This window comes from Arthrobacter sp. SO5 (genome assembly GCF_020532805.1).
Taxonomy (GTDB): Bacteria; Actinomycetota; Actinomycetes; order Actinomycetales; family Micrococcaceae; genus Arthrobacter.
Genome location: NZ_MQTQ01000093.1, coordinates 17,905 through 68,735, shown reverse-complemented (window position 1 = coordinate 68,735; position 50,831 = coordinate 17,905). Strand labels below are relative to the sequence as shown.

The following is a 50,831-nucleotide window of genomic DNA, read 5'->3' as shown; positions in this document are numbered from 1 at the left end:
GGGGAGGACGCCGTCCGCCGCTGGTTCAATGCCGCAGCCCTGGTCCGCCCGGCAGCCGACGGCGGCCTCGTGGTCATCACCGCCGACGACACCGCCGGGGTCGGAGCCCTGCTGCGCTGGGATCCCGCCGGCTATGCCCAGCGCGAGCTGTCCCTGCGGCAGGAGCTGCACCTGCCGCCGGCCGTGCGGGTCGCCTCCGTCACCGGCGGGCGCACCGCCGTCGGGCACTTCACGCAGGCCGTTGAGCAGCGGCTCGCCGCCGACGGTATCGTGCTGCGGGCCGCGGGCCCGGCGCCGCTCCTCCTGGCCGGTCCCCGCAACGGCACCGGACGGGACGCCGCCGAGGACGTCCGGACCCTGCTGTTCATCCCGTACAGCCAGGCAGCCGACGCCACCGGGGTAATGCGCGCCGTGAAGGCCGCCGCCGCCGCGAAACGCAGCGACGACGCCGTCCAGCTGCGCCTCGACGGCGTGGACGTGTTGTAGGCGCAGCGGCTGCCGCCATTGCCCGGACTGTGCGCCGATTGCGTGGTCGGGCCGACTGGCTGGCGGCCATTCGCCACAGATCGCCGGCACGGTGGCTCCCACTGCGGCCAGTTGTGGCAAATGGTGCTCCGTGACCCGCGAGGGTTAGTGCGGATGCCCCACACGGCGTGCGCGCAGGGCCACTGCCTCTTCGGCCAGGGCCAGGAGGTTGCGCGCGGAGACGTCCCAGCTGAAATCGGCGGCACGTTCCACACAACGGCGGGAACGCGCCTTCCAGAGTCCAGGCTCCTCGAGCGTGCGCACCGCCGCGGCGAACTCCGCCGGTGACTCCGGGTGGACGTAGCTGACCGCGTCGCCACCGACCTCCCGGAAGATCGGGATGTCGCTGGCGATCACCGGAGTGCCGTGGGACATGGCCTCCACGAGGGGCAGGCCGTAGCCCTCCGCTTTCGAGAGGCTGACCAGGGCCGAGGTGCTGGCCAGCATGGCCTCGTATTCCTCATCGGTCACCCCGTTGTGGAACACGATGTTCGCACCCTTCGGGGCCAGGGCCTCCAGCTCGGCCCGGCGCCCGGGGGTGATCCGGCTGAGCAGGTGCAGGGTCATGTCGGGCAGCTCAGCCATGCCCCGAATCATGGTCTCGACATTCTTATAGGGCATAAACGAACCCATGTAGAGGAGGGTCTTGTCCGCCCCGGCGCCGGGGTCGCGGGGCGTGATGCCTGGCTGCGGGGCGTTCCCGACGATCCCGACGGGACGCTTCGTGAGCCGGTACTTGGAGATCAGTGCCGCCGTCGTGGAGCTGATGGTTGCCACGACGTCTGCTCGGTTCAGCAGCATCCGCTGCGGCCAGAACGCCTTGTGGTAGAGCCGCCAGAGGAACCGGACCGGGGCCGGCAGGAATCCGGGCGGTGCGGGGTGCTCGTAATAGATCAGGTCATGCAGGGTCAGCACCAGGGGGTACTTCCGGCCCCAGCTGCCCATCGTCTGCATGGGGCACACCACGACGTCGGCGCCGAGCCGGTTGACCCTGGCGGCCACAAACAGCTCGGCGGGGGAGAGCGGGCTGTTGATCAGCGTGTACGGCACGTCGGGCAGGAGGTCCAGCTGCCGCACATCGCTGATCAGCATTGAGACGTCCGCGATCCTGGCCGCGGCCGCAATGAGGCTGGCACCGTAGCGGCTGATCCCGTCGTGGTGGTCCAGCCGGGTGAAGCGGGCATCGATGAGGATTTTCACGCGGCGTGGTCCTTCAGGAAGCGTCGGATGAAGCCCGCGGCGGGCTCCGGGGTTTCGTAGTGGATGAGATGCCCGACGCCGGGAATCACGTCAAGCTGTCCGTCCGGCAGCAGGGCCAGGAGCTTGTGCTGGTCCGGAAGGGTGGCGATTTCGTCTCTCTCGCCGGCGATCAGGAGCACCGGCAGGGTGAGCCGGCCCGCGATCTCGGAGACGTGGCTGCCGACGGAGGCCTTGAACGACTCAAGCAGGCTCTCGCGGTCCGCGAAGGCGGAGAAATAGGAACTGTGCTGGGCATGGATGAAACGGCGGAGTTCCTTGTCCCGGGTCTTCGCCATGGTTTCGCTCATGACCCGGACGATCAGCTGGCTGCGCAGCAGGGCCTGGCCGAGCCGGCGGGGGAGCCAGGCGGCGGCCTCGTAGTACAGGACAGCGAGCTTGGTCATGATCCCCTTGGGCCCTTCGAGGGCCGGGGCAGCGATCGGGTTGATCAGGATAAGTTCCGCCACCAGTCCGGGGTGGGCGGCCACAAAATGGCTGGCGATGATCGACCCGAAGGAATGGCCCAACAGGACCGTGTCCGGTCCCAGATCCAGTGCGGCCATGAAATCGGCGACGAAGCGGACATAGCTCCCGAGGCTGTGACCGGCTTCGGTGAAGGCGGCGGAGCTGCCGAAGCCGGGGAGGTCGGGCATGATGAGGCGCATTTCGGTCAGCTGGTCGGCCACCCGTAGCAGGCCGTGGTGGTCGCCCCGGAAACCGTGGATGACCAGGATGGTCCGGGTTTCCGGGGTGGTCAGGACGGGCTCGTACGTCCAGTAGGCGACGCCGGTACCGTCAAGGTCTAACCGGGAAGTGCGGGTGCGGGCCTGCAGTCCGGCGCTGAAGCGGGGCGTGGGGGAGGACTCGGTGTCCACGTATTCCATTCCGGGGATCCTAAGTGACGTTGTCCGGGTGTGACCCGGTGCGGAAGCCGCGTTCGAGGCCAGCAATATCAGCCAGGTCCGTGGCGGAGAGTTCAAAGTCGAAGATCCCCCGGTTTTCGCGGAGGCGCGCGGACGAGCTGGCCTTGGGGATGGCGATCTGTCCGAGCTGGAGGTGCCAGCGCAGGATGATCTGGGCCGGCGTGCGTTCATGTTCGGCGGCAAGGGCCAGGATCACCGGGTCCGCGAGCACCTGCCCGCGCCCCAGCGGACTCCACGCCTCCGTCCGGATGCCCAGGGCAGCATGCTTCTCCCGAAGTTGCTCCTGCTGCAGCCAGGGGTGAAGTTCGATCTGGTTGACGGCCGGCACCACCTCGGCTTTCTCCAAAAGGAAGTCCAGATGCTCGGGCTGGAAGTTGGACACGCCGATTGCACGGACCCGGCCTTCCCGGTAGAGCGTCTCCATGGCCCGGTAGGTACCGGTGAACAGCCCCCGCTTCGCACACGGCCAGTGGATCAGGTACAGGTCGAGGTAATCCAGGCCCAGGTTGGACATCGAGGTATCGAAGGCGCGCATGGTGGCGTCGTAGCCGTGATCGTCATTCCAGACCTTCGTGGTCACGAAGACGTCCTGGCGGGTCAGGGTGCCTGCAAGTTCCCCCGAACCCCCGGCACCCCCGCCAAACGCCGAAAGCGCGCCGATGCCTTTGCCCACACCGGTTTCGTTGCCGTACATCGAGGCCGTGTCGAAGTGCCGGTAGCCGGCCTCGAGGGCCATCGTCACCAGGCCCGCGGCTTCGGCCGGCGGCACCTTGTAGAGCCCGAATCCCAGCCTGTCGATCATCACACCGTTGTTCAAAGTCAGCCGAGGCGAGATTTTCATAGGATTGACTCTACCGACTCCGTGCGCCGGCGCCCCGGAGCAGGCCGTTCGGGGCAGTTCGTTCAGGAAAGGGTGGTCGGAACAGGCCGTTCAGGACAGGCCGTGGAAGCTGACCAGCCGCCTGGCGCTGGCCTCGTCCAGAATCAGGTCGGTGGCCAGGCCGGCTGCCAGGGCCCCCCGCAGCCCGTTGATCTTGGAGGCGCCGGACACCACACAAATCCTGCGCCGCACCTGCCGGAGCTGCGCCAGGTCCGGACCGGTGGAGCGTTCGTTCAAGGTGATGCCGCCCGAAGAGCCATCGGCGCGAAAAAACACGGTGGCAACGTCGCCGACGACGTCGGACGTCGCCAGCACGGCGAGGTCGTCTTCATCCAGATAGCCGCCGGCATAGACGTGGCTGGGATAGTCGGCGTCAACCGATCCGACGCCGAAAATGGCGATGCTCATACGGGCCTGCAGTTCAAGGATGCGCTGCACACTGCGCTCATTCCACATCGCCGTCTTGGTGGCGGCGTGATCAAAGAACGCGGGGACCGGGAACTGCTCCACGCGCGCCCCGTAGGCGCTGCCGAAGCGGCGCATGATGTCCGAGGCGTAGGTGATGCCCGTCGTCTGCATGTTTCCGGCGCCGTTGAGTTGGACGATCACGGTGTCGTGCGTGATCTTGCGGGTCAAGTGCCGGCTGACAGCGCTCAGGGTGGATCCCCAGGCCACACCGATGATGGCGTTGGAGTCAACCAGGGGGCCGATGGTGCGGGCGGCCTGCATCGCCACCCGGTCCAGTGTTTCCGCCTCATTCAGGGTGTCCACGACCGGAACCACGTGCACATCCACCCTGTATTCGGCCCGGATGATCCGTTCCAGCTCGGGGCCCGTGTCCAGGGGACTGCGGATCTGGATCTGCACGAGCCCCGATTCCCGGGCCGAGGACAGCAGCCGCGAAACGGTGGACCGGGACGTCCGGAGCTCGCGGGCAATAGCGTCCATGGTCAGGTCCTGCAGGTAATACAACTGGGCCGCCCGGAGGGCGTCAGAGTGGCGTGAGGGTGTCATCCCAATTCCGTTCTGCACGTTTGTGCATAGAGCTTGACTCCATTTTCCATTACTCCAAAGAATAGTGTTGGACGGCGACGCGCCATAGGGTGCGCCGCAGAGGCTAGACCCAAGGGAGAAGTTTTGGGACAGAAGGATTCAGCCCGCAACCAGGCACAGCCCGGAGGGCGCGCATCCGTGCAGAAGCTGCGGTCGCGGCCCCATGCGCAAGTGCTGGTCGTCGGTGGCGGCATCAACGGAGTGGGCACATTCCGGGACCTGGCCCTGCAGGGTGTGGACGTGGCGCTCGTGGAGCGCGGAGACTACTGCCAGGGCGCCAGTGGCGCCTCCTCGCACATGATCCATGGTGGCATCCGCTACCTTGAGAACGGCGAGTTCCGCCTGGTCCAGGAATCCGTAGTCGAACGTAACCGGCTGCTGCGCATCGCCCCGCACTACGTGAAGCCGCTGCAGACCACGATTCCGATCTTCAGCACCTTTTCCGGCATTCTCGCCGCTCCGCTGCGCTTCCTGACCCACAAGCAGCAGGGCGCCCCCAAGGAGCGCGGTGCCTTCCTCATCAAGGTCGGCCTGAGCCTCTACGACTTCTTCTCCCGCGACGGCGGCACCGTACCCCGCCACCAGTTCCGCGGCCGCAAGCGCGCCCTTGCCGAACTGCCGAGGCTGCATCCGGGCATCAAATACGCGGCCACCTACTTCGACGCCTCCGTCCACAACCCGGAGCGGCTGACACTGGACGTCCTGCAGGACGGCGAAAAGGCTGGCAGCGGCGACGCCCGCGCCAGCAACTACCTTTCGATGGCCGCAATGACGGGCTCCGGGGACGGCGCGTCCGCTACCGGACATACGGTCCAGCTCCGCGACGAGCTCTCCGGCGAGGTCTTCGACTTCACGGCGGACGTCATCGTGAACACCACCGGTGCGTGGGTGGACCTCACCAACGAGGCGATGGGCGTGGCGTCCTCCTTCATGGGCGGCACCAAGGGTTCGCACATCGTGCTGGACCACCCCGAACTGCTGGCGGCCTGCAATGGCCGGGAGATCTTCTTCGAGCACACCGACGGCCGGATCGTCCTCATCTACCCGATGGGCGACAGGGTCCTCGTGGGCACCACCGACGTCGACGCGGACATGGCCGAGGACGCCATCTGCACCGACGCCGAGATCGACTACTTCTTCGACCTGATCGGCCATGTCTTCCCGGACGTGGCAGTAAGCCGGGAGCAGATCGTCTACACCTTCGCCGGCGTCCGCCCGCTGCCCAAGCACGATGCCACGCAGCCCGGCTTCGTCAGCCGCGACTACCGGATCGAACGCCGTGCGTCCGCAGAAGGGACAACAGCAGGCGGAAGGGCCGCCGTCGTCCTCAGCCTGGTCGGCGGCAAGTGGACCACGTTCCGGGCCCTCGCCGAGCACCTCAGCAACGACGTCCTCACCGAACTTGGCATGGAACGCACGGTCTCGACGGCGAAGCTCGCCATCGGCGGCGGTGCCGGCTTCCCTGACAGCGACGACGGGGTCCAGCGCTGGATCAAGGAGCACATGTCGGCCGGACGCGACGCAGACAGGGTCGCCGGATTGCTGATCCGCTACGGAACCCGCGCCGAAGAAGTCATCAGCTTCCTGGACGCGGTCCCGGAGGCACCGGACCGGCTCCTGCATTCAACCCGTGAACTCAGCGTCCGTGAACTGGAGTTCATGGCGCGGAACGAGCAGATCGGGCACCTGATCGACGTACTGATCCGCCGCACCTCCCTGGCCTTCCGCGGCCTGGTGACCGGCGAACTGCTGAACGAGGTTGCCGGCATCCTCTCCGGGCCGCTGGGCTGGGACCAGGCAACACGGTCTTCCGAGATCAGCCACGCCCAGGAGGTGCTCAAGCGGTACCATGGCGTCCAGGTTCACAGCCTGGTCTCCTAAAAGACCTCAGCGCCCGGACGGGGGACGTCCGGGCGCAAGGACTGCGGGGTCCCGGTTAAGGGACCGGCGCAGTGTCTGGCCGGCAGCGCAAACACGGTGCCGGCCCAACGGCCCTTCAAACTCGCGAAGGACCGACAACAGAAAATAGAGGAGTCAAAGATGTCTCTTGGAATAGTTTTCCTGTCCGAATTATTCGGTACCGCCATGCTGACCCTGCTGGGTTGCGGCGTGGTGGCCAACGTTGCGCTCAAAGGCACCAAGGGCAACAGTGGCGGGTTCCTGATGGTCACCTGGGGATGGGGCATCGCCGTCTTCTCCGGTGTCTATGTCGCCGCCCAGTCCGGGGCCCACCTGAACCCCGCCGTGACGTTTGGGTTTCTGCTCAACGGCAAGAAGCTGTACGCCCCCGGCGTCCCGGTTGATTTCGCCTCGACGCTGACCTACTTTGGCGGTGAACTGACCGGCGCCTTCCTGGGTGCAGTCGTGATGTGGCTTGCCTACAAGCAGCACTTCGATGTGGAGACGGAGCCGGCCAGCCAGCTGGCTGTTTTCTCCACCGGCCCGGCTATCCGCTCCAATGTGTGGAACCTGATCACCGAGATCATCGGCACCTTTGTCCTCGTCTTCGTCATCCTGACCTTCGGCGGGACACCGTCCGGACTCGGCCCGCTGGCCGTCGCCCTGCTGGTTGTCGGTATCGGCGTATCGCTCGGCGGCCCCACCGGCTACGCCATCAACCCGGCCCGTGACCTCGGCCCGCGCATCGCGCACGCACTGCTCCCGATCAAGGGCAAGGGGTCCTCCGACTGGAGCTATTCCTGGATCCCGGTCGTCGGACCCCTCATCGGTGGCGGACTCGGCGGGATCGTGGCGGCCGTCGTGCCGATCATCATGCCGGTCATCGCCGTTGTCCCCAAGTAATTTCGAGAAGCACGACTTAACCGCCAGTCAGACTGCCAGGCCACAAAAGACAAGGACGTCAACATGAACCAGTATGTCATCGCCATTGATCAGGGCACCACCAGCACCCGAGCCATCGTGTTCGACCACAGCGGCAACATCGTCTCCTCCGGACAGATGGAGCACGAGCAGATCTTCCCGCAGGCCGGCTGGGTGGAGCACGACCCCGCCGAGATCTGGAACAACACCCGCGAGGTCATTGCCTCGGCCCTGTCCAAGGCGAACCTCACCCGCCACGACATTGCCGCCGTCGGCATCACCAACCAGCGTGAAACCGCCGTCGTCTGGGACAAGACCACCGGAAAGGCAATCTACAACGCGATTGTCTGGCAGGACACGCGCACCCAGCCGATCGTGGACGAGTTGGCCAAGGACGGGGGTCCGGAGCGTTTCAAGCAGAAGGTGGGCCTGCCGCTGGCGACCTACTTCTCCGGTACCAAGATTAAGTGGATCCTCGACAACGTCGAGGGTGCCCGCGCCAAGGCGGAAGCAGGGGACCTGGTCTTCGGCAACACGGACTGCTGGGTGCTGTGGAACCTCACCGGCGGCACCGACGGAGGCGTGCATGTCACCGACGTCACCAACGCCTCCCGGACCATGTTCATGGATCTCGAAACGCTGTCGTGGGACCAGGAAATCCTGGACGCGTTCGGCGTTCCGGCCTCCATGATGCCGGCCATCAAGTCCTCCTCCGAGGTCTACGGCACGGTCCACACCTCCCAGCTGCTGCGCGAAGTACCCGTCGCCGGCATCCTCGGCGACCAGCAGGCGGCCACGTTCGGCCAGGCTGCCTTCGACGCCGGCGAAGCCAAGAACACCTACGGCACGGGCTGCTTCCTCATCTTCAACACCGGTGAGGAAATCGTCCATTCCAAGAACGGGCTGCTGACCACGGTCGGCTACAAGCTCGGCGACGCGGCTCCGCACTACGCGCTGGAAGGCTCGATCGCCGTCACGGGCTCGCTCGTCCAGTGGCTGCGTGACAACCTCGGCATGATCAGCACCGCCGCGGAAGTTGAGACGCTTGCGGCGTCGGTCGAGGACAACGGCGGTGTGTACATCGTCCCGGCGTTCTCGGGCCTGTTCGCGCCGTACTGGCGTTCCGATGCGCGCGGCGCGATCGTTGGGCTGACCCGGTTCGTGAACAAGAACCACATCGCCCGCGCGGCCCTGGAGGCCACCGCCTTCCAGACCCGCGAGGTGCTCGACGCCGTCAACGCCGACTCCGGTGTGCCGCTGACGGAACTGAAGGTCGACGGCGGCATGGTCGCCAACGACGCCCTGATGCAGTTCCAGGCGGACATCCTCGGCGTCCCGGTCATCCGGCCGAAGGTCGTCGAGACCACGTCCCTGGGCGCAGCCTACGCCGCCGGCCTTGCGGTCGGCTTCTGGAAGGACCTGGGCGAGTGCTCGGCCAACTGGGCCGAGGACAAGCGCTGGGAACCGAAGATGGAGCAGGCGGAGCGGGAGCGTCAGATGCGTCTTTGGAAGAAGGCCGTCACCAAGTCCATGGACTGGGTCGACGAGGACGTTAAGTAAACCGTCCGCCACAGAAAAGCTCCGGCCGGGGAAACCCGGCCGGAGCTTTTTCCTTGCCATGCGTCCCGGCTGCCCTGACGGGCAGCAGACCCGGAACGCAGGGGCCGGGCCGCGGTTAGGACACCGAACCCGTGCGGGCGACGACGGCACGCGGTGTCTTGGCGTAGACGTCAGGGCTGACCGTGTAGCCGCGCTTATCCTGTTTCAAGGCCTGCGCATTGGCGCTCTCAAGCTCAGCGCTGCTGAGCATCTTGATTTTCACCAGGTCCATGAACTCCTGGTCGGCTCCGCTGACAGCCGTGACCTTGATAAGTCCCGTTCCGGCCGAGTAGAACTTGCGCTGGTGGCCCGTGCTCGGCGGGTCCAGCGGGTTGAACTCGTCAATCACCATCACGTCGTTGTAGCACCCTGTCTTGACGCAGACCCTCTGGTTCTTGTACAAGACACGGCCGCAGTCCAGGAAGTCCACGCTGGGTGCGTAGGCCTGGACATAGGCGGGGGTGTTGCGGTGCGGGCTGCCCTGCATGGCGGTCCCGGCCCGGGCCTGATCAATGCCGCTGATGAAGGTGCTCGGTGCGCCCGCGAGTTTGCCGTTCTCGTACTCCTCCGGGTATTCCCCGAAGAGCCAGACGGCGCCCGTCCTCGTCGACTGGGAGAAGAAAGCGAGTTCAGACTCGGCCAGGACGCCGTCAGAATAGTCCCGGTCCCACAGAACCAGGGTCTTGACGCCGTTGATCACCTTGGTCAGCCCGGTCACTGTGTGGACCACGGAGTGGGCGCTGACGCTTCCGTCCGCGGACTTCACCTCGCCGGTGGTGGTGAACTGCATTCCGGGCTTGAGCGGGTTCCATTTATTGTCGATCACCGGATTCGCCGGGAAATCCGCCTTGTTGAAGTGGATTGCCGAGCCCGGGCCGCAGAGTGCGTCGGGATTGGGCGCGGCGGTTGCCGCGGCGGCGGTGCCAACTGTCAAGGCTCCCAGCACCAGCAGGATTGCTGAACCGTATGCTGTGAAGCGCGTTCCTCGTTGAGTCATTTTGGTCTGGCCTCTCCTAGTGGGTTTTGCTGCGGCTAGATGGCCGGAGCCGGCTGGGGCTGACGGGACCGGCGCCCACGGCCCGGACCCTTCTTGGCGAACCGCAAGTACAGCGACGGGACGATGAACAGGTTGACCAGTGTCGACGTGACAAGGCCGCCCAGGATCACCACCGCCATGGGGTGTTCGATCTCATGACCTGGAATGTTGCCCATGACCACCAGGGGTACAAGGGCCAGGGCAGTTGCGAGCGTGGTCATCAGGATCGGTGACAGCCGCTCGGCAGCACCGCGCAGCACCAGTCCGGGTCCGAAGGGCACGCCCTCGAACTGTTCAAGGTGCTGGCAGTGGTTGATCAGCAGGATGCCGTTGCGTGCTGCGATGCCCATCAGTGTCAAGAAGCCGACCAAGGACCCCAAGGACAGAATCCCGCCGCTCAGGTGGGCGGCGATCACACCGCCTACCAGGGCTACCGGAAGTGTCAGTATGGCGAGGGTGGCCAACCGCCAGCTTCTGAAGGCTGCCTGGAGCAGGAGGTAGACCACGATCAGCGCCCCACCGGAGAACAGCAGCAACCGCTGGGAGGCGGCTTGCCGCTCCGCGTATTCGCCCAGGATGGAGTAGCTGTAGCCGACGGGGACTTCGACCGACTGGAGATCGGCCTGGAGCTTCTCCACTACCTTGGCCAGATCGCCTTCCTTCACGTTGGCACTGACGTCCAGCCGCCTGGATCCCTCGGAGCGTTCAATCACGTTCGGCGTCGGTTTCACCGAGATCGAGGCAACGTCCGCCAGCCGGATGCGCTGTCCGCTCGGGGTGTCGATCACAAGATTCTCTATGCTCGTGACGGAGCTGCGGAGCTCCGGGGGACTCCACACCTGGACGTCGTAGGCCTTGCCGGCCCGGAAGATGTCCCCGACTTCTTCACCGGCAACCATCGTGGCCGCGGCACGGCGGACATCGCCCGGCTTCAGCCCGTAACGGTTGGCGGCCTCCAGGTTCACTTCCACATTGACTTGCGGGACGTCCACCTGGAGGGCGAGTTTTGCCCCGACTGCGCCTTCGATCCCGCCAAGGACGGTCTTGACCTTGTCCGCCTGCTTCCGCAGGGTGGGAAGGTCATCGCCGTACACGCGGACGACTACGGCGTAGCCCGTGCCCGTCAGGACCTCGCGGACACGTTCCTTCAGGTACGTCTGGACGTCCCGGTGGATTCCGGGATAGCCGTCCACCACGTCCTGAATGGCTGCCAGAGTCTCGTCGTAGTCGACGCCGGGGTCAACGCTGATCCAGTTCTCACCGAAGTTCACGCCCACCACTTCATCGGCTGCGAAGGCCTGGCCAATATGCGAGCCGCAGTTGTTCACGCCGGGGATTGTCATGAGTTCCTTGCAGGCCAGCTGGCTGACGCGGACCTCCTCGGAATTGGCTGTGCCGGGCTGCGTGACCCAGTGCATGAGGAAGTCCCGCTCCTTGAACGAGGGCAACAACGACTGGCCGAGCAGGGGGGCTGCAACGACGCCGACGAGGCCGAGGGCTGCCAAGGCGGCGTAGCCGGGGAGCGGGCGGCGGACGATCGGGCGCAGCGCTGCGTCGTACCAGCGTTTGAGGACCCGGACCACTGGTGGGTCACGGTCCTCCAGCTTGGCGTTCCGGAGGAAGATGTAGGCCATGGCCGGCGTGACCGTTAGGGCCACGAGCATGGACGCCATCACCGCCAGGGTGTAAGAGGTGGCCAGCGGCCGGAAGAACGCTCCGGTCAGCCCGTCCAGGAAGAAGATCGGCACCGTGGCGGCGACGATGATCAGTGTGGCATAGACGATCGGTCCGCGGACCTCCAGCGAGGCATTGACCACAACCCTGGCAGTGCTCCCGGTTCCGCCGCCGGCCCGGTGCTGGCGCAGTCTTCGGACGATGTTCTCGACGTCGATAATGGCATCGTCCACCACCACCCCGACGGCAATCACCAACCCCGCCAGCACCATCGTGTTAACCGTGCCTCCGGTCCAGTACAGCACGAGGGCGGCCGCCGTCAGTGACAACGGAATCGCCATCACGCTGACCAGCGCCGTCCGCCACTGGAAGAGGAAAACGCTCAGCACGAGGATGACGAGCAGGCATCCCAGGAGCAGGGCCAGGCTGAGGTTTCCGAGGGATTCCTCGATGAAGGTCGCCGGCCGGAACAAGGTTGTGTCCACGGCGATCCCCGTCAGTCCGGGTTCAAGCTGCTTCAGCGCTTCTTCAACGCCACGGGTGACTTCGAGGGTGTTGCCCCAGGGCAGCTTCTCCACGATCAGCATGAGTCCCGGGCCGCCGTTGATGACGGCGTCACCAATCAGTTGCTGGTGATCCTCCACAACGGTGGCGACGTCGGAGAGGCGCAGGGGTGACTGGCCTTCGCGTTCCTCCAGCGGCACCTTTGCGAGCTCTTCCGGCGAGGTGATGGGTTGTACGTGCCGGATGCTCATGGTCTGGCTGGGCGTTTCGAGGGCGCCGCCGGTACCGATCAGGGAACCGGGCGAGTACTTCAGCAAGCCCGAGTCCAGAGCGTCCGACGTGGAATTCATCACGGCATCCAGGGTCACGTTGTTGGCTGCCAGCTTGGCAGGGTCCACCTGAACCTGAAGCATCTGGAGCCGTTCGCCCCAGATGGCGACGTTGGCAACCCCCGGCACGCGCAGCAGATGGGCCCTGATGTTCCAGTAGGAAATCATGGACATCTCAATGAGGGAGCGGGTGTCCGAGGACAGCCCGATCTTCATGACGCGGCTGGTCGAGGACAGAGGCTGCAGCATCAGCGGCGGAGCTGCCCACGTGGGCAGCGTCGGGATCACCGTTGCCATGCGTTCGGACACCAGCTGCCTGGCGTTCAGCAAATCCGTGCCGTTCTTGAATTCCAGCACAATCGACGAGAGCTGGGAAACCGATTTGGACCGCATGTGGTCCAGCCCGTCGATGCCGTTGAACGCCTCTTCCAGGGGTACTGACACGAGCTCTTCGACCTCAGAGGCGGTGAGTCCCAGGCAGGCTGTCTGGACCTCGACTTTCGGCGGCGCGAACTCGGGGAACACGTCCACCGAGGCGCTGCTGAGCTGGGCGCCGCCCACGATCATCAGCGCGGCAGCCATCGCGATGATGATCGATCTGAACCTTAGACTGGCTGCGATTAGCCGGCGCATGTCAGTGCGCCGTATCGAACTCGGCGCCGAACAATTCTGCCGCGCCTACGGTGACAACAGTGCTTCCGACCGGGGGGCCGGCAGTGGCCGTGACGAGGCCGGCTTCCACCTTCGAAACGGTGACGGACTGGCGCTGGTATACCCGGGGGGCCGGGTTGGTGTAGACCCAGGTCTTGCCGTTGGCGTCATACAACAACGACGCATAGGGCATGAGGACGTCGGTTCCCGTCCCGGCCTTGACCGTGTCGGTCTTCAATTCCAGGCGCTCGAGCCCACGCTCGGTCAGGGTGAGCTTCGCGATTCCCGTCGTTGCGTTCTTCTCGACCTTGGCGGGGTCGTTGACGTTCACGGGCGCGGTCACCGCTGCGGTCTGGGCGCAGCCGGGGAGGGTGAAGAGAATGGCGGCACAGACAGCGGCCGCCAGGGGCAGACGCCGTTGGGGCTTTTGGCTGGTCATGATAGTTCCACCTTTTCCTGCGTAGCGGGCTGAACGGGTACTTCCGATTCGTAAACTTCCGACCACTCTTCCGGGGCGGTTTGGGGACCGAACCAGAGAGTCAGGAGGGGGAGCACGAAGAGTGCCACGAGAGTGGTGGTCACGATGCCGCCGGCGATGATCAGCAACATCGGGGCAATGACCGCCTGGCCGACGGTGCCGCCCAATATTGCGGGCGGTATCAGGACCACCGAGGTGATCAGGGCCGTCATGAGGACCGGCGATACCCGCTCGCGGGCCGCCAGCAAAACGATCTTGGCGTGGGCGGTCTGCGGCGCGGACCGCCAGAGCTCGTCCACCCTGGCCGACAAGACAGCCGCGTTGCGGGCGGCGATGGCCAGGACTGCGGCCAATGCCGTCATGGTGATCCAGGACAGAGAGGCTGCACCGATCCAGGCTGCCAGCGCCGCTCCGGCGAGGGCCGCGGGCAGCGCCAGGAAGACGGCGACTGCCAGCTTCCAGCTCCGCACTGCCGTCTGGAGGAGGAGGAACACGCCGATCAGCGCGGCTGCCCCGAGCCAGAGCACGAGTGTGTCGGCGGCCTGGAGTTCGCTGTACTTGGTCGGGATCTCGGCGTGGTATTCAAGCGGGAACTGGATCTGCTTGATGGCCGCTTGAATGTCGCGCTCGATGTCGGCCAGCGGCCGCCCGCTGACGTCGGCTACGACGTCGATCCGCCGTGAGGTGTCATCGTGCATGATCACGACTTCGTTGGGGACCATCCGGACCGCAGCCACCTCGCCCAGTTGCACGTGGCCACCGTTCGGGGTGTCCAGGAGCAATTCGCGGATGCTGGTCAGATCATCCCTGACGTCGACGGCACCGCGGACGACCACCTCGAATACTTTTTGCTGTTCGAAGAGGTTGCCGACGACGATCCCTTGCATCAGTGTCGCGGCGGCGCGCCGCGCGTCACCGGGCTTGATACCGAACTTCTGCGCGGCCTCGAGGTTGACCTCGACCTCCACGATCGGCGTCTTGGTGGTGGCGTTGATCTTCGGGTTCTGGACCCCGTTGATATTCTCCAGCGCCTTCCGCACCTCTTCGGCCTTCTCGCGAAGGACGGGCAGCTCGGTACCGTATACCCGCACCGCGAAGCCCGGCTCCAGGGTGCTGCGCATATCGCCGATCGACTGCTGCGAGTAGTTCAGGACGTTGTGGGCGATGCCGGGATAGCCCTGGACGACGTCCCGGACGGCGCGCTCCGTCTCGCTGAAGTCGGCGTTCTGGGCGATGGAGACCCACAGCTCGGCGGAACTGTTGCCGACGATCTGGTCCGAGGTGATGGCGCGCCCGATGTGGCCGCCGACTCCGGATACGCCCGGAAGGGCGCGAAGCTCATCGGAGGCCTTGGACGCCACCCTGCGGACCTCGTCATTGGATGTGCCTGCCATGGAGTCCCACTGAACCAGGAGGCTCCGGTCCGGCAGCGTCGGAACGACAGGCCGTTTGGCGACGAGTTGGGCCCCGGCGGCAAGGCCAAGCACCCCGATGACGCCAACAGCGACCAGGCTGATGAGCCGGCGGGAACGGGCAGCGCTCAGTGCCCGGTCGTAGTAGGACCGGGCGCGATCCGCGGCAGCAGATTCCTTCCGCGGCACCGTCTCCTTGGGCAACAGGATCTGTGCCATCACCGGAGTGACCGAGAGCCCGACGATCAGGCCGGCCGCCAGGGCCAGCACCATTGACCAGAACAGCGGCTGGAGGAAGGAGCCGCCGATCCCGCTCACAAACAGGGTCGGGACGAGGACGATGACCATGATCAGCGCAGCATGGAACAGGGGGGTGCGGACACCCCGGACGACGTACGTGATACGCGACCTCAGCGTGGCGGCTGTCTCGGTGGCCTCTGTGACCAGGGGCCGGCGTCGCTGTGCCTGGATGTCCTCCACGATGTCGCCCACGATCACGGCCATACCGAGCATGAGACCGGTCAGGACCGCAATGTTGAGCGTGGCGTTTTGGGCGTAGAGCACCACGGCCGCCACCATGACGGTGGTCGTGATGGCGACGAGGGCGATCACCGCTACGCGCCAGGAGCGGAACAGCAGCCAGAACAGCGCCACGGCGATCAGCAGGCTAATCAAAAGCGCCAGGCCAAGGCTGTTGAGCGAGTCCTGAACAGAGGTCGCGGGACGGAACACGCTGGTATCCATCTGAATACCGGTCAGGCCCGGTTCCATGTCCTTGAGGGCCGCCTCGATGTCCTCCGTGACCTGGACTGCGCTGGTGCCGGGGAACTTCTCGATGACCAGCAGAAGGCCTGCATCCTGCCCGACGACGGCGTCGCCGATCAGGGGCTGGTGGTCTTCCTTGACCTGGGCGATGTCGCCCAGGAGCATTGCAGGGTTGGCGTCTTCCACACTGACCTTGGCCAGATCGGCCGGGGTGCGGATCGGCAGCACATGCTGGATCCCCAGCCGCTGGCTGGGGGATTCCACAAAACCCCCGGTGCCCGGGGTGGACGCCTCAAGGAAGCTCAGGGGAGAGACCCATACGGCGTTGCCGGTGGATTTGACGACCTGCTCCAGGGTGACGCCCTTGTCGCGAAGCTGGGTTGGGGTGACTTCGACCTGGAGCTGCTGCTCGCGCTGACCCCAGATCGCCACGTTGGCAACACCCGGAATGCCGATCAGCCGCGGCTTGATTTTCCACCGCGCGAGGACCGACATTTCGATCCCGGACAGCTGCTTGGAGTTCATCCTGACCATCAGCACGCGGCTCGTGGACGACAACGGCTGCATGATCAGCGGCGGTGCCGAAACGTTGGGCAGGGCAACGGCCTGGGTCATGCGTTCTGCCACGAGCTGGCGGGCACGCAAGAGATCCGTGCCCGGTTCGAAGACGAGTTCGATGGAGGACAGCCCGGGAACTGATTTAGACCGGATCTCATCCAGCCAGGCGACCCCATTCAGGAGGTCGGCTTCCATCGGGGAAGTAATGAGCTGTTCAACCTCAACAGCGGAGAGGCCCAGGGCCTCGGTCTGGATCTCAACATGCGCTGGCGCGAACTCGGGCATCGTGTCCACCCCGATTTTCGGGACGTTAATGATGCCAAACGTGATCAGCCCGGCAGCGAGGGCAAGAACCAGGATGCGGAACTGCAAACTGAATCGGGTTATCCAGCCAAACATGGCTAACCCAATTCCTGGCGCCTGCGCGCTGCGCAGCGGCGCACCGGCAGATGGATGAATTGATGCAGGGCAGAAATACGCAAGAGATACATATCAGGCTCCTCAACCCGAGACCTAGCGAATCCCCCCACAGGATCCCCCCACGAGATCTTGAGAGAATAGTGTTCCTATTCATTTCTTTTGGCAAGACACCCAAAATTGAGGCCGGTGGCCTATTTGAGGACGTTCCTGCCGCACCTCGTACGTAAATAAGGCAGGAGCGGAAAAACTACTTGCATAAAGGCGAAACGCTACTTGTGGGGCTTTAGCGGACTACTTGACTAGGGGGCATGGCTACGCGCTTATCACTTCCCCCTACGCAAGTTCGCTTTACCAGAAGAAGCTGTAAGTACGCCGTGGTTCCAAGTGATTAATTTGTAACGATTTGAAGTCCCGGCGCCCGCTGGAATTCGCCGCGGGCCTTCACCGCGCCGGAGCGCCGTCGTGGGACAGTGCTCCCGTTTCGCCGGGATCCGGCGGAAGGCGCTAAAGTGGGTTCTATGCGTGCAATCCTTCTGCTTAGCTAGCCGCCCGGCATCCCGACAAGTACTCGGATTGCCGAGCGGCTGCCCCTCCGTGTCGAGGGGCTTTTGTGTGTCTGGGCCCTTCCCGGCCGGCAGTAGGGCACCGGGTGCCAGGGCGGACCAGGAAGCCTTGCCGGAAAATGAAGCTTGACCGTGAAGTTTCCCACAACGTGTTGCATGACAGAACAGAAGAGGCCAGCAGTGAGCGTTCAGCCGGAGACAGAGACCGGAACACCAGCAGTCGCAGCGGAGAGCCCCGAAGAGGGTACCTACAGCTTCGCGGCCATGGAAGCCAAATGGCCGCAGGTCTGGGAAGACCTGAAAGTCTTCACTCCCGTCGACGACGGTTCCAAGGAGCGGCGGTACGTGCTGGACATGTTCCCCTACCCTTCCGGTGATCTGCACATGGGCCACGCCGAGGCGTTTGCGATGGGCGACGTCGTCGCGCGCTACCTGCGCCAGCAGGGCTACGACGTGCTGCACCCGATCGGCTGGGACTCGTTCGGCCTGCCCGCCGAGAACGCGGCCATCAAGCGCAATGCCCACCCCAGCGAGTGGACGTACGCCAACATCGACACCCAGGCAGCGTCCTTCAAGCGCTACGCCATCTCCGCCGACTGGTCCCGCCGGATCCACACCTCCGATCCCGAGTACTACCGCTGGACCCAGTGGCTCTTCAAGCGTTTCCACGAGCGCGGCCTGGCCTACCGCAAGAACTCCCCGGTCAACTGGTGCCCCAAGGACCAGACCGTGCTGGCGAACGAGCAGGTAGTCAACGGTGCTTGCGAGCGTTGCGGCACCCAGGTCACCAAGAAGTCGCTGAACCAGTGGTACTTCAAGATCACGGACTATGCCGACCGGCTGCTCGATGACATGGACGAACTGCGCGGCCACTGGCCCGAGCGCGTCCTGGCGATGCAGAAAAACTGGATCGGCCGGTCCGAGGGAGCGCACGTCAACTTCGTGATCGAGGCCGACGGCGGCAAACCCGCCAAGGACGTCACGGTCTTCACCACCCGCCCCGACACCCTCTACGGCGCGACGTTCTTCGTCGTCGCCGCCGATGCGCCGATCGCCGTCGAACTGGTCACCGGGGAACACGCCGCGGCCCTGGACGCCTACCGCGAACAGGTCAAGGCGCTCTCCGAAATCGAACGGCAGTCCACCGAGCGGGAGAAGACCGGCGTCTTCACCGGCCGGTACGCCATCAACCCGCTGAACGGCGAGAAGCTTCCCGTCTGGGCCGCCGACTACGTGCTGGCCGACTACGGCACCGGCGCCATCATGGCCGTCCCGGCCCACGACCAGCGCGACCTCGACTTCGCCCGCACCTTCGACCTGCCGGTCCGCGCCGTGCTGGACACCGGCGAGGAAGATCCCGCAGTCAGCGGTACCGCGACGTCGGGGGAGGGAACCCTGATCAACTCCGGCGCCCTGGACGGACTGCCCAAGGCAGAAGCCATCCCGGCCGCCATCGACCTGCTGCAGCAGCAGGGCACGGGCGAGAAATTCGTGAATTTCCGGCTGCGCGACTGGCTGCTCAGCCGGCAGCGGTTCTGGGGCACCCCGATCCCGATCATCCACTGCCCCGCCTGCGGGGAAGTTCCGGTCCCGGACGATCAGCTGCCCGTCACGCTCCCTGCCGACCTGCGCGGCGAGGACCTGTCCCCGAAGGGCACGTCCCCGCTGGCCGCCGTCGAAAGCTGGGTCAACGTCGAGTGCCCCGGCTGCCACGGCCCGGCCCGGCGTGACACGGACACCATGGACACGTTCGTGGACTCGTCCTGGTACTTCCTGCGCTTCGTTTCCCCGGATTACGCCGAGGGCCCGTTCGATCCGGCCAAAATCAACGACTGGATGCCGGTGGGCCAGTACGTCGGCGGCGTGGAGCACGCCATCCTGCACCTGCTCTATGCGCGGTTCTTCACCAAGGTCATCCACGATCTGGGCATGATCGAGGCCGATGAGCCGTTCAGTGCGCTGCTGAACCAGGGCCAGGTGCTCAACGGCGGCAAGGCCATGAGCAAGTCCCTGGGTAACGGCGTTGATTTGAGCGAGCAGCTGGACAAGTACGGCGTCGACGCCGTCCGGCTGACCATGATCTTCGCCTCCCCGCCGGAGGACGACGTCGACTGGGCGGACGTGTCGCCGTCGGGCTCCGCGAAGTTCCTGGCCCGGGCCTGGCGGCTGGGTCAGGACGTCACCAGCGCGCCCGGCGTCGACTACGGCACCGGAGACCGGGCCCTGCGCACCGTTACGCACCGCACGATCGCCGACGCCGAAGCCCTGCTGGAGCACAACAAGTTCAATGTGGTCGTCGCCAAGCTCATGGAACTGGTCAACGCGACCCGCAAGACTATTGATGCGGCCACCGGTTCGGGCGGCTCCGATCCGGCCGTCCGCGAAGCCGTCGAGACCGTCGCGGTCATCCTGAGCCTCTTCGCGCCGTACACGGCCGAGGACCTCTGGAACGTACTGGGTCACCCCGCCTCGGTGGCCAATGCCGGCTGGCCGGCGCACGACGAGGCCCTGCTGGTCCAGGACACCGTGACCGCCGTCGTCCAGGTCCAAGGCAAAGTCCGGGACCGGCTGGACGTCTCGCCGGAGATCGGCGAGGACGAACTGCGGGAACTAGCGCTGGCCTCGGAAAACGTCCAACGTGCCCTTGAGGGCCGCAGCATCCGCACCGTGATCGTGCGGGCGCCTAAACTGGTCAACATCGTTCCGGCCTAGCCGGGCCGGTTGGCCATAGACCGGCCGCCGGCCGCTGCCGGCGGCCGGCGGACATTGCAGTACCACGGACCAGGACAGCAGGAGGAACCCGTGCCCGACCGCGAGCCGGCAGGATGGCCGTGGCTAAGGGAGCGCCTTATCCGGCTCCGCCAGTCCACGCTGCCCGGCGCCGTCCCGGAGCCAGCCCCGGCAGCCGTCCTCCGGACCGCCGTCGTCACGGACTCCGCTGCGGCACTGCCGGCAGGCTGGGTGCGGGACTTCACCGCGAACGGACTGCTGACCGTGATCCCCATGCCCGTTATGGTGGGCGCGGAGATCTACGGTGAGGGCGAGGACGACATCGCCGACACCATTGCCCTGGCCCTGGCGAGCGGCACGCCGGTGCAGACCTCCCGCCCCTCACCGGGACAGTTCGAACAGGCGTACCTGGCGGCGCTCCAGCATGGCTTCGAGGCGGTGGTGTCCGTCCATATTTCCGGTGACCTCTCCGGCACCGCCGATTCGGCGCGCCTCGCGGCAGCACGGGTCGGGATTCCGGTGGAAGTCCTCGACTCGCGCACCGTCGGCATGGCCCAGGGCATGGGAGTCCAGAGCGCCGTGGTTGCCGCCGCTGACGGCCGTAATGCGGCCGAGGTGCGGGCCTTCGCGGAGAAACGCCTGGCCGGCACGAAGGTCTACTTCTACGTCCCGAGCCTCGAACAGCTGCGCCGCGGCGGCAGGATCGGCGCGACCGCCTCGCTCTGGGGCACCATGTTCTCGATCAAACTCATCCTGGCCGTCGACGACGGCAAGATCATCCCGCTGGAAAAGGTACGGTCCGCGGCAAAGGCCATAGCGCGGCTGGAGGAGATCGTCGCCGCCGACGCCGCCGGCCGCCCGGCGGGCCAGGCCCGGCTCGCCGTCCACCATTTCGGCAACCACGCCGAGGCCGAGCAGCTCGCCGCGCGGCTGGCTGAGGCCCTGCCGGGCTGCCCGGCGGCCCAGATCAGCGCCCTCCCGGCCGTGCTGGCCGCCCACGCCGGACTCGGCGTGCTGGCCGTCATCGTGGGGGAGAGCAGCACGCCGGCATCACCGGCAGCGCCATCCCCGGATCGGTCCGCCTAGCCTTCCCGCACGGTGGTTCATCTGTGCTCCGTGGCTCCGCCACCGCGGCTCTTCCGCCGGAGTTTCCACATAGACCAGCTGGGTGATGGGCGGCCGTGCCGTGACCTCCTACCGTGGATTCCATGTCACGCGGGAACCTGTCACGCCGGAACCTGGAAGCTGGGTCCACCGCGGAAGCCCGGGCCGCCCGGCACCGGCTGGCCGCAACGCTCGGCGGGGCGGAAGGGTTCGGGCACCCGGAGGCGTTCGGGCGCCCGGAGGCGTTCGGGCGCCCGGAGGTGCTATTGGAGCTGCCGTTGGACGATGCACCCGACCTCCCGGAGGGCGGACGGCGGCCAGGCACGGCGTGGGTGCGGCACAGAACCGGGCTGCGCGCGGCTGTCCTGCTCGGGGCCGTCGCGGCGGTGCTCAGCGGCTGGTTCTGGTGGGGCGTGGCCACCGGTGCGCCCGAAGTGGTGCCCCTCAGCGAGGTCTCCACGTCCGGACTGAACGAGCCCGCTGGGGGCGCGGACGCAGGCGCCGCAGCTCCGTCTGGCGATGCCGCAGCGCCGGCCGCCCGGCGGGTCCTCGTCCATGTAGCCGGCGCTGTCGCGAATCCAGGGGTGGTGGAGTTGCCGGAGGGGAGCCGGATCCGCGAGGCCATCGCCGAAGCCGGCGGCGGCACGGCGACGGCGGATCCGGACCGGCTCAATCTCGCGGCCATCGTCGAGGACGGCCAGAAGGTCCTCGTGCCGGAGCGCGGCGAGGCCGTGGCGCCGGGGGCTGCCTCCGATGGCTCCGCGGGAGCTGCCGAACCCGGAAAGGGAGAATCCGGAGTGGGTGGCGCCGCGGCGGGTGGCGGCCGGATCAACCTGAACACGGCCGGCGTGGAGGAACTGGGGGCACTGCCGCGCGTTGGCCCGGTGCTCGCCCAACGCATCGTGGACTGGCGCAAGGAGCACGGCCGGTTCCAGGCGGTCGAGGAACTCGATGCCGTGGACGGCGTGGGTCCGAAGTTGCTCGCGGCACTGCTGCCGCTGGTCCGGGTCTGAGCGGGTGAACCGGTCATGACACTGCGGCGGCCGGTCCGGCACAGCCCCTGGCAGCGCTATGTCGATGCCGCAGTCAGGCCTGGCCCACCGGCCAGCGGCCAGGCCGCCACCCCGGACGACCTGCGCCGGGGCGCCGATGCTGCCGTTGGCAGGCGGGGCCACGCTGTGACCGGCCCCTTAAAACGGCTCGGCAAGCGGCTCAGGGCAGCCGTGTTCCCCGCGGCTCAGGCGCCGTCGGGGCCGGCCACGCTGCGGCGCAGCGATGTCCGGCTGGTCCCGGCTGCCGTGCTGGTCTGGGCCAGTGCCGTGGCCGGAAACCGCTTGGGGCCGGCTGCCCTTGCGGGACTGTGCCTGGCCCTGCTGGCAAGCTCGGCCCTGCTGCTGCTCAGAGTGCGGGCCACGGCGCGGAGCCTGCTACCAGAGGGGTCGGTCCGGCGCAGTACGCTTGCGACGCTCGCCGTGGCGCTGGTGCTCTCTGCTGCTGCCGGCGCCCACGCGGCGATCGCGTCCGCCCAGCGTCACGACGGCGCTGTCGCGGACGCCGTGGCAGCGCGGGCCGACGTCGTCGCGGAAATGGAGGTCACAGGTGCTCCCCGCCGGCTCAGGGCGCCGGGAAGCGCCGGGCTCGGGGACCGCTGGGCGGTCCCCGCCACGCTGCTCAGCCTGGATTTCGATGGCCGAAGGGTTCTCGCCGACGCGGGGCTGCTCGTGATCGGCGGGGCCGGCTGGGAATTCACCGAAGCGGGTCAGCGGGTCCGGACCACGGGAAAGCTCAACGCTCCGGAGCCGGGACAAGCCGCAGCGGCCGCCCTGACGGCGAGCTCCGTCCCGCGGATGCTCCAGCAGGCCGTCCCCTGGCAGCGCGCACCGGGCGAGCTCCGGGACGGTTTCACGGCCGCCGCAGGCCGGTTCGACGGGGATGCCCGCGGCCTCCTGCCGGGGATGGTGACCGGTGATACGAGCACACTGGACCCCGAGTTGGAAGCCGCCATGAAGACGGTCGGAATGACACACCTGACAGCAGTCAGCGGAGCCAACTGCAGCCTGATCCTCGGGACGCTGCTGGTTTCAGCACGCAGCCTTCGGCTCAACCGCGCTGCTGCCGCCGCCGCGAGTCTTGCAGGACTCGGGATTTTCGTCCTGCTGGTCGGGCCGGACGCCAGTGTGCTGCGGGCAGCCGTCATGGGCGGAGTGGGACTTGTTGCCCTGGCTGGCGGACGGACCGGACGCGGGCTCAGTTACTTATGCCTTGCGGTGATCGTGCTGCTGCTGGCCGAGCCCGCCCTGGCCGGGAGCTTCGGGTTCCTGCTGTCCGTCCTGGCGACGTTGGGCATCGTCGTTGCCGGCAGACCCGTCATGGCGTGGTTTCCCGGCGCCGTGCCGCGCTGGGCAGCCGCGGGACTGGCGGTCCCGCTGTCCGCGCAGGCTTTCTGCGGGCCGTTCATCGTGCTCCTGCAGCCGCAGTTCTCCACCTACGCGCTGGCCGCCAATGTGGCAGCCGCGGCCCTCGTTGCCCCGGTGACGCTGCTGGGCACCGCCGCCGTTCCGCTCGTCGCCTCCGTCCCGGCGGTAGCAACGGTTCCGCTAGGCATCGCGGCGGCCTTCGCCGGAGGGGTGGGAGGGATTGCCCGGTACTTCGCTGCACTTCCGGGCGCCGTGCTTCCCTGGCCGGAGGGCGGCTTTGGCGCCGCCACCATGGCGTTGCTTTCCGCCGTTGTCCTCGCCGGCGGCTGGCTGGCGTTTCACCCGGCGACAGCCGTGCGCCTGGTCCTGAAGGCCCATGGCCGGACCGTCGCCTGCCTTGAGCGGCGGGGGGCCCGGGTTCCTGCCCGGCGGGACCGTACCGGACCGGCCCGCGACGGCTTGGTGGACGGGTCGGGCCGTGGCAGGCTTAGAGTCCGCAAACAAACTTCCGGGAGGAAACTTCAGTGGCTGCTGCCCCGACCCAACGCACCCGGACAACGGCGTCGAAGACCGCCACCTGGAAGGACGTGACGCCGGCCGCCATCGTGCTGATCACGGGGCCGGAGGCCTATCTGGGCTCCCGCGCCATGGACCGAGTCCGCGCCCAGGCCCGCGCCGCAGCCCCCGACGTCGAAGTCACCCACCTCAACGCCGGGAGCTACGAACCGGGCTCGCTGGCCATGAATGTGAGCCCGTCGCTTTTCGGCGAGCAGAAGCTCATCGAGGTCGAGGGCCTTGAGTCGATGAACGATGCCTTCCTCGCCGATGGCCTCAAGTACCTCGCCCAGCCCGAGCCGGAGGCCGTGTTGGTCCTCCGCCACAGCGGCGGAGTCCGCGGCAAGAAACTCCTGGACGCCGTCAGGGCCGGAGGGTGGCCGGTGGTCGACTGTCAGCCGCTGAAGAAAGACGCGGACAAGATCGCCTTCGTCACGGCCGAGTTCAGGGCCGCTTCACGCCGCATCGATCAGGATGCGGTGCACGCACTCGTCAACGCCGTCGGAGCCCACCTGGCCGAACTCGCCGCGGCCTGCAGCCAGCTGATAGCCGACGCCGCCACCGGCGTGGATGCCGCGATGGTGGACAGGTATTACGGCGGGCGCGTGGAAGCCACGGCCTTCAAGGTTGCGGACGCTGCGATGGCCGGGAACGCGCCGCTGGCATTGTCCACCCTCCGCCACGCTCTTGCCACCGGCGCTGATCCCGTGCCGCTGGTGGCGGCGCTGGCAGCCAAACTCCGCACGCTGGCGAAGGTCGCCGGAGCCCAGGGGTCCGCGTCCCAGATTGCCAAGCAGCTGGGCATGCAGCCGTGGCTGGTGGAGCAGGCGCAGCGCGAGGTCCGGCGCTGGACGCCAGAGGGGCTTGTCCGGTCCATCCAGGTGACCGCCGAAGCCGACGCGCAGGTCAAAGGCCTGTCCCGGGACCCGGTCTACGCCGTGGAGCATGCCGTAACAGTGATTGCGACGTCTGCACGCCGCTAGGCAGGCCCGCCGGAGGTTACGGGCGGACGGCGACTGATCAACACTGCCCCACGGTCCACTGCCGTCCGGTCCGGCTGCCCGGCCGCGGTGTTCCTCCGGGTTAACTGGAAGTGGCCGGCACCTGGGGTGCCGGCCACAATCGTCAGTTCAGTTGAACTGGAAACCTTAGAGCGCGTTGACCTTCTTGGAGATCGCGGACTTGCGGTTTGCTGCGTTGTTCTTGTGCAGAACACCCTTGCTGACAGCCTTGTCCAGCTTGCGGCCGGCAGCAACCAGTGCAACAGCAGCTGCATCCTTGTCGGTGGACTCAACGGCGGTGTTGACGGCGCGGATGGCCGTCTTCAGCTCGGACTTGACTGCGTTGTTGCGCAGGCGGGCCTTCTCGTTGGTGAGGATGCGCTTCTTCTGGGACTTGATATTAGCCACGTGTGAACTCTCTTTTTCAATGCGGAAAATGGTCTAGAGGGCTTTCAGATTGGCCATTGACTGAGCGGCGTGGGGATACCTATGGCGACCAACCATATGTGGCCGTCGACCTGCACGGACACACAGCTGTCAATAATAGCAGAAACGCGGGAGTCGTGACGATTTTCGGCCCGCCGTCGCCGCCCCTGCCGTGATCTACCGCCAGCCGTGCCGGGACCGCAGAGCGGCGGCGATGAGGCTGAAGCGGCCGGCGTCGAGGACGGCACCTTCCCGCCGGACATCTTTCGGGCTGACCTGCAGGATGCGGTCCAGCTTCGCTTCGCTGGGGCGCCACTGGCGGTCCCAGGGGCCAGTACCGATGTCCACGTAGTCGTCGGCCCGGCGGGCGTCGCCGTCGTGGTCCTTGCTGGTCAGCATGAGACCGAGCAGGTAACGGCCGCTGCTGCCCACCAGCAGCACCGGGCGGTCCTTGCCCTGCGAGTAGTCCTCCTCATAGGGCACCCACGTCCAGACAATCTCGCCCGGTTCGGGACGACCGTTGGGGGAGGGGGCGTACAGGACCGCCGCGGTACCGCTGAAGTCACCGGGGTAGCTTCCGGATACCCCGGTTGAGGCGGACCGGCCGGAGCCGGGCTTCGTGGCGGTCCGGCCCGACCCTCCGGTCCCGGAGCCGGAGAGCCGGTCCAGGAAGCGCATGGTGGTGCGGACCGCGTTGGTGATTGAGTGAAAGTTCAAAGCCATGGGGAAACCATACCGGGCGGCCCCGTTGGTAGGCCCCCGCGGGCCCCGCCCGGACGGGGAGGGAAGAATGCAGCCTGTCCGGCCCGGACGTGGGAGACTATAGGTTCAGATATGCGGCTCGCAGGATGAGGTATCACCCGTCCGTGCTGATGCCGTGGAAATGTCAACAGTAAGGACCCTGCGTGTCTCCCATGGCCCGCACCGCCCCGGTGCCCGCCGCAACAGATCCGGCCATCATCCGGAACTTTTGCATCATTGCGCACATTGACCACGGCAAGTCCACACTGGCCGACCGGATGCTCCAGTTCACCGGAGTGGTCCAGTCCCGTGACATGAAGGCCCAGTACCTGGACCGCATGGACATTGAACGCGAACGCGGCATCACCATCAAGTCCCAGGCTGTCCGCATGCCCTGGGAACTCGAGGGCACCAGCTACGCCCTGAACATGATCGACACTCCCGGGCACGTTGACTTCACCTACGAGGTTTCCCGCTCGCTCGCGGCCTGCGAAGGCGCAGTGCTGCTCGTGGATGCGGCCCAGGGCATCGAGGCCCAGACCCTCGCCAACCTCTACCTGGCGATGGAAAACAACCTCACGATCATCCCGGTCCTGAACAAGATCGACCTCCCGGCCGCGCAGCCGGAGAAGTACGCGGCCGAACTCGCCAACCTGATCGGCGGGGACCCCGACGACGTGCTCCGCGTGTCCGGCAAGACCGGCATGGGCGTCGAGGCCCTGCTGGACAAGATCGTGCGCGATCTTCCCGCTCCCGTGGGCGACCCTCACGCTCCCGCCCGCGCCATGATCTTCGACTCCGTCTACGACACGTATCGCGGCGTGGTCACCTACGTCCGGGTGGTGGACGGCATGCTGCACCCCCGCGAACGCATCCAGATGATGTCCACCCGCGCCACGCACGAGCTTCTGGAGATCGGTGTCAGCTCCCCGGAGCCGACCCCCTCCAAGGGCTTGGGCGTCGGCGAGGTGGGGTACCTCATCACCGGTGTGAAGGACGTCCGCCTGTCCAAGGTCGGCGATACCGTCACCAACCTGGCCAAGCCCGCCACCGAATCCCTGGCCGGCTACGCCGACGCCAAACCGATGGTGTTTTCCGGCCTGTATCCGCTGGACGGCACGGATTATCCCGTGCTCCGCGATGCGCTCGAGAAACTGATGCTCAACGATGCCGCGCTGGTGTACGAGCCGGAGACCTCCGCCGCGCTGGGCTTCGGCTTCCGGGTGGGTTTCCTGGGCCTGCTGCACCTGGAAATCACCCGGGAGCGCCTCGAACGCGAATACAACCTGGACCTGATCTCCACCGCCCCCAACGTGGAATACGAGGTGACGCTGGAGGACAAGAACGTCATCCACGTCACGAACCCCAGCGAGTACCCCAGCGGCAAGATCGCTGAAGTCCGAGAGCCGATGGTCGCCGCCACCATCCTGGCGCCGAACGAGTTCGTCGGCGCCATCATGGAGCTGTGCCAGAGCCGGCGCGGGGTGATGGGCGGCATGGACTACCTCTCCGAGGACCGGGTGGAAATCCGGTACCGCCTGCCGCTGGCCGAAATCGTCTTCGATTTCTTCGACATCCTCAAGTCCAGGACGCGCGGTTACGGCTCGCTGGACTGGAAGGCCGACGGGGAACAGGTCGCCGACCTTGTCAAGGTGGACATCATGCTCCAGGGCGAGCAGGTGGATGCCTTCTCCGCCATTACGCACCGGGACAAGGCGTACGCCTACGGTGTCATGATGACCGGCAAGCTGCGCGAACTCATTCCGCGCCAGCAGTTCGAGGTGCCCATCCAGGCCGCCATCGGCTCACGGATCATCGCCCGCGAAAGCATCCGCGCCATCCGCAAGGACGTGCTCGCCAAGTGCTACGGCGGTGACATCACCCGAAAGCGCAAACTGCTCGAGAAGCAGAAAGAGGGCAAGAAGCGCATGAAGATGGTGGGCCGGGTCGAGGTCCCGCAGGAAGCCTTCATCGCCGCCCTCACTACGGACGAGTCCAAGGACAAGGCCAAGAAGTAGCGGTGCCTGCCATGACTGTCCCCACGCAGGCGGAGCCCTCCCGTGCCTAGCGCCCTTCCGCTGGGCGACCCGGCACCGCCGGACGGGCTCCTGCCCGGCCAGGCGCTCGAGGGTGCCGCCGGTCGGGCCTTCGGGCTCTACGTGCACATCCCGTTCTGCGCGGTGCGCTGCGGCTACTGCGACTTCAATACCTACACCGCCACCGAGCTCGGCGGCGGTGCATCGCAGGACGCCTACGCCAGCACGGCTATCACGGAAGTGGACTTTGCCGCCACGGTGCTGAAGAACAGCGGTCTGCCGGAGCGCAAGCTCAGCACGGTCTTCTTCGGCGGCGGAACGCCCACACTGCTGCCGGCCGGGGACCTCGCCAGCATCCTTACCTCAGCTATCGGGGCGTGGGGTCTGGAGCCCGGGGCCGAGGTAACTACGGAGGCCAACCCGGACTCCGTGACGCCCGAGTCCCTGCAGTTGCTGGCCGACGCCGGCTTCACCAGGGTTTCCTTCGGGATGCAGTCCGCCGTTCCCCACGTGCTGAAGGTCCTGGACCGTACCCACACGCCCAGCCGGGTGCCCGAGGCCGTCCAGTGGGCCCGCGACGCCGGACTTGCCGTCAGCCTGGACCTGATCTACGGGACGCCGGGGGAGTCCCTGGCTGACTGGCGGTACTCGCTGGAGACGGCGCTGTCCTACGCCCCCGACCACATCAGCGCCTACGCGCTGATTGTGGAGGAGGGCACCAAACTTGCGGCGCAGATCCGGCGTGGCGAAGTGCCGGAAATCGACGACGACGACCACGCCGCCAAGTATGAACTCGCCGACGAACTGATTTCCGAGGCCGGGCTCGGGTGGTATGAAGTCAGCAACTGGGCCCGGACCCCGGAACAGGCCTGCCGGCACAACCTCGCCTACTGGCGGGGCGATGACTGGTGGGGCATCGGACCCGGCGCGCACTCGCACGTGGGCGGCGTCCGCTGGTGGAACGTCAAGCACCCCACCGCCTACGCCAACCGGCTGGGTTCCGGGCTCTCACCAGCCGCCGGGCGGGAAACCCTCGATTCCGGTACCCGCAACGTGGAGCGCGTCATGCTCGAGGCCCGGCTTAACTCCGGGCTGGAGATCTCAAGCCTTGGCGGGCTGGGAGACACCGGGCGGCATGCGGTGGCCGGTCTCATCGCCGACGGCCTGGTGGAGCCCGCCACGGCGTTCAAGGGCCGGCTGGTGCTGACCTTGAAGGGCCGGCTGCTCGCCGACGCCGTCGTCCGCCGGATCCTGCCTGACTGATCCTGCCTGACTGATCCTGCCTCGCGGATCCGACATGGCGGGGTTCAGCCGCCCTATTTGATCCAGCGCAGATTGAATTCGTAGCGGTGCGGCTGGCCGCGGTTGACGTGGATGCCGGCCGCCACCGAGAAGCATGTCACGGCAATCCAGATCACCGTGGCGAGGACAGCGAACATGTTGCCTACCACCGGCACGAAGACCAACAGGTTTGCAACCACCGCGGCGATCGTCGGGGGGAGCGTGAAGTTGAGGGCTTCCTTGGACTCCTGCGCCGTGAACGGTCCGCGGTCCTTGAAGATCAGGTAGATCAGCAGCGACGGGACACAACCCAGAATGCCGCCAAAGTGCGCCAGGGTGGCCCACTGCCGGTCCTCGTTTGCCGTCAGCGGCAGCGCATTCGCGGGAACGCCCTGGTACGGGGGCTGGCCATGGCCGGCCTGATTGGCCGCCTGGTCACGTGCGTTATCTGCCACGGTATTCGTCCTTCGGATTGCGCTGGTGCTTTGGAGCGGGAGGTGCGGGGCCGCGCCGGATTGCACAACCGCCGCTCCAAGAATACGTGTTCGGACAGGGAAAAGAAGATCACAGCCCGCGGGAGGGACCGCGGCGAGGCAGCGCGCCGACTCCTTAGGGGACCGTCAGGAAGTCGATGACCTCTTCGACCCGGCCCAGCAGGGACGCTTCCAGGTCCGCGTAACTGCGGACGGCGCCGAGCAGCTTCTGCCAGCCCAGGCCGATGTCCTCCTTGGTGGAGTGCGGCCAGCCGAAGGCCGACAGGATGCCGGTCTTCCAGTCCACGCCGCGCGGGATCACCGGCCACTGCTCGATGCCCAGGACAGCGGGGCGGATGGCCTGCCAGACGTCGACATAGGGGTGGCCCACGATCAGGACATTGCCCCTGGCCCCCGGAGAGGCCAGCACCGCGTCGGCGATCCGTGATTCCTTGGAGTCCGGCACGAGGTGGTCCACCAGAACGCCGAGCCTGCGGCCGGGACCGGGACGGAACGCGGCCACGGCGCCGGCGAGATCGTCGATGCCGTGGAGCGGTTCAACGACGATTCCCTCGACCCGCAGATCGTCGCCCCAGACCTTCTCCACGAGTTCGGCGTCGTGTTTTCCCTCCACCCAGATCCGGCTGGCCTTGGCGACCTGGGCCCGCTGGCCCGCCACCCGGACCGAGCCCGACGCCGTGCGTGTGCCTCCGGCCGGTGCTGATGCTGCCCGCGGCGCGGGCGGCATCAGCCTGATCGGCTGCCCCTCCAAGAGAAAGCCGAATCCAAGCCGGAAGGACCGCGACTTTCCCCGGCGGTCCTCCAGGGCCACCACATGCATGCCGCCGGACTTCTCCACGCGGGTGACAGCACCGACCCAGCCGGTCTGCACTTCCTCCAGGACCATGCCGCGCTCCACGGGCACCTCGGGCAGCCGTGTCTTGGCGTGGACGGACAGGTCCTGCGGGCCCCAGTTCTGGTATGACATGTGATACACGCTGCTTTTCGATCGGAATGATACGGCGGACTGCGCCCGGCAACACCGGCCCGGGGAACAACGCCTGGAGCGAACCCAATGCTAACAACGCGGCGACTCATATTAGACTGGTTAGCACTTAGGCATGTCGAGTGCTAACCGCGGGCCGGACCGGCCCCTCCGGCCGGAAACGGGCGGACCGGAAGTCGGCACCGACTGCAGGACAGCCGATTGGAGGTGGAACGTGAGCGAGCCGCGAAAACTCGAGGTGCTGCGCGCCATCGTGGAGGACTACGTCCATTCCCGTGAACCAGTCGGCTCCAAGGCCCTCGTCGAACGCCACCACCTGGGCGTGTCCAGCGCCACCATCCGCAACGACATGGCGGCACTGGAGGACGAAGGCCTGATCATGGCCCCGCACACGAGCGCCGGACGCATTCCCACAGACAAGGGCTACCGGCTCTTCGTGGACCAGATTTCGGCCGTCAAGCGGCTTTCCCCGGCCGAACGCCGGGCAATCCAGGCCTTGCTGGAGGGGTCCGAGGACCTCGACGACGTCCTGGAGCGGACCGTGCGGCTCCTCGCGCAGCTGACCAACCAGGTCGCCGTCGTGCAGTATCCGCATTTGAGCCGGGCCAAGGTACGGCACATCGAATTTGTCCTGCTCGCCCCCCGCAAGGTCTTGGCGGTCCTGATCGCGGACACCGGCAAGGTGGAGCAGCGCGTGATCGACGTCGGCCAGGATCTGCCGGACGAGGCCCTCGCGGAGCTGCGGACCCGGTTCCTGGGCCTCCTCTCCGGCACGCCGCTGAACCTGCTGCCACAGTCGCTGCAGTCGGTGGTAGCCGGCTGTCCGCCGGCGCGGCGCCACGCGGCCCAGGAGCTGGCCCGCGGCCTTGAAGTCCTGGCCGCCAGCAGCCGCGAAGAGCGCATGGTCATGGCCGGAACAGCAAACCTGGCCCGGTCCAACGTGGACTTCCCGCTGAGCATCGGCCCCGTGCTGGAAGCCCTCGAGGAACAGGTGGTCATGCTCCGGCTACTCAGTGACATGGCGGCGGACCCGCGCGGCGTGACCGTCAGCATCGGCCGGGAGAACCCCTATGTAGGGCTCGCTGAGGCTTCGGTAGTCGCGACGGGCTACGGCCCGGACGCCACCGCCAAGGTAGGCGTCCTGGGCCCGACCCGGATGGACTATCCCACCACCATGGCCGCAGTCCGCGCCGTGGCCCGCTACCTTTCCAGGATCCTCGGGCCCTGAGTACCCCGAGCACCCACGCCAGCGGCCGCCGCGCCGCTGCAGACCAGGCTTCTTGCGCCTAGCAGGTAAGTACAACCAGGAAGAGATACGAACTTTGAGCAGCCATTACGACGTTCTTGGAGTCACCCGCGATGCAACGGGCGAAGAAATCAAGAAGGCTTACCGCAAACTTGCACGGAACCTCCACCCGGACGTGAACCCGGGGGACGACGCCTCCGATCGGTTCAAGGCCGTCACCCACGCCTACGAGGTGCTCTCGGATCCGCAGAAACGCCGGGTCTACGACACCACGGGCAACGAGAACGGCACCGACAACGGCTTCGGCGGCGGCAGCTACTCGGGCCAGGGCTTCGCGTTCCAGGACATCTTCGAGACGTTCTTCGGCGCCGGCGGCCAGGCCGGCCCGGCGTCCCGCGTCCGCCGCGGGCAAGATGCCCTGATCGCCGTCCGGATCGACCTCCGTGACGCAGTGTTCGGCGTCAACAAGAAGCTCGAAGTGGACACGGCCGTCACCTGTCCCACGTGTGAAGGCTCCTGCTGCCGCGACGGCAGCCACCCGGAACGTTGCGATATCTGCGGCGGCAGCGGGCAGGTCCAGCGCGCCGTCCGCTCCATCCTCGGCCAGGTCATGACCGCCGCCCCCTGCGGGACCTGTGAAGGGTTCGGCACCGTGATCAAGGATCCCTGCAATGAGTGCAACGGCCAGGGCCGGATCCGCAGCCGCCGTTCGCTGACGGTCAAGGTTCCTGCCGGTGTTGCCACCGGTACCCGCATCCAGCTTTCCGGCCAGGGCGAAGCCGGCCCGGCCGGTGGTCCCGCCGGCGACCTCTACGTGGAGATCCGCGTCAACAACGACGCCACCTATGTCCGTGACGGTGACGATCTGCACGCCAGCATGAGCATCCCGATGACTGCCGCGGCCCTCGGCACCGAGCTGGGCCTGGACACCTTCGACGGCCGGCAGGAGATCGACGTCAGGGCCGGCACCCAGTCCGGCGAGGTTGTCACCCTGCGCGGCCTCGGCGTGACCCACCTGCGCGGCTACGGCCGCGGGGACCTTAAGGTCCATCTGCAGGTGGAAACCCCCGGTAAGCTCGACGCCGCCCAGGAGGAGTTGCTCCGGCAGCTCGCCAAGCTCCGCGGCGAACAGTTCGCGGAAGGCAAACTCGCAGCGAGCGGCGGCGTGTTCGCCAAGCTCCGGGACAGGCTCGGTAACCTGTAGCGGTGAGCAACCCGGTCTTCTTCACCGCCCCGGGAACCCTGGACCTGCAGGTTCCCGGTTCCACCTTCGTCCTCGGCGGCGCCGAGGCCCGTCATGCGGTCACGGTCAAGCGCCTCGCCGTCGGGGAGAGGGTGGACATTGCCGACGGCGCCGGCAAGCGCCTCACGGGCACCGTCACCGCCGCAGCGCCGGCTGAGCTGACCGTGCAGTGCACCGGACTCTCCGCCGAGGCCCGGCCCGACGTCCGGCTGGTCCTCGTCCAGGCCCTCGCCAAGGGGGACCGCGATGAACTGGCGGCGGAGACCGCCACCGAACTGGGGATCGACGCGGTCATTCCCTGGCAGTCGGAACGCTCAATTGTGCGCTGGAAAGCCGAACGCGCCGCGAAGGCGCATGCCAAGTGGCAGTCCGTGGTCACCGCGGCCGCCAAGCAGGCGCGCCGGGCCTGGATTCCGGAAGTCCGGCCCCTTGCCGACGGCGCCGCCCTGCAGCAGGCAGTGGCTGCCGCGGGGCTCGCCGTGATCCTGCACGAGGACGCCGTGCGTCCCCTGCGGCAGGTCCTGGAGTCCTGGCAGGCGGGCCGGCCCGCGGGCGGCGGAGCGGGTGAGGTGCTGTTGATTGTGGGGCCTGAGGGCGGCATCAGCCCCCGGGAGGTGACCCGGCTCTGCGACGCCGGGGCCGTCACGGCGCTGCTGGGCCACCACGTGTTGCGCTCGTCCACGGCCGGGCCGGCGGCGACCGTCCTCGCGAGCGATGTCCTGGGCCGCTGGTAGCCGACGCCGCTATTTGACGCTGAACCCGCGGGTGTCCACGAACAGGCTCTGGGACGGGTTGCCGTCTTCCAGCTGCGACACCCTGGCCTCATAGTTACCCTGGCCCAGATTCACCGACAGGCTGAAGGCTCCCGGCTGGGAGGGGTCGGCGGAGGCAGTGGTGGTGCCGGTCAGGTACGTGGTCTTGACGCTGCCGTCGGTCCGCAGGATTTCCCAGCGCAGCTTGCCGCCGGCGGCGGTGCTGCGGCCGGAGACCTTGACCGAGCCGTCCTGCACCGGAGTGCCCTCCTGCGGGTCAATGATCCAGACCGGCGCCACCATACCCGCGCTGCGGGAAGTCGGGGCGCCGAGGCGGACATGGTTGAACGCAACATAGTCGGTATGCCCGTCGACCAGCACCACCACCTGGACCTGCTGGCCGGCGTCGATCAGGCCCGCGCTGGCACCGGCCGCCGTCGCGGTGTAGACGAGCTGCTGGATGGCCCGCTCGGCCATGTCCGCGTCGACGTTGCTGTTGAACGCATCGGGCGAGACATCGACCGTGATCACATTTTTGCCGGAAATGGAGCTGGCCAGTTTCTTGGGGTTCTGCCACGGCGTGAAAAAATCCGGGTCGAGCGGCTTCTGGGACATCATGACCCGGAGCGCGCGGGTGACAGGGTTGTCCTGCTCGGGAACATCGCGGAATTCCCGGTACAGGAACATGCTCTCGTTGCTCCGGCCGATCCAGTACACGGGAGCTTTGTTGGAGGCCTGCGTGGTTTCCAGCGGGGCGCTCGTGCTCGGGGCGCCCGGGGAGGCCGTGCCCGACAGGGCCGAGGGAGTGGTGCTGGAGTTGGTGGCGCCGGGCTGGGGAGTGGCTACGCAGCTGGAAAGGGCGAGGGCCGCAGGCAACACGAGCAGCAGCATGCCGGAACGCATCCGCCTGCCTGCCGCTGCCTGTCCACTTCCGCGCTGCCTGATTGCCGCTGTCCCTTCCATATGCCGCCTGCGGTGGCCGCGTTTCCGCGCCGCGTCCGCGCTGGTGGCGGCCGATTTCCAGCATGGCACAGCGGGCGGCGCGGCACTGTGGTTTAGGGCCGGGCGGTGGAAATGCAACGGGAAAGATATGAGGCTGATACGAAGTTGATACCTAAACCCGCGAACCGGGGGTCTGACTTCGGCCCGAAGACTGCCGCGCGCCGCGCTGGCGTAAGATGGAAGGACCCGCTGAGACCCGCAACCAGAAGGTGAGCTTGCTGTTGGCGAGCACCGCCGTCGGGCCGGATCAGGGGGAGTGACCATTTCCGAACTGGAGGGGACCAGAGGCCCGCGGGCCAAGCCCATGACTGAAGCAACGAACGGCAAGGCCCGGATCAGCGCCGGAGAGCGCGCCGCAGGTGAATTTCCCCACTCCCTCCCCGGGCTGCGGACGGAGGTCGTGCTGTTCGATAACTCCGACCAGATGGTCCAGTCCCTCGGCAGCCATGACGAGGCGCTGCGTTTCATCGAAACCCAGTTCCCGGCCGTCGACTTCCATGTCCGCGGGAACGAACTTTCGATCAGCGGACCCGCGGCCGAAGTGCCAAGGATCATGCGGTTGCTTAATGAGGTGCGCGGACTCGTCGCACGCGGTACTGTCGTGACCCCGGCGGTGCTGAAGCAACTCGTGTCGCTGCTGCGCAGCCAGTCCGTGCAGAACCCGGTGGACGTGCTCACGCACAACATCCTCTCGAGCCGCGGGAAGACGATCCGGCCGAAGACGCTGAACCAGAAGAACTACGTGGACGCCATTGACGCCAACACAGTGATCTTCGGGATCGGCCCGGCCGGAACCGGTAAAACGTACCTGGCCATGGCCAAGGCGGTCCAGGCGCTGCAGCAGAAGGAAGTCAGCCGGATCATCCTGACCCGTCCCGCCGTGGAGGCGGGGGAGCGGCTCGGGTTCCTGCCCGGGACGCTCAGCGACAAGATCGACCCCTACCTGCGGCCGCTCTATGACGCACTCCACGAGATGATGGATCCCGAATCCATCCCGCGGCTGATAGCTGCCGGCACCATCGAGGTCGCCCCGCTGGCCTACATGCGCGGCCGCACGCTCAACGATGCCTTCATCATCCTCGACGAGGCGCAGAACACCACGCCGGAGCAGATGAAGATGTTCCTGACGCGGCTGGGCTTCGGGTCAAAGATGGTGGTCACCGGTGACGTCACCCAGGTTGACCTGCCGTTCGGGACGCGCTCCGGGCTGCGTATTGTCGAGGAAATCCTGCAGGGCATCGAGGATGTCAACTTTACGGTCCTGGATGCGTCCGACGTCGTCCGGCACCGGCTGGTGGGCGACATCGTCAATGCCTACGGCATCTGGGACGAGATCCAGAGGAACCGGGTCAAGCACTCCGTGGCCCGCGACAAGCGGGGAGAACACGCATGAGCATCGAGGTCAACAACGAATCCGGTTTCACCGTTGACGAGGCTGAGCTGGTCCGGCTGTCCCGCTTCATCTTCGAGCGGCTGTTCATCCATCCACAGGCCGAGCTCTCCATCCTGCTGGTGGACGAACCGGCCATGGAGAAGCTGCACATCGAGCTGATGGACGAGCCTGGCTCGACCGACGTGCTGTCCGTGCCGATGGATGAACTCACCCCCGGCACCCCGGACAAGCCGACGCCCCAGGGCATGCTGGGCGACATCGCCGTCTGCCCGCAGGTGGCCGAGATCCAGGCGAAGAACGCCGGCCATTCCACCCAGGACGAGATGCTCCTGCTCACCACCCACGGCATCCTGCACCTGCTGGGCTTTGACCACGCGGAGCCTGAAGAGAAGGAAGAAATGTTCGGCCTCCAGCGCGAGCTGCTGTCCGCCTTCACCGGCAGGGACGCCCCGTCAGAGACGATGCAGTGACCCCACTGATTCTTGCCGGCCTGGCGCTCGTGTCCCTGAGCCTTGCCGCGCTGCTGACCGCCGCAGAGTCAGCGTTCAGCTACCTGCCTCGCCATGACGCCGAACAGGCGATCCTGCAAAGCCGCGGCACCGCGCTGAAACGCATCATGGCGCAGCCCGTGGCGCACATGCGGGCCCTCCGGTTCTGGCGGGTCTGGTTCGAAATGAGCTCCGCCGTCGCCGTGACCGTGCTGGTGCACAGCGTGCTGGACAACGTCTGGCTCGCCGGTCTGATCGCGACCGGGATCATGGCAATTGTGGGCTTCGTGATCGTCGGTGTGTCCCCGCGCCAGCTGGGCCGCGTCCACTCGGCCGCGCTGGTCCGGTTCTCGGCCCCGCTGATCCGCTGGCTCTGCGGCGTGCTCGGTCCCATCCCCGGCTGGCTCGTCACCCTGGGCAGCACCGTGGCTCCGGGCGCCCCGGCCGACAACGAGGCGTTCTTCAGCGAAGAGGAATTCCGCGAACTCCTCGAGCGAGCCTCCGAATCCGATGTCATCGAGGACAACGAGGCCGAGCTGATCCAGTCGGTATTCGACTTCGGCGACACCCTCGTCCGCTCCGTGATGGTGCCGCGGACGGACATCCTGTGTATTGACTCCGGTTCCACCCTGCACCGGGCCATGTCGCTGTTCCTGCGCTCCGGCTACTCCCGGATTCCGGTGATCGGCGAAAACACGGACCAGATCCTCGGGATCGTCTACCTCAAGGACGTGGCCGCGGCGCTCCACAACCTTGGCCCGGACGAGGAGCCGCCGGTGGTCGACGAACTCGCCCGCGGGGTCCGCTACGTGCCCGACTCCAAACCGGTCAGCGAGCTGCTGCGGGAGCTCCAGAAGGAATCGACGCACGTCGCGATCGTCATCGACGAATACGGCGGAACGGCCGGACTCGTCACCCTCGAGGACCTCATCGAGGAGATCGTCGGCGAGATTGTCGACGAGTACGACACCGAAAGTGCGGAGGCGGTGGAACTCGGCGACGGAAGCTACCGTGTGAGCGCGCGCATGAGCATCGATGACCTGGGCGAGCTTTTTGATCTGGAGCTCGACGACGACGAAGTGGACACCGTGGGCGGGCTGCTTGCCAAGGCCCTGGGGCGGGTGCCGATCGTCGGCAGTACGGTCAACGTCCACGGGCTGGCCCTCCGCGCCGACCGGCTCGAGGGCCGGCGCAACCGTGTCAGCCACATCATTGCAGCCGCCGTTCCACAAGGCGCCGCGGCAAACGATACCGACCTTGACGAGCTTCTCGAACAGGCTGTCCAAATCCAACAGGGAGTTCCACGTGAGCAAGCAGAATAAGTCCGACGGCGAAGCAGCCCACGGCGGCTACCGCGCCGGGTTCTCGGTGCTGGTCGGCCGGCCCAACGCCGGCAAGTCGACCCTGACCAATGCACTGGTCGGCCAGAAGGTGGCGATCACCTCGGCCAAACCGCAGACCACCCGGCACACGATCCGCGGCATCGTCCACCGGGACGATGCGCAGCTGATCCTGGTCGACACCCCCGGCCTGCACCGCCCGCGCACGCTCCTGGGCAAGCGACTCAACGAGCTCGTGGCCGACACCCTCGCCGAGGTCGACGCGATCGGCTTCTGCCTGCCCGCCAACGAGAAAATCGGGCCCGGGGATAAGTTCATCGCCGCCCAGCTCGCCGCCGTCGGGAACAAGCCGATCATCGCGATCGTGACGAAGGCCGACACCGTGGACCGGCAGGGCCTCACCGAACAGCTCCTCGCCGTAGCCGCCCTGGGCCGGGACGTCCTGGGCGAGGACGGCTGGAAGGACATCGTCCCGGTCTCCGCCACCGACGGCTTCCAGGTCCAAACCCTGGCCGACGTGCTCATCAGCCACATGCCGCCGTCGCCGCCGCTGTACCCGGACGGGCACCTGACCGACGAGCCGGAAGCCGTGATGATTGCCGAACTCATCCGCGAAGCTGCCCTCGAGGGCGTCCGCGACGAACTGCCGCACTCCCTCGCGGTAGTGGTCGATGAGATTGTGCCCCGTGAGGGCCGGCCCGAAGACAAGCCGTTCCTGGACGTCCGGGTCAATCTCTACGTGGAGCGTCCTTCGCAGAAGGCCATCATCATCGGCAAGGGCGGGGCGAGGCTCCGTGAAGTCGGCACCAACGCGCGGAAGGCGATCGAGGCGCTGCTCGGCGCACGCATCTACCTTGACCTGCACGTGAAAGTCGCCAAGGACTGGCAGCGCGACCCGAAACAGCTCGTCAAGCTCGGCTTCTGAGCGGAAGCACGGCACGCGTTGGCGCCGTCCGCCGCTCCGGTGCGGCACGCAAGCCGGGAAATTCACAGCTTGAGACACTAAAATTGGCAGACTCCCGTTCGTGAAGGAAGGCTAGACCTGTGGCTCGACCCCGTGACAACCGTGCAGACGGCACCGCCCCGCCCGTTCGGTCAGTCGCCGCTGCCCGGCACACAGAGGATCCCGCCGTCGGCCCGGCCCGCCACCTGGGTGCCCAGCACGGGCTGCCCGGCTGGCTGAAAATCGGAACCATCGTAGTGTCGGTCCTGCTGGTTGGTGTTATAGCGTTCGGCGCCTACTGGACCCTTCGCCTTCAGGGCAATATCACCAAGGCCTCCTTGGGCGCAGGCAACGGCACCACCGAAGCCCCGGTCAACGACTCGACCGACCGGATGCAGGTCCTGATCCTCGGCTCGGACACCCGCGACGGCAAGAATTCACAGTACGGCGGAGCCGACGACTCCACCGGGTACGGGCACTCGGACGTCATGATGCTGATGGACATTTCGGCTGACAACAAACGCGTCAACGTCGTCAGCTTCCCCCGCGACCTGCTGGTCGGCATCCCAAAATGCACCGACCAGAAAAGCAAACGCGAATATCCGGCGCAGAAGAACGTCATGATCAACGCGGCGATGTCCGAGGCGGGCATCGGCTGCGCCGTTGACACGGTCAACAAGCTCACGGGCCTGGAAATCGACCACTTCATGATGGCCGACTTCAACTCGGTGAAGGAACTATCCAACACCGTCGGCGGCGTGGACGTCTGCATCAGCGATGCCGTCTTTGACCCCGACTCAGGACTGCGCCTGCCGAAGGGCACCTCCAAGGTCGAGGGCGAACAGGCCCTGGCGTTCCTGCGCACCCGCCACGCCTTTGCCGACGGCGGCGACCTCGGCCGGATCAAGGGACAACAGGGGTTCCTGTCCTCGCTGGTCCGCAAGATCAAAGACGACGGAACGCTCACCAACCCCGGCAAGATGCTCCAGATAGCCGACGTCGTCACCAGGAACCTTACGATCGATGACGGCATGGCCTCCGTCCCGACGCTGCTGACGGTCGCGAACCGGCTGAAGAACATCGACGTCAGCAAGGTGGCGTTCGTGGCCGTTCCTACAGAGCCGGCCGTCAGCGACTCGAACCGGCTGCAGCTGGCCGAACCCGCGGCGTCGCAGCTCTTCGCCGCCATGCGCAAGAACGTGGACCTGACTGACCCAACGGGGACGACTGGGGCTTCCGCAGGCCCCGGCGCGAGCGCCGAGCCTGTCCCCGCGCCCACGGCTGCGGGCTACGACAAGACGCTGCAGCCCGTCACGGTGGCCAACGGCTCCGGGGTCCCGGCCCGGACCCAGGAAATCATCAACGCCCTCACGGCCGGCGGCTTCACGAAGACCGGGCAGTTGAGCGCCAAACCGGTGCCGACCACTGCGGTGTACTACGGTGCGGACTTCGCCGACGTGGCCGCCGACGTCGCCGCTCTCCTCGGCGTCCCGGCCAGCCAGGTCCTGCCGGCCGCCGGCGTCGCCGGCGTCCAGGTTTACCTGGGCGGCGACCTTGCAGGCGCCGTCCCGAGCGGGGGCGGCCAGGCGGCACTGCCCCCGGACATCGTCAACCAGACCGCTGGAGACACTGTCTGCCAGCAGGCGAACCCGGCGCTGATCACCCGCTGACCGCGGCGCCATTTCATGGCAGGGGCCGACCGACTGCCGGGCAGTTGCTGATCCGCACGGCACCGGCCCTTCCCGGACAGGTCAAGGACCCGGGTCTTGCGCCGCCCGGCGCGTGGGTCCTTAATGATGTCCATGAGCACGGATCGTACTGAGACGGCTGCAGCGCCTGCCGCATTCGAGACGAGGGACGGCCCGCTGGCCCGCAGCGGGATCTTCGTCGTCCGGGTCGGCGTGGCGTTGCTGTGGATCCAAAACGTCGCCTGGAAAGTGCCGCCGGACTTCGGTGAACGCGAGAACACCGGACTCTATCTCTTCACCAACTTCGCCATAGACCACCCCGTGTTTCCCCCTTTCACGTGGTTCGTTGAAAACACAGTGCTGCCGGCCTTCCCGTTGTTCGGGTGGATGACGCTCTTCATGGAAGCGGGCCTGGGCGCGTTCCTGCTGATCGGTCTCGCCACCCGGTTCTGGGCGGTCGTTGGAGTGATCCAGTCGCTGGCGATTTCCATGTCCGTCCTGAACGCCCCGAATGAATGGCACTGGGCCTATTACCTGATGATCCTGGTGCACATCGCCATTTTTGCGACGGCGGCCGGGCGCTGCTACGGGGTCGACGGCGTCCTCCGGCCCCGCTGGGAGCAATCAGGCAAACGCTTCGACAAACTCCTTGCGAGGCTGTCGTGAACGGGCGCCCTATCGATATGCCCGTCCTGGTCCTGGGCGGCGCCGCCGTCGTGAGTTCCGTTTTCACCTTCTCCAGTGCCGGCCCGACGCAGGTCGAGTTTATCCATATCCGGGGGACGGGACTTGTCCTGCTGCTCATCTGCGGAGTTGCCGCAGTGATCGCCGGAACCCTGCGCCTGCGCGGGCTCGCGATCGCGTCCGGTGCCGCCCTGCTGGCGGGCGCGCTGCTTCAACTACTCCAGGCCGGCCAGAGTACCAACTGGCTCGCCGGGGACGGTTCCACCGTGGCGCTGATGGGCGGCCTGGGAATCGGGCTGCTGGCCGTGACCCTGACGCCGCGCCCCTCATCCGCCGCAGATCCGCCATCCACTGACCCGAAGAGGACCGCACATGCTGAACCTGACTGAGCGACTTGATCCGGTGCTCGCCGTTGCCAGGGCCAATGCCCGCGACGTCGACGCCTCCGCCCGGTTCCCCGCAGAGGCCGTGCAGGCCCTGCGCGACTCCGGTTTACTCGGGCTGACCCTGCCGCAGGACGCCGGAGGCCTGGGCGGCGGGCCGGACGACCTGGTCGACGTGCTGAGCGCCCTGGCCGGCGCCTGCGGGTCGACGGCAATGATCTACCTCATGCATATCAGCGCCGCGATGCCCGTGGCGGCCGCTCCACCGGCGGGGATGCCGGGCCTCGTGGCGGAGCTGGCCAGCGGCCGGGCCCTGGGTTCCCTGGCGTTTTCCGAGGCGGGGTCCCGGTCGCATTTCTGGGCGCCCGTTTCGCAGGCGCACCAGAATGGCGGCGGAGTCGTGCTCAACGCCCGGAAGAGCTGGGTGACCTCGGCCGGGCACGCCGACGTGTACGTGGTCTCAACCCGGACCGCCGGGGCCGAGACTGTGGACCTGTTCGCCATCCCGGCCGGCCATCCCGGCGTCGAAGTGGCCGGAGCGTGGCACGGGATGGGGCTGCGCGGCAACGCCTCGACGCCGATGACCTTCGCGGCCGAAGTACAGGAGGACACCAGGCTGGGGCTGGCCGGGGGCGGCATGGACCTGATGCTGCAGACGGTGCTGCCGTGGTTCAACCTGGGTAACGCGTCCGTCTCCGTCGGGTTGTCCCGTGCCGCCGTCGAGGCCGCAATCCGCCACACCAGCGCCGCACGGCTCGAGCACCTCGACGAAAGCCTTTCGGCACTGCCGACCGTCCGGGCCCGGCTGGCAAAAATGTCGATCGAACTGGCCGTGACGACGGCCTATCTGCACCAGGCCGCCGGCAGGCTTGCCGAGCCGGCTGATGACACGATGCTGCACGTGCTGGGCGTCAAAGCCGCCGCCAACGACGCGGCCCTGAGCATCACCGATGCCGCGATGCGCGTCTGCGGCGGCGCGGCGTTCTCCGAGCATCTTCAGATCGACCGGTATTTCCGGGACGCCAGGGCCGGCTCCGTGATGGCCCCGACGGCTGACGTGCTGTACGACTTCTACGGCAAGGCCATCACCGGACAGCCGCTCTTCGACCGCCCATCCGCCCCGGCGCAGGCCCCGGCGTGAGCGCCCCGCTGATGGTGGGTTCGGTGGCTTACACGCCCACCGTCGTCACCATCTGGGAAGGAATCCGGGACTATTTCGCCGGGACACCGGCCGAGATGGACTTCGTACTGTTTTCCAACTACGGACGCCAGGTGGACGCACTGCTGGAGGGCACCATCGACATTGCGTGGAACACCAACCTGGCCTGGGTGCGCACCGTCGCCCAGACCCGGGGCGAGTGCCGCGCGTTGGCGATGCGGGACACCGACGCCGTCTTCCGGACCGTCGTCGTAGTCCGTGCCGGCTCCGGACTGTCAGGGCTGGCGGACCTGCGGGGACGGCGGCTTGCCCTGGGCTCGCGGGACTCCGCCCAGGCCGCCATCCTGCCGCTCTATTTCCTGGCCCGCGCCGGGCTCGGCAACGGTTCTGTGGACCTGCTGCGACTGGACAGCGATGTGGGAAAGCATGGCGACACCGGACGCAGCGAACTGGACGCCCTGCGGGCCGTGCTGGATGACCGGGCCGATGCCGCGGCAATCGGCATCAACACCTGGGAGTCAATCGGGCGTGATGAGCTGATGCCCGGGGCCTTCGAGGCGTTGTGGGAATCGCCCATTTACAGCCACTGCAACTTCACGGCGCTGCCCGCGCTCTCGGAGGAACGTGCCACGGCCTGGGTCGAGCATCTGTTTGCGATGGACTGGGAGAACCCGTCACATCGCCCGATCCTGGAATTGGAAGGACTCCGGCGCTGGGTGGCACCCCGGCTGGAAGGCTACGAAACGCTGTTCGAAGCCGTCCAAGAGCAAGGGATCGGGCCCCGATGGTAAATCCCCTCGTCATCCTCGAACTCGTGGAACGCCTGTCCGCCGTTCCCGCGGGTTCCGTGGTCACTGTGCCGCTGGGGCCAGACGACGAGGGTACGGCGGCTGATACCCTCGCTGCCTGGTGCGCCCGGAGCGGCAACGAACTCGTGGACGTCCGCGAGGGTGCTGTCACCGTGCGGCGGGGCCGCACCCCCGCACCGCCCCCCGGCGCGGAAGGCGAGCGGCCGCCCGGTACCAGGCTGTGGATGTACACGAATTTCGACTGCAACCTGGCCTGTGACTACTGCTGCGCGAGATCCTCACCGCAGACCGCGCGGCGCGCCCTCGGCGTGGACCGCGTCCGCCGGCTCGCCGAGGAAGCCGTTGGATCGGGCGTGAGCGAGCTCATCCTGACCGGCGGGGAGCCCTTCCTGCTTCCGGACCTTGACGAGCTCGTCGCCATCTGCACCGCGGCACTGCCGACCACATTGCTGACCAACGGGATGCTCTTCCGCGGGCACCGGCTCGAACGCCTGCGCCGGATGGACCGCAGCAGGCTCACCCTGCAAATCAGCCTTGACTCCGCCACGCCCGAGGGCCACGACAGCCACCGCGGCCACGGATCGTGGGAGCGCGCCGTTGCCGGAATCCGGATCGCCCAGGACGAGGGCTTCCGGGTGAAGGTCGCGGCCACGCTGCCGGCCGCCCAAAGCCATAAACTCGGACCGTTCCACGAGTTCCTCGACACGCTCGGCATCGCCCCGGAAGACCAGGTCATCCGGGCACTGGCCCACCGCGGCAACGCCGACGCGGGCATCGAATTATCGGTTGAATCCCTCGTCCCCGAAGTCACGGTCACCGCCGACGGCGTTTATTGGCACCCCATCGGGGCCGATGACACGGACCAGTTGATCACCGCGGAGATCTTTCCCCTGGCCGCGGCGATCGACGAGGTACGCCGGCGGTTCACGGACCAAAGGGCCCACGCCGACGCCGCGAGTCAATGGTTTCCCTGTGCCTGATCCCACCTGGGACGATCAGCAGCGGACTTCACCAGATACTGACGCGCTCCCGCGGCGGCATCCACATGCCGTCCTGTTCGGTGACATCGAAGGCTTGGTGGAAGGCGTCGAGGTTCCTGGCAATCTGATTCGTGCGGAATTCGTTGGGGGAGTGCGGGTCCGTGGCGAGCCTGCGGATGGCCTCCTCGGTGCGCATGACCTGCCGCCAGCCGGCGGCCCAGGATGCAAAGAACCGTTGGAAGCCCGTCAATCCGTCGAGCTCCGGGGGCTCCTGCCCGTCGAGGCTGATCAGGTAGGCCTTGTAGGCAATGGTGAGTCCGCCGAGGTCCCCGATGTTCTCGCCGAGGGTCAGCTTGCCGTTGACGAAGTGCCCCGGGGCCGCTGTGGGGGAGAGCGCCGCGAACTGGTCCACCAGCTTTGACGTCAGCGCCTCGAACGCGGTGCGGTCAGCCTCGGTCCACCAGTTGCGGAGCAGGCCGCTGCCGTCGTACTGGGAGCCCTGGTCGTCAAAGCCGTGGCCGATTTCGTGGCCGATGACGGCGCCGATGCCGCCGTAATTGACGGCGTCATCAGCGTCGGCGGTGAAGAACGGAGGCTGCAGGATGGCGGCCGGAAAGACGATCTCGTTCAGTAGCGGGTGGTAGTAGGCGTTGACGGTCTGCGGGGTCATGAGCCACTTCTCCCGGTCCACCGGCTTACCCACCTCGTCAAGGTGGCGGTCGACGTCGGCGCTGTGCGCGCGTTCCACATTGCCCAGCAGGTCGGAGGGGTCAATCTCCACCGCCGAATAATCGATCCACTCCTCCGGGTAGCCGATCTTTGCCCGGAAGGAATCGAGCTTCCTGAGCGCCTCCTGCTTCGTGTCCTCGCCCATCCAGGCGAGGCCTGTGATGGACCCGCGGTACGCCTCGATCAGGTTCGCGACCAGCGAATGCATGCGGGCCTTGTGGGTCTCCGGGAAGTGCCGTGCCACATAGATCTGGCCGACGGCCTCACCGAGGGCGGCCTCGACGACGGCGACGCCGCGCTTCCAGCGGTCCTTGTTGCGCGGAGTGCCGCTCAGGGTGGTGCCGTAGAAGGCGAAATTCGCCTCCACGAACGGTGCGGAGAGGTACGGTGCGGCCGCGCTGAGCACGCGGAGGGCGAGCCATTCCTGCCACACGGCCAGCGGTTCGGCCGCCAGGAGCGACGCCGCTCCGGCGAAGAAATCCGGCGTGCTGACCACGAGTTCGGACCGCTTCTCCGGCGCGATGCCGGCGGCGTCGAACCAGTCGCCCAGAAGCGGGAACAGCTCCGCTGCCTCCCCGGCGGACTTCAGGTTGTAGGTCTTCTGCGGATTCCGCAAGGTGACGTTGTCCCAGTGGTGCGAGGCCAGGGACGTTTCCAGCGCCACCACCCGGGCCGCCGCGCCGTCGGGATCCGCGACGCCGGCGAGGCCGAACAGCGCCGCCACGTGCCCGCGGTACGCCTCGATGATCGGGGCGAACTTCTCTTCGCGGTAATAAGACTCATCCGGCAGGCCCAGCCCGCCCTGGCCGGTGTAGAGCAGGATCCGGTCGGGGTTGCCGGCGTCGGGGGCAGGGTAGATGTAGAAGAGTCCGGCGACATCGGCGCGGAACAGGCGGCCCGCCAGGGCCACCAGCTCGGGGACCGACGCCGTGCCGAACACCGCGGTGAGCCGTTCGCGGATGGGCTCCAGCCCCTTGGCCTCCACGGCAGCCTCGTCCATGAAGCTGTTGTAGAGGTCCCCGATCTTCCGCTCAATCCCGGTGGCTTCCGCGCCCCGTCCCGCCGCGTCCTCGATGATCTGCCTGACGTCGCGCTCCGAGCCGTCCCGCAGCGCGGTGAACGTCCCTTCCAGCGGCCGGTCATCCGGGATCTCGGTGGTCTTGAGCCAGGCTCCGTTCACGTGCCGGTACAGGTCATCCTGCGGCCGCACAGTGGAGTCGATAGTGGACAGGGCGATCCCCGAAAGTGGCACGGATGCTCCTTCGAAAGGCAGCCCGGCGGCGGCGCTGGCACCGTGACCGGTCTGCATGGTGGACGTTGCGGAGTATGGCTCCTTCATCTTACGCACCCGTGTTAGTGTGAAAAGGTGCGCGCAGAACTGCTTCTCCTTAGCTGCCGCGGCGAGGCCTCAGACGCGATCTAGCGCAAGGCCCACCCTCGCTGCGGAGTTTGTGTTGCCCGGCCACCCTTTCACCGAGAACCAAAGAAAAGGCCCCGATTGTAATGCGAAACGCACAGCAGCCCTCAGGAATGCCCGTCCACCGTTACGTCCCTTTCCAGGACCTCATCACGGTTGAACTGCCGGACCGCACCTGGCCGGACAAAGTCATCACGAAGGCCCCGCGCTGGTGCGCCGTTGACCTCCGCGACGGCAACCAGGCCCTGATCGACCCGATGAGCCCGGCCCGCAAGATGAAGATGTTCGATTTACTGGTCCGGATGGGCTACAAGGAGATCGAGGTCGGCTTTCCGTCCGCCTCGCAGACAGACTTCGACTTTGTGCGCCAGCTGATCGAGGGAAACCACATCCCGGACGACGTCACCATCCAGGTGCTGACCCAGGCCCGCGAGCACCTGATCGAGCGGACCTACGAGTCCCTGGTCGGGGCCAGGCAGGCGATCGTCCACCTGTACAACTCGACGTCGGTCCTGCAGCGCCGGGTCGTCTTCAACCAGGACGAAGACGGCATCCTCGACATCGCCCTGCAGGGCGCGCGCCTGTGCAAGAAGTACGAGGAAACCCTCACCGGCACGCACATCACGTACGAGTACTCGCCGGAATCTTTTACCGGGACCGAGCTGGAGTACGCGGTCCGGGTCTGCAACGCCGTGGCCAATGTGTTCGAGGCTTCCGCCGACAGCCAGGTCATCATCAACCTGCCGGCCACGGTGGAAATGGCAACCCCCAACGTCTACGCCGATTCCATCGAGTGGATGAGCCGGAACCTGCACCCGCGCGAAGGCATCATCCTCTCCCTGCACCCGCACAATGACCGGGGAACCGGGGTCGCCGCCGCCGAGCTGGGCTACCTGGCCGGCGCGGACCGGATCGAAGGCTGCCTGTTCGGAAACGGCGAGCGGACCGGCAACGTGGACCTGGTGACCCTGGGCCTGAACATGTTCGTCCAGGGCATCGACCCGATGATCGACTTCTCCGACATCAACGAGATCCGCCGCACCGTGGAGTACTGCAACCAGCTGCCCGTCGCGGAGCGGTCCCCCTACGGCGGGGACCTCGTCTTCACCGCGTTTTCCGGCTCCCACCAGGACGCCATCAAGAAGGGCCTGGAAGCCCTGGAAAAGGACGCCGCGGCCGCCGGCAAGGACGTTGCCGACTACCCCTGGCAGGTTCCGTACCTGCCCGTGGATCCGAAGGACCTCGGCCGCAGCTACGAGGCCGTGATCCGGGTGAACTCGCAGTCGGGCAAGGGCGGCGTCGCCTACCTGCTGAAGAACGAGCACAACCTGGACCTGCCGCGCCGCGCGCAGATCGAGTTCTCCGGCGTCATCCAGAAGCAGACCGATCTGGTGGGCGGCGAAGTCAGCGGTCCCCAGCTGTGGCAGGTCTTCCAGGACGAATACCTGCCGTCCGGTTCCGCCGACCACCAGTGGGGCCGGTATGCGCTCGGTGCGATCAGCACCGAGTCGGACGAGGACGGCACGATGACGCTGCACGCCGCCCTGAAGATCAACGGCACCCAGGTCCGCCGCACCGGCACCGGCAACGGTCCGATCGCTGCGCTGCTGAGCATCCTGCGCGAAGACGGCGTGGACGTGCGCGTGCTCGATTACAGCGAGCACGCCCTGTCCGAGGGCGGGAGCGCCCTCGCTGCCGCCTACGTCGAATGCGCGGTGGGGGAGCGGGTCCTGTGGGGGGTCGGGATCGACGCCAACACGAGCACGGCCTCGCTCAAGGCCGTCATCTCGGCCGTGAACCGGGCCATCCGGGACGCCCGCGACTAGCGGTTCTTCCTCCCGGTCCCTGCTGCCGAAAGTCCGCCGTTACCGAAAGACAGTGCGAAGATTAACCGTGGCCCAACCATCTTCCTTTGCAGCCCGCGCCTACCGCGATGACGCCGTCGTGCTGCGCACCCATAAGCTCGGCGAGGCGGACCGCATCATCACCCTGCTCACCAAACACCACGGCCAGGTCCGTGCCGTGGCCAAGGGCGTCCGCCGCACCAGCAGCCGTTTCGGTGCCCGGCTCGAGCCCTTCATGGTGGCGGACCTGCAGCTGATTTCCGGCCGCAGCCTTGACGTCGTCACCCAGGCGGTGGCCAAAGGCGCCTATGGAAGCAGCATCGCCGCGGACTACGGCCGCTACACGGTGGCCGCCGCCATGACGGAGACCGCGGAAAAGCTCACGGACGTCGACGGCGAATCCGGCACCGCCCAGTACAACCTCCTGGTCGGCGCCCTGGCGTCGTTGAGCCGGGGGGACCACACCCCGGAACTCATCCTCGACTCGTACCTGCTGCGCGCGCTCTCCACCGGCGGCTGGGCGCCGAGCTTCACGGACTGCGCCCGCTGCGGCGCCCCCGGGCCGCACACAGCGTTCTCGGCCCCGCTCGGGGGCATGGTGTGCGCGGAGTGCCGGCCGCCGGGCTCCCCGGCACCCGCCGCGGAAACGGTCCTGCTGCTCGGCGCGCTGCTGACCGGGGACTGGACGACGGCGGACGCGTCCGTGCCGCTGCACCGCCGCGAAGCCGCCGGCCTGGTCTCCAGCTACCTGCAATGGCACCTGGAACGTGTCCTGAAATCCCTCAAACATGTGGAGCGAACGTAGCTGTGGCGTTGGGTAAGAACCTGAAGAAGAATCCGGTCCGGCGGCGCAGTGCCCCGGTGGTGAAGCCCTACCCCCACACCTCCGGGGCGCTCCCGCCGGCCATCCCGGCGGAGTTCATTCCGCGGCACGTCGCGATCGTCATGGACGGCAACGGACGCTGGGCCAACCAGCGCGGGCTGCCGCGGATCGAGGGGCACAAGGCGGGGGAACCTGCGCTGCTGGACGTTGTGGCCGGGGCGATCGAGCTGGGCATCGAGCACGTCAGCGTCTACGCGTTCTCGACCGAAAACTGGCGCCGCTCGCCCGAAGAAGTCCGCTTCCTGATGGGATTTAACAAGGATGTGCTACGCCGCCAGCGGAACCAGCTGGACGAGTGGGGCGTGCGGATCCGCTGGTCCGGGCGGCGCCCGCGGCTCTGGGGCTCGGTGATCCGTGAACTGGAGGAGGCCGAGGACTTCACCCGGGGCAACAGCACCTGCACATTGAACATGTGTGTTAACTACGGCGGACGGGCGGAGATCGCCGACGCCGTCTCCGCCATCGCGGAGGAGGTGGCCGCCGGGCGGCTCAAACCCGGCGCCATCACGGAGAAGACCATCCAGAAGTACCTGGATGAGCCCGACCTTCCGGACGTGGACCTGTTCCTGCGCAGTTCCGGCGAACAGAGGCTCTCCAACTTCATGCTCTGGCAGTCCGCGTATGCGGAGTTTGTCTTCCTGGACACCCT

General features: G+C 66.9%; 40 protein-coding genes and 1 pseudogene. 27 read left to right on the top strand and 14 right to left on the bottom strand.

Annotated features, from left to right (window positions below):
* Positions 1-486, top strand: a pseudogene (locus BJG92_RS16435) (primosomal protein N'); the annotation flags it as partial.
* A 144-nt stretch (positions 487-630) separates the two neighbouring features.
* On the opposite strand, the gene BJG92_RS16430 reads toward BJG92_RS16435, so the two are convergent.
* From BJG92_RS16430 to BJG92_RS16415, 4 genes are all read right to left on the bottom strand, one after another.
* Complete coding sequence (locus BJG92_RS16430; RefSeq protein ID WP_232085057.1) at positions 631-1,725, bottom strand: glycosyltransferase family 1 protein; 1,095 nt, start codon at positions 1,723-1,725, stop codon at positions 631-633.
* Positions 1,722-2,648, bottom strand: a complete 927-nt coding sequence (locus tag BJG92_RS16425) for an alpha/beta fold hydrolase (RefSeq protein ID WP_232085056.1) — start codon at positions 2,646-2,648, stop codon at positions 1,722-1,724. The genes BJG92_RS16430 and BJG92_RS16425 overlap by 4 nt, the downstream gene beginning before the upstream one ends.
* Positions 2,649-2,658: 10 nt before the next feature.
* Entirely contained in the window at positions 2,659-3,528 is an 870-nt protein-coding gene (locus BJG92_RS16420) for an aldo/keto reductase (RefSeq protein WP_232085055.1), read from the bottom strand.
* A 90-nt stretch (positions 3,529-3,618) separates the two neighbouring features.
* Positions 3,619-4,581, bottom strand: a complete 963-nt coding sequence (locus tag BJG92_RS16415; protein WP_232085054.1) for a sugar-binding transcriptional regulator — start codon at positions 4,579-4,581, stop codon at positions 3,619-3,621.
* 123 nt (positions 4,582-4,704) lie between these two features.
* Here BJG92_RS16415 and BJG92_RS16410 point away from each other — a divergent pair, with 123 nt between their 5' ends.
* From BJG92_RS16410 to glpK, 3 genes are all read left to right on the top strand, one after another.
* On the top strand, positions 4,705-6,501 hold the full coding sequence (locus BJG92_RS16410) for a glycerol-3-phosphate dehydrogenase/oxidase (RefSeq protein ID WP_374199817.1): 1,797 nt from the start codon (positions 4,705-4,707) through the stop codon (positions 6,499-6,501).
* A gap of 159 nt (positions 6,502-6,660) precedes the next feature.
* Entirely contained in the window at positions 6,661-7,422 is a 762-nt protein-coding gene (locus tag BJG92_RS16405) for an MIP/aquaporin family protein (RefSeq protein WP_232085052.1), read from the top strand.
* Between the two features lie 63 nt (positions 7,423-7,485).
* Positions 7,486-9,000 carry a glycerol kinase GlpK gene (gene glpK / locus BJG92_RS16400; RefSeq protein WP_232085051.1) on the top strand — a complete coding sequence of 505 codons (1,515 nt, stop codon included), beginning with the start codon at positions 7,486-7,488 and terminating at the stop codon, positions 8,998-9,000.
* Positions 9,001-9,115: 115 nt separating this feature from the next.
* On the opposite strand, the gene BJG92_RS16395 is transcribed toward glpK, so the two are convergent.
* The 4 genes from BJG92_RS16395 to BJG92_RS16380 are packed head-to-tail and all read right to left on the bottom strand — an operon-like array spanning position 9,116 to position 16,845.
* Complete coding sequence (locus BJG92_RS16395) at positions 9,116-10,036, bottom strand: hypothetical protein (protein WP_232085050.1); 921 nt, start codon at positions 10,034-10,036, stop codon at positions 9,116-9,118.
* A gap of 35 nt (positions 10,037-10,071) precedes the next feature.
* Positions 10,072-13,215: an efflux RND transporter permease subunit gene (locus BJG92_RS16390; RefSeq protein ID WP_269462097.1), complete on the bottom strand. Its 3,144-nt coding sequence runs from the start codon at positions 13,213-13,215 to the stop codon at positions 10,072-10,074.
* A 1-nt stretch (position 13,216) separates the two neighbouring features.
* Positions 13,217-13,672 carry a hypothetical protein gene (locus BJG92_RS16385; RefSeq protein ID WP_232085048.1) on the bottom strand — a complete coding sequence of 152 codons (456 nt, stop codon included), beginning with the start codon at positions 13,670-13,672 and terminating at the stop codon, positions 13,217-13,219.
* Positions 13,669-16,845, bottom strand: coding sequence for an efflux RND transporter permease subunit (locus BJG92_RS16380; RefSeq protein WP_232085047.1), 3,177 nt, complete (start codon positions 16,843-16,845; stop codon positions 13,669-13,671). Before BJG92_RS16380 ends, BJG92_RS16385 begins: the two co-directional genes overlap by 4 nt.
* A 764-nt stretch (positions 16,846-17,609) precedes the next feature.
* Between BJG92_RS16380 and leuS the strand changes: the two genes are divergently transcribed.
* The 5 genes from leuS to holA all read left to right on the top strand — a co-directional run bounded on the left by leuS (position 17,610) and on the right by holA (position 25,218).
* Positions 17,610-20,141, top strand: coding sequence for a leucine--tRNA ligase (gene leuS, locus BJG92_RS16375; RefSeq protein ID WP_232085046.1), 2,532 nt, complete (start codon positions 17,610-17,612; stop codon positions 20,139-20,141).
* A 90-nt stretch (positions 20,142-20,231) separates the two neighbouring features.
* A complete protein-coding gene (locus tag BJG92_RS16370) occupies positions 20,232-21,245 on the top strand; it encodes a DegV family protein (protein ID WP_232085045.1) in 1,014 nt (337 codons plus the stop codon).
* A 122-nt stretch (positions 21,246-21,367) separates the two neighbouring features.
* Complete coding sequence (locus tag BJG92_RS16365) at positions 21,368-22,276, top strand: helix-hairpin-helix domain-containing protein (protein ID WP_232085044.1); 909 nt, start codon at positions 21,368-21,370, stop codon at positions 22,274-22,276.
* Between the two features lie 15 nt (positions 22,277-22,291).
* The gene (locus BJG92_RS16360) at positions 22,292-24,271 is read left to right on the top strand and encodes a ComEC/Rec2 family competence protein (RefSeq protein WP_232085043.1); all 1,980 of its coding nucleotides are present in this window, start codon (positions 22,292-22,294) and stop codon (positions 24,269-24,271) included.
* On the top strand, positions 24,205-25,218 hold the full coding sequence (holA, locus tag BJG92_RS16355) for a DNA polymerase III subunit delta (RefSeq protein ID WP_232085042.1): 1,014 nt from the start codon (positions 24,205-24,207) through the stop codon (positions 25,216-25,218). The genes BJG92_RS16360 and holA overlap by 67 nt, the downstream gene beginning before the upstream one ends.
* A 165-nt stretch (positions 25,219-25,383) precedes the next feature.
* Here holA and rpsT read toward each other — a convergent pair whose 3' ends face one another.
* Positions 25,384-25,644, bottom strand: coding sequence for a 30S ribosomal protein S20 (gene rpsT / locus BJG92_RS16350; RefSeq protein WP_232085041.1), 261 nt, complete (start codon positions 25,642-25,644; stop codon positions 25,384-25,386).
* 195 nt (positions 25,645-25,839) lie between these two features.
* The gene (locus tag BJG92_RS16345; RefSeq protein WP_232085040.1) at positions 25,840-26,385 is read right to left on the bottom strand and encodes a type II toxin-antitoxin system PemK/MazF family toxin; all 546 of its coding nucleotides are present in this window, start codon (positions 26,383-26,385) and stop codon (positions 25,840-25,842) included.
* 182 nt (positions 26,386-26,567) lie between these two features.
* Here BJG92_RS16345 and lepA point away from each other — a divergent pair, with 182 nt between their 5' ends.
* Positions 26,568-28,421 (top strand): translation elongation factor 4, encoded by a 1,854-nt coding sequence (gene lepA / locus BJG92_RS16340; protein WP_232085039.1) that lies wholly within the window; start codon positions 26,568-26,570, stop codon positions 28,419-28,421.
* 42 nt (positions 28,422-28,463) lie between these two features.
* Positions 28,464-29,702: a radical SAM family heme chaperone HemW gene (hemW, locus tag BJG92_RS16335; protein WP_232085038.1), complete on the top strand. Its 1,239-nt coding sequence runs from the start codon at positions 28,464-28,466 to the stop codon at positions 29,700-29,702.
* A 53-nt stretch (positions 29,703-29,755) separates the two neighbouring features.
* Here the strand turns inward: hemW and BJG92_RS16330 are convergent, their stop codons facing one another.
* Together BJG92_RS16330 and BJG92_RS16325 are read right to left on the bottom strand one after the other, a co-directional pair.
* Entirely contained in the window at positions 29,756-30,175 is a 420-nt protein-coding gene (locus BJG92_RS16330) for a DUF4870 domain-containing protein (RefSeq protein WP_232085037.1), read from the bottom strand.
* A gap of 154 nt (positions 30,176-30,329) precedes the next feature.
* Positions 30,330-31,181, bottom strand: coding sequence for a DUF3097 domain-containing protein (locus BJG92_RS16325; RefSeq protein WP_232085036.1), 852 nt, complete (start codon positions 31,179-31,181; stop codon positions 30,330-30,332).
* A 232-nt stretch (positions 31,182-31,413) separates the two neighbouring features.
* On the opposite strand from BJG92_RS16325, the gene hrcA reads away from it, so the two are divergent.
* The 3 genes from hrcA to BJG92_RS16310 all read left to right on the top strand — a co-directional run bounded on the left by hrcA (position 31,414) and on the right by BJG92_RS16310 (position 34,422).
* Positions 31,414-32,427: a heat-inducible transcriptional repressor HrcA gene (gene hrcA / locus BJG92_RS16320; protein WP_232085035.1), complete on the top strand. Its 1,014-nt coding sequence runs from the start codon at positions 31,414-31,416 to the stop codon at positions 32,425-32,427.
* A 94-nt stretch (positions 32,428-32,521) separates the two neighbouring features.
* A complete protein-coding gene (gene dnaJ / locus BJG92_RS16315; RefSeq protein ID WP_232085034.1) occupies positions 32,522-33,649 on the top strand; it encodes a molecular chaperone DnaJ in 1,128 nt (375 codons plus the stop codon).
* Positions 33,650-33,651: 2 nt separating this feature from the next.
* Complete coding sequence (locus BJG92_RS16310) at positions 33,652-34,422, top strand: 16S rRNA (uracil(1498)-N(3))-methyltransferase (RefSeq protein WP_232085033.1); 771 nt, start codon at positions 33,652-33,654, stop codon at positions 34,420-34,422.
* 9 nt (positions 34,423-34,431) lie between these two features.
* Here BJG92_RS16310 and BJG92_RS16305 read toward each other — a convergent pair whose 3' ends face one another.
* Complete coding sequence (locus BJG92_RS16305) at positions 34,432-35,343, bottom strand: GerMN domain-containing protein (protein ID WP_232085032.1); 912 nt, start codon at positions 35,341-35,343, stop codon at positions 34,432-34,434.
* 403 nt (positions 35,344-35,746) lie between these two features.
* Here BJG92_RS16305 and BJG92_RS16300 point away from each other — a divergent pair, with 403 nt between their 5' ends.
* The 10 genes from BJG92_RS16300 (at position 35,747) to BJG92_RS16255 (ending at position 45,309) form a co-directional block, all read left to right on the top strand.
* A complete protein-coding gene (locus BJG92_RS16300) occupies positions 35,747-36,835 on the top strand; it encodes a PhoH family protein (RefSeq protein WP_232085031.1) in 1,089 nt (362 codons plus the stop codon).
* Positions 36,832-37,305, top strand: a complete 474-nt coding sequence (ybeY, locus tag BJG92_RS16295) for an rRNA maturation RNase YbeY (RefSeq protein ID WP_232085030.1) — start codon at positions 36,832-36,834, stop codon at positions 37,303-37,305. Before BJG92_RS16300 ends, ybeY begins: the two co-directional genes overlap by 4 nt.
* Positions 37,302-38,645 (top strand): hemolysin family protein, encoded by a 1,344-nt coding sequence (locus BJG92_RS16290; RefSeq protein WP_232085029.1) that lies wholly within the window; start codon positions 37,302-37,304, stop codon positions 38,643-38,645. The genes ybeY and BJG92_RS16290 overlap by 4 nt, the downstream gene beginning before the upstream one ends.
* Positions 38,629-39,588, top strand: a complete 960-nt coding sequence (era, locus tag BJG92_RS16285; protein ID WP_232085028.1) for a GTPase Era — start codon at positions 38,629-38,631, stop codon at positions 39,586-39,588. The genes BJG92_RS16290 and era overlap by 17 nt, the downstream gene beginning before the upstream one ends.
* Positions 39,589-39,707: 119 nt before the next feature.
* A complete protein-coding gene (locus BJG92_RS16280; RefSeq protein ID WP_232085027.1) occupies positions 39,708-41,276 on the top strand; it encodes an LCP family protein in 1,569 nt (522 codons plus the stop codon).
* A gap of 132 nt (positions 41,277-41,408) precedes the next feature.
* Positions 41,409-41,960, top strand: coding sequence for a TQO small subunit DoxD (locus tag BJG92_RS16275; protein ID WP_232085026.1), 552 nt, complete (start codon positions 41,409-41,411; stop codon positions 41,958-41,960).
* Positions 41,957-42,367 (top strand): hypothetical protein, encoded by a 411-nt coding sequence (locus BJG92_RS16270; RefSeq protein ID WP_232085025.1) that lies wholly within the window; start codon positions 41,957-41,959, stop codon positions 42,365-42,367. The genes BJG92_RS16275 and BJG92_RS16270 overlap by 4 nt, the downstream gene beginning before the upstream one ends.
* Positions 42,351-43,502 carry an acyl-CoA dehydrogenase family protein gene (locus tag BJG92_RS16265; protein ID WP_232085024.1) on the top strand — a complete coding sequence of 384 codons (1,152 nt, stop codon included), beginning with the start codon at positions 42,351-42,353 and terminating at the stop codon, positions 43,500-43,502. Before BJG92_RS16270 ends, BJG92_RS16265 begins: the two co-directional genes overlap by 17 nt.
* On the top strand, positions 43,499-44,311 hold the full coding sequence (locus BJG92_RS16260; protein ID WP_232085023.1) for a phosphate/phosphite/phosphonate ABC transporter substrate-binding protein: 813 nt from the start codon (positions 43,499-43,501) through the stop codon (positions 44,309-44,311). Before BJG92_RS16265 ends, BJG92_RS16260 begins: the two co-directional genes overlap by 4 nt.
* A complete protein-coding gene (locus BJG92_RS16255) occupies positions 44,305-45,309 on the top strand; it encodes a radical SAM protein (protein WP_232085022.1) in 1,005 nt (334 codons plus the stop codon). Before BJG92_RS16260 ends, BJG92_RS16255 begins: the two co-directional genes overlap by 7 nt.
* A 28-nt stretch (positions 45,310-45,337) precedes the next feature.
* Here the strand turns inward: BJG92_RS16255 and BJG92_RS16250 are convergent, their stop codons facing one another.
* On the bottom strand, positions 45,338-47,290 hold the full coding sequence (locus tag BJG92_RS16250) for a M13-type metalloendopeptidase (RefSeq protein ID WP_308011679.1): 1,953 nt from the start codon (positions 47,288-47,290) through the stop codon (positions 45,338-45,340).
* Between the two features lie 251 nt (positions 47,291-47,541).
* Here BJG92_RS16250 and leuA point away from each other — a divergent pair, with 251 nt between their 5' ends.
* The 3 genes from leuA to BJG92_RS16235 all read left to right on the top strand — a co-directional run.
* Positions 47,542-49,281, top strand: a complete 1,740-nt coding sequence (leuA, locus tag BJG92_RS16245) for a 2-isopropylmalate synthase (protein WP_232085021.1) — start codon at positions 47,542-47,544, stop codon at positions 49,279-49,281.
* Between the two features lie 67 nt (positions 49,282-49,348).
* On the top strand, positions 49,349-50,104 hold the full coding sequence (gene recO, locus BJG92_RS16240; protein ID WP_232085020.1) for a DNA repair protein RecO: 756 nt from the start codon (positions 49,349-49,351) through the stop codon (positions 50,102-50,104).
* A 2-nt stretch (positions 50,105-50,106) separates the two neighbouring features.
* Positions 50,107-50,831, top strand: a 725-nt coding sequence (locus BJG92_RS16235) for an isoprenyl transferase (RefSeq protein ID WP_232085019.1), incomplete at its 3' end; no start/stop codon positions are given.

What these genes read in the sequence shown, in the direction of transcription:
- leuA (WP_232085021.1), top strand. Translation starts at nt 47,542, where the DNA reads ATGCGAAACGCACAGCAGCCCTCAGGAATGCCCGTCCACCGTTACGTC.
- BJG92_RS16325 (WP_232085036.1), bottom strand. Translation starts at nt 31,181, where the DNA reads ATGTCATACCAGAACTGGGGCCCGCAGGACCTGTCCGTCCACGCCAAG.
- BJG92_RS16425 (WP_232085056.1), bottom strand. Translation starts at nt 2,648, where the DNA reads ATGGAATACGTGGACACCGAGTCCTCCCCCACGCCCCGCTTCAGCGCC.
- BJG92_RS16360 (WP_232085043.1), top strand. Translation starts at nt 22,292, where the DNA reads ATGACACTGCGGCGGCCGGTCCGGCACAGCCCCTGGCAGCGCTATGTC.
- BJG92_RS16390 (WP_269462097.1), bottom strand. Translation starts at nt 13,215, where the DNA reads ATGCGCCGGCTAATCGCAGCCAGTCTAAGGTTCAGATCGATCATCATC.
- BJG92_RS16365 (WP_232085044.1), top strand. Translation starts at nt 21,368, where the DNA reads ATGTCACGCGGGAACCTGTCACGCCGGAACCTGGAAGCTGGGTCCACC.
- BJG92_RS16420 (WP_232085055.1), bottom strand. Translation starts at nt 3,528, where the DNA reads ATGAAAATCTCGCCTCGGCTGACTTTGAACAACGGTGTGATGATCGAC.
- BJG92_RS16305 (WP_232085032.1), bottom strand. Translation starts at nt 35,343, where the DNA reads ATGCGTTCCGGCATGCTGCTGCTCGTGTTGCCTGCGGCCCTCGCCCTT.
- BJG92_RS16300 (WP_232085031.1), top strand. Translation starts at nt 35,747, where the DNA reads ATGACTGAAGCAACGAACGGCAAGGCCCGGATCAGCGCCGGAGAGCGC.
- BJG92_RS16345 (WP_232085040.1), bottom strand. Translation starts at nt 26,385, where the DNA reads ATGGCTTTGAACTTTCACTCAATCACCAACGCGGTCCGCACCACCATG.
- BJG92_RS16265 (WP_232085024.1), top strand. Translation starts at nt 42,351, where the DNA reads ATGCTGAACCTGACTGAGCGACTTGATCCGGTGCTCGCCGTTGCCAGG.
- BJG92_RS16255 (WP_232085022.1), top strand. Translation starts at nt 44,305, where the DNA reads ATGGTAAATCCCCTCGTCATCCTCGAACTCGTGGAACGCCTGTCCGCC.
- BJG92_RS16385 (WP_232085048.1), bottom strand. Translation starts at nt 13,672, where the DNA reads ATGACCAGCCAAAAGCCCCAACGGCGTCTGCCCCTGGCGGCCGCTGTC.
- BJG92_RS16380 (WP_232085047.1), bottom strand. Translation starts at nt 16,845, where the DNA reads ATGTTTGGCTGGATAACCCGATTCAGTTTGCAGTTCCGCATCCTGGTT.
- glpK (WP_232085051.1), top strand. Translation starts at nt 7,486, where the DNA reads ATGAACCAGTATGTCATCGCCATTGATCAGGGCACCACCAGCACCCGA.
- BJG92_RS16395 (WP_232085050.1), bottom strand. Translation starts at nt 10,036, where the DNA reads ATGACTCAACGAGGAACGCGCTTCACAGCATACGGTTCAGCAATCCTG.
- BJG92_RS16415 (WP_232085054.1), bottom strand. Translation starts at nt 4,581, where the DNA reads ATGACACCCTCACGCCACTCTGACGCCCTCCGGGCGGCCCAGTTGTAT.
- ybeY (WP_232085030.1), top strand. Translation starts at nt 36,832, where the DNA reads ATGAGCATCGAGGTCAACAACGAATCCGGTTTCACCGTTGACGAGGCT.
- BJG92_RS16275 (WP_232085026.1), top strand. Translation starts at nt 41,409, where the DNA reads ATGAGCACGGATCGTACTGAGACGGCTGCAGCGCCTGCCGCATTCGAG.
- BJG92_RS16405 (WP_232085052.1), top strand. Translation starts at nt 6,661, where the DNA reads ATGTCTCTTGGAATAGTTTTCCTGTCCGAATTATTCGGTACCGCCATG.